This window comes from Porphyromonas sp. C0041D3 (assembly GCF_056590575.1).
Window position 1 is genome coordinate 113725 of the sequence record NZ_JBWPWJ010000004.1, and the last position, 57671, is coordinate 171395.

Sequence of the window (57671 nt, forward strand, 5' to 3'; positions counted from 1 at the left end):
GACGGAGGGCCGATGCCCCGATCCAGACTGAGAGGACGACAGTGACTGCGATGATCAGGGTACCGAGTATATTTCTTTTGCTATTCATGATTGAAGTGGTTGAGTTGTGTCAATGCATTGCACTTGGCAGTGCATACAAAACTACCAAAAAAGGCACACCTTAGTGTCCTTTTTTGGGCTCCCTTTAGGGCAGAAGAATTAGTCCGCTTCGGAAGATAGTCGCGTGCAGTGAATTAGGAAGAGTGGTCAGGCAACCGGGGTTGCTCGCCTCGTAGCCGTCCTTGCATGGGCTAAATCTCAGTCTCAGGGCTATTGATTTCCCCACTGCATGAGAGAGGTATAGAGAGGTCTCAGAGGGTGATCACCGGCTGATCCATCTTGTCCGGATCCTCGGAGAAGCGTGCGTCCCGCACGATGAGCCACTCCTTGGCGTAGGTGCTGTAGAGGTCGATCCGGAAATTCTCCGCTCCGAGCCGGTCCATGGCAGTAGTCACCTTGCGTACTGTGATCGTGCTGACATCGAGTGCTGGGAGGTAAGTGGGTCGTGAGGTCTGCTTGGGATTAGGCTGACGGATGAGCAGGCGACAGAGTACGAGCTTGTCGAGCGTGTCATTGACGACGATGATCGGCAGGTGGCACTCCTTCGCCAGCTCCTCACCATCGTACACCTCGCCCTCGTGCTTAAAGGCGAGGCAGATCTTCTTCATCAGCACCACAGCAATGAAGTCTCTGAATCGCCTCGAGATGTGCTCGCTCTCGGAGCGGAAGTAGTAGTACTCCACATTCTGTATCGAGTAGGCGAGCTGCGCACCGAAGAGCGCTATAACCCACGACATCTGGACGAAGAGGAGGAGCAATGGGACAGCCGCAAAGCTCCCGTAGATCGCATTGTACTTACTCACCCACAGCTGTCCGGTAATGTAGATCATCTGGAAGAGCTGGAAGACCACACCCGACAGCGTCCCCGCCATCAGCGCAGGACCTGTGCGGACCCGAGTATTGGGCATAAACTTATACAGTGCCGTAAAGATCAGGATCCAGATCAGGTAAAGACCAAAGCCGCTGAGGAAGGAGAAGAGTGGCGAGAGTGAAAGCTCACCAAAGAGCTTGAAGCTTGAGAATGAGCGGATGAAGACATTGAGTCCGCTCGTCAGTGTGATGAGGAAGGGGAGGATCAGAAAGTAGGCGAGTGACCATAGGATCCGTCGGCTGTAGGGGCGAGGCTCCTTGATATGCCACACTTCATTCATCACATCCTCGATATTGAGCATCAGTCGGACCACAGTATAGAGCAAAGTACCCACTCCGATGATGATGAAGGTATTGCTGTGGACCACGTTCATATAGCTCTCGACAAAGTCAAAGGCCTGAGTCAGCTCCGTGTAGTGCCCCGGGAAGTAGTCGTAGAGCTGCCTCTGGACAGAGCTCTGCATCCCGAATCCTGCTGCGATACTGAGGATCACCGCCAGCATAGGGATCAGGGCAAGGAGGGTGGTGTAGGTGAGGGCAGAGGCCTTTCGCCCCAAGTTGCCATCCGTGTACTCACGGATCGTGATGACAATCACCTGGAGTACTCGGACCATCCACCGCTGGCTACCGCGCAGGTCATCCTCACGGAGACGCCATATCTCGTTTGAGAAAAAGCGCTTCGCCTTCTTCCCACGGCGTGTCAGGCGTGAGAAGAAGCCTTTCCGTTGCTCCTTCTCTCGTCTCGACCGGATAGTCTGTAGTCGCTCCTCATAGCTTGGGAGGTCGTTACTCTGATGGCTGTCCCTCTGCTCGGTAGGCATGTCTCTCGTGTGAGATCGGTGTGGTGGTATAGTGATAAAAAATAAGAGCGATCCCCTCCCTTAGGAGTGAGTGGTAAGCCGGGTTCTGTCGTCTTGGTGCTCTCACCAAGCGTCCCTGTCATTAATCTCGGGTGGCGGTTGCCCGACACCTCTATCGATCTACCCCCCGGCATCGGACGAGCAGCCCTCAGTCGCCGGTATACATGATTTTTCCCCTCACGTCTGCGTACGGCAGCCCTCGTCACCGATGGCTCGGTGAGCTCTTACCTCACCTTTTCACCCTTACCTGCAAGCAGGCGGTCATTCTCTGTTACGCATCGAGCGCCTCACGGCGCCTTCCCGTTAGGAAGCGTGATGCTCTGTGTGGCCCGGACTTTCCTCCCGAGACCGAAGTCTCGAGCGACAGGGTCACTCACTCATAGGGAGAGGATCACTCTATACTGCAAAGGTACGATTTTACCTCTTCACTGCTCAGCTCTCAGAAAAGCTCCTGATCTCAAAGACCAAGAGGGTGTGCCGAGACATCGGCACACCCTCTTGAAACTAACTATGTATAGGGGGATTAGTTGTCCTTCTTGATATTGGGCAGCTCGAGACCGAGATTCTTCTTACGGTCGTAGGCCTTGAGGTAAAGGCTTAGGAGGAGCGCCAGTACTCCGAAGGAGGTGAAGATCAGCATAGCGGGGGTGTAATTGAGAGCCTGCCCTGCCACGGCACCGGGATTGGTCTCATCGAGGACACGGCCGATGATCATCGGGACAGACATCAGTCCGATATTCTGGATGAAGAAGGTAGCTGAGTAGGCCGAGCCGAGTACCTTGGCGTCAATCACCTTAGGCATGCTGGGCCAGAGGGCGGCAGGCACGAGTGAGAAGGAGATCCCGAGGAGCACAATGGCACCAATGGCGATCCCGAAGGAGAGCTTATCCGTTGTGAAGGGGTAGAGGGCAAAGATCCCGTGACAGACGATCATCAAGATGGACCCCAGGATTAGCATCGTGGCACCCTTGCCCTTCTTGTCGAGGTAAAGCCCCAGGAAGGGTGTGATGACCATCGCTCCGATGGGGAAGAGACTGAAGATGCTAGATGCCGTCTCTGTACTCAGACCGAGATTGCTCTCGAGCATGTTGGTCGCGTACTTCTGGAAGGGGAAGATCGCGGAGTAGTAAAGTACGCAGAGTAGCGCCACGATCCAGAATGTCTTGATGCCAAAGACCTTGCCCAGGTCCTTAAACTTAAAGGGCTCCTCGTCCTCAACGATGGTGACACTCTGCTGCTTGTCCAGCTTGCGATCCAGCACGCCATATACGAGGTAGAGGAAGAGACCGATCACCAGCAGGATGAAGACAAAGAGTACCGGTGCCTGCACTGCCTGGATGCCTTGGGCGGCAGTCATATCCGGACCAAACTTCTCTACCATCGCATTGTAGATGCGAGGTGACGACTGGAAGACAGCAAAGACGCCCAGTCGGGCTACCGCCATCTCGACGCCCATCGCCATTGCCATCTCCTTCCCCTGGAACCACTTGACGATCGCTCTCGATACGGTCACGCCGCCCATCTCGGTACCCATGCCGAAGATGGCAAAGCCTGCGCAGGCGAGTGCCGCAGACGGGGGGAAGTCAGCGGGGACAATGCTTGACACGAAGCCGTAGAGGAAGCCGCCGTCATGGAAGGTATTGCTCAGTGCATAGACCTTGATGCCGGCACCTAGCACCATCAGCGATCCGGAGAGGATGGCGGTGAAGCGCACGCCCATCTTGTCGAGGATGATCCCGGCAAAGATCAGGAAAAGGCAGAAGACATTGATGAAAAACTCGCTCCCCGCGTATGTGCCGAAGACCGATGAGCTCCAGCCGAGATTCTGGTCCAGCTGAGTCTTTAGGGGTGAAAGCACATCGACGAACATATATGCGAAGAGCATCGTCAGTGCGATCATAATCAGGACGCCCCACCGGACGTACCACTTGTCTCGGAGGGTCTCTCCGTGCGGCATCGTTGCTTGTGCCGTCTCTACTGTACTCATTAGAGATTTTGATTATTGGTTGTGATAATAGTATCCTATCCCCCTCCTTCCCTTCCTGGCAAATGTAAGGAAAAAGATTTCTTCTCCACCTTATATTCTCCGCTTTTTGAGGAAAAAAGCACCTATTTACCCCTTGCGCTCTCCTCGGCTGAAGAGTCGGAAGGCAATCCTGCTGCTGATCCAGCCTACCAAGAGGATGATCGCACTCACCATAAGGAGATCGCCCACTCGTAGCTCCACGGGGTAGGCATCGATAAGTAGTAGGCTGGCATCTCCTCCCAGCTTGAGCCACCCCCAAGTCGCTTGGCTAAGTACCAGCAAGATCCCCGTCACCAGTCCGATAACGAGTCCACTGAGGGTCAGGAGGTAGCTCTCAATATGTAGGATGCTGTCGATGGTACTCGGTGTTGCCCCGAGGGAGAGGAGTACCTGAGTGTCATCGCGCTTCTCTACGATCAGCAGACCGAGGGTGGAGATGACACTGAAGAGGCAGAGGATCAAGACGAAGACGAGCAGGAGGAAGGTTATCCACTTCTCAATCTCCAGTACGCGGTAGGCCTGGGGATTCTGCTCATAAATGTCAAGGACCCTATACCCTAGTCCGAGAGCCGTGGTGAGCTCACGATCGTCAGTATGGTCTGTGGCGAGGTAGGTGACTACGTCACTGTCGTACATAAGCAACTCCCTCAGTAGTGCGATCGGCACGTATACCGCTTGCTCGTCTGCCTCTTCATCGTCGACCTGGAAGACTCCGCCCACGTAGAGATCCCGTGTGACAAAGCTCCTCTGAGGGAGGATAGTCGACATCCGCCCCAGCCGCTTCGGCAGGACGATGGTCAGGGGTGACTGATAGCCCACACCGGCACCAAGCTGTGCGGCCACACCAACGCCGAGTACCGCAGAGGGATAGTCCTCATCTCCTATGTCGAAGTCTCCTCCCACCAAGTGGTCGGCTATCGGGACTACTTGCTGATAGGTGCTGTCGATACCGATAAGGGTCACCGGCATCGCATTGTCTCCGCACTTGGCAAGCGCCTGAGTCGTCAGGACCGGTGCAGCTGTCACTCCGGGAGGCAGTGTGACTGCTGAGGCAGAGTAGTCCTGCCCGACATCGCTACGGATCTCGGTGGTGGGGCAGAGGGTGGCAAATTGATCCGTTGTGAAGCGCTCAAATCCATTGAAGACAGAGAGCGCCACCACCATCACCATCGTCACGATGGCAATAGCCGTCACAGCGACGATGGCGATCACGTGGATCGCCTGCGTACTCTTGCGTGAGAAGAAGTACCTCCACGCGATGAAGAGTGCCGTGCTGAGACTTCTCGATCCGGATCCCATGAGGCGCTCCTCCCTTACTCGTCGTCTAAGCTGGAGATCCACCCCTCCGACTCCTCGTCTCTCGTGTAGTCGTGAGTGGGATTGGCGTCCAGTAGCTCATCGATCTTACGGGCGTACTCCTCCGACCGGTCGAGATAGAAGTAGAGCTCCGGTATCACCCTCATGCGGCTGGCGAGGCTGTTGCCGAGGTCATACCTTATGGTCGATGTATTGGTCTGAAGGGTCTTGAGGATCTCAGGACCCTTGGCATCAGGGAAGATACTTAGGTAGCAGCGTGCAGAGCTGAGGTCCGGTGCCAGCCTTACTTCAGTGACGCTGATGATTACGCCACGCGTCAGCCTCGTATCTGCGAGGAGGAGTTCGCTAAGCTCCTTCTGGATCATCCGTGCTGTGCGTGCGGTTCGTATCGGATTCATATCGGTATTTATTTCTTATAGATAAGTGTAAGACCATCTCGGAGAGGGAGCAGGACCTTCTCCACGGAGGCGTCCTTCGCGATTAGGTCGTTGAAGGAGCGGAGCGACTCTGTCTGCGGGTCGTGACAGTCGCTCAGTGCCACCTTGCCACCCCAGAGGGTGTTGTCAGCGATGAGGAGAGCTCCCGATCTCATCGCCGGGACGATGAGGTGGTAGTAGTCGGGGTAGCCCCGCTTGTCTGCGTCCAGGTAGATCAGGTCGTAGGCTGAGAGATCCATCGTGGTGAGCAGTTCTTTCGCATCCCCTATGAGGCTGGTGACCTTCTCGTGAATGCCCGTCTCGCTGAGGCTGGCTCTGATCACAGGCTCCATCTCATCATTGACATCAATGGTGGTGAGGTGTCCCTCTTCGGGTAGACCCTCAGCGAGGCAATGGGTGGAGTAGGCAGCGTAGGTCCCGATCTCCAGCACCTCCCTTGCACCTGTGATCCGGACCAGCATCCTGAGGAGGCGACCCTGTAAGTGCCCGCAATTCATACGGGGATACATCAGTCGCTCGTCAGCCTCCCGTGTCAGGCGGGTGAGGATCGCCGGCTCCTTGTCGGTGTGGCGCTCGGCGTACTCGGTGATGGCCAGCTCTCTCAGGTGCTCACTTACGGAAGCTATCGGCATGGAAGTCTATGAAGTCTTTCATCCGGTACATCTCCAGTGTGTTGGTCCCTATATGAGGATTGAGCATCCCACCGCAGTAGACGATGGTGTCATCGGTGGTGATCGTCTCTTGGTCGAGGAGGTACTTGATACCCCTCAGGAGGTAGTGGTGGTTGTCCTCGCCATGGGCCTTGTCTTTCTCCAGATAGATGGCTGTGACACCATAGGAGAGGGCTAGCTGTCGGGCGACGGCCTTGTGGGAGCAGAGTGCCAAAATGGGTCGGTCTCCGCGATAGGAGGAGAGGGTGCGGGCGGTCCGTCCGGAGTAGGCATCGCTGATGATGGCGCTCACCTCGGGGAAGAGGGCGAGCGAGTCGACGGCACACTTGGAGAGGAAGCGGGTTAGGTCCGGTCCCTGCTCGCGTGGGCAGGTCAGCTCGGAGAAGAAGTGTGTCGGAGGGAGCTGCTCTGCAGCGCGTATGATCTTCGTCATAGTCCGTACCGCCTCCACGGGGTACTTCCCATTGGCGGTCTCACCGCTAAGCATCACAGCATCCGTATTCATCATGATCGCACTGGAGACATCGCTCACCTCGGCGCGCGTTGGGCGGGGGTTTTGGATCATTGTGTGGAGCATCTGCGTGGCTACGATGACCGGCTTATTCTGGTCGATGCACATCTGTATGATCGTCCTCTGGATCGTCGGGATATCCTCCAGATCCACCTCTATGCCGAGGTCACCTCGAGCGATCATGATGCCGTAGGAGGCCTGTATGATCTCGTCTATATTGTCCACGCCCTCCTGGTTCTCTATCTTGGAGATGATCTTGATGTCACTATGCCCGCTGTCGAGGATCTTCTGTATCTCATCGACATCCTTCCGAGAGCGGACGAAGGAGTGGGCTATGAAGTCGACATCGTTAGCCATAGAGAAGAGGATCGAGTCTCGATCCCTCTCGGTGACAGCCGGGAGATCGATGCTGACATTGGGTACATTGACGCTCTTGTGGGAGCCGATGGTCCCGTCATTGAGCACCGTGCAGTAGAGGGTCGTCTCGTCCTTGCGGATTACTCTCAGACCGAGGAGTCCGTCATCAAAGAGGACAGCTGCTCCCTCCGGTACATCGTGGATGAAGCCGGGGTAATTCACATTAATCACCTCCTGGGTGCAGGGCGCTGTCGGGTCTGCCTGGATCTGTATCTGCTGGTCTGTCACCAGCTCAATCGGTGCTCCGTCAGCGGTAGCTGTTGTCCGGACCTCAGGTCCCTTGGTGTCCATCATAATGGCGACGCTGTCGCTGACAGCGCGGACGTTGTGGATCACTCGCTCAAATCCCTCATGAGTCATATGGGCTGAGTTCATCCTGACGACGTTGACACCGGCGTCAAAGATTTGTCTCAGAAACTCTTGGTCGCAATGCAGGTCTGATACTGTAGCGACGATCTTAGTCGACTTTAGATACTCCTTTACCACGATACTTACTTTTTATATAATAGGTTATTATATTATCTCTTATCCACGTCTGGCACAGAGGTTGGCGAGGGCCAGGCGATATCCGTCCAGCCCGAGACCGATGATTGCCCCCTCGCAGACAGGCGTGAGTACATCCCTCTCTCGGAAGTCCTCACGTGCATGTGTATTGGTTATGTGGACCTCTATCAGCGGTGCCTCCACCATCCGCAGCGCATCGGCTATGGCATAGGAGTAGTGGGAAAAAGCGCCCCCATTGATAATCACGCCGAAGGCATGCCGCACCTCGTCCTGCTGCAGGTAGTCGATCAGGTCTCCCTCGTGATTGGACTGGAAGTAGATGATATCCACAGAGGGAAAGAGCTCCCTCAGCCGCTCTAAGTAGTCCTCAAAGGCGGTTGCTCCATAGAGCTCAGGCTCACGGGCGCCGAGCCTATTGAGATTGGGTCCATTGATGATGTGTACGGTACGCATGGCTGTCGCTTAGTTACCGAGCGAGAAGCTGTATCTACCTATCTTATACCCATCGGCAAAGATCTCTGCCACGTAGCTACCCTCCGGCAGATACTCCTGAATGTCCCAGTAGAGGCTCACCTGAGTCGGCTCACCGCTGTACTCGACCTGTCGAGAGACAGAGTAGGGTACCTGACCGCTCTCGAAGGACATTGTGCCGCTCTCCCCGGGCTGTTGCATCAGTGATCCATCGGGCTTGCTCAGGCGGACATAGATCGTTTTCATCCCTGGCTCAGCAGTGACGTTGCGGTCGACCTGGAAATTGATCTGCAGCTGCTTCATGCTCTTGATCCGCTTCGTGTCGCGCCCTCTGTTATTAAGTCCTACGGTGTGGAAGTTGCTCACCGAGAGCTTAGCGGCGAGCTGTACCTTCTCCGTAAGGTCCGACTTCTCCTCCTGCAGCTGTCTCTGTCGGGATGTGACACGGCTGATCTCCTCGCGCTGAGCCTTGTTTTCTGTCCTGAGAGCTTGATTGGCTCTATTGAGCGAGTCTATCTGGATGACGTAGCTCTTGAGGATCTTGCGGAGGGTGTCGAGCTCGCGGCGGAGACGACTGATCTCAGCAGCATCAGTGCTCTTGACCTGCTTCAGCTCCTCCATCAGTCGCTGCACCTTTGCCTGCTCCTGCTCCAGCCGCTTTGCAATGGAGTCGTTGCTGATCTCAAAGCTAAACTCCTCATACTGCATATTCAGCTCATCAAACTGGTCCTGCAGCATCTGCTTATCAAGCGCCGACAGCTCCCGCATATCATTGATCGTCCGCTGCTGTCGCACGAGGTAGTACCCTCCTCCAACCAGCAGGAGCAGCAGGATGCTGATCCCGACGATGAGGAGTGCCTTGCGCTTACGTTGCTTATCCTCTTGCTCTATCCTTTCTTGATCCATCTCGGGTTATTTCTTTACCACAATTTCGAAGTGATTTTCCCCCCACTTCATCGCCACTGGCTGTACCCTCTTCTGCATCTCCGGGTACAGGGATTGGCTTGTCTTCTCGTCAAGGCTGGTGATCCTCACGGTAAGCAGCTGTGGCTCCATAGGGTCCATCATCGCCCTCCAGTGGAGGTGCCCCAGCTCAGCAAGGGAGCGCTTGATGCGGGTGCTCAGCTGTCCTGAGATGAAGTGCTCCGGTGAGGGTAGGGTAAAAGGGGTCCCCTGTAGCCGGTTCCAGTCGGCATCAAAAAGTGTGACCACTGACTGAGCCGGTACTATAGTGCTGGTGGCGATGAGACAGATGTAGTAGCTCTTGCCGTGTGGCAAGAGTCCCACCTCCAGCTCCGTCAGCCGGTCGAGCGAGAGCCTCAGACCTTGCTCGCTTCGGCTCATCACACTCATCTCCCCGCCAAAGGGATTGACCACCGAAACACCCTCCGGACTCTCGAGGAGCTCGGCACGAAGGGTGCTGTCGGGTAGCAGGGGGATTAGTTCATCCGGCATCCGTCGGAAGACCTCGTCTACCGACTGAGCCTGCAGTCCTACCGCGAGGGAGATATGGACGAGGAGACCAAGTAGTGTAAGTAACGTATATCGACGCATCGGTCAGAGGCTATTGAGTAGGTCCAGCTTTCCCCGCTCGATCAGTGTCAGCACCAGCTCGCCGAAGAGGGTATTCTGCCATGCAAACCAGCTGCGAGTGTACTTCGTCGGGTCGTCCTTGTGAAACGACTCGTGCATCAGCCCCGTGTCGGCATCTGTCGTGAGGAGCTGCTCCATACAAGCGCGGATCTCCTCATCATCGGTAGAGGTGAAGGCGCGCATCATTATGCTCATCGGCCACACCATATCGTAGCCCACGTGAGGTCCACCTATTCCTTCACCGGCGGTGCCGCGGAAGAAGTATGGATTACTTTCGCTCCAGACCAAGCGCCTCGTATTCTGATAGATCGGGTCATCGAGTGCAACGTCACCAAGGTAGCCCATGGCGAGGAGGCTCGGGACATTGGCATCGTCCATAAGGCTGACATTCCCATATCCGTCCACCTCATAAGCATACACCTGACCATAGATCGGGTGCGAGACTACAGCATACTTTGCGAGTGCCTGCTCCACCTCGTCTGCCAGCTCCTCCAGTCCGGTCGCCAGTGCCTCATCGGCATAGCCTCTCCTGATCATCTCAGCAGCCTTACGGCATGAGGTGACGGCAAAGAAATTGGAGGGAATGAGGAATTGGTAATGGGTCGCATCATCTGAGGGGCGGAATGAGGAGACGATCAGTCCCACGGGATTCACCGGCTCGCCCCAGCCTCCACATGACTTAGAGTCTGTACTCCGCTCCGTCTGGCGCATAAAGGAGTATGGTCCTCTGTCCTCCTTGCGTTGCTGCTCGCGTAGGGTCTGTAGTACGAGGCGCATCGCCCTATGGAAGTCCTCATCGAGGATCGAGCTGTCGCCTGTCGCTGCCAAATAGGCGTAGGCCAGTCGTATCGGATAGCAGAGCGAGTCGATCTCCCACTTCCGCTCATGCACCCCCGGGCGCATCTCTGTCATATCGGTCGCCCAGTAGGTGGTCAGGTCTCCATCGAGGAAGGCGTTGGCATATGGGTCGAGACAGATCTGTAGCATCTGACGTCGGATCACCCCTCGGAGCATTTCCGCAAGTAGGGGATCCTCATCTGCGAGAGCCACATAGGGATAGACCTGTGCGCCTGAGTCGCGTAGCCACATCGCAGCTATGTCTCCTGTGTAGACAAAGGTGTCTGGCCGCCCATCCTCATCGTGCCGGAAGTGGACCGTTGTGTCGAGGGTGTTGGGGAAGCAATTCCCCATCATCCAGCGTAGCTTGGGATTGGTCAGCTTACTCTGTACCTCACGGATCACGCGCTCGACCGCATCGGAGCGGAAGAGTCGATCCTCTACAGGCGGTCGCTTGCAGACATACCGGGTGGCGTCCTGCTGTATGGTCTCAGCGATCGGTTTGTAGTCGTAGACACTCTCCTGTGCCCTCACCACCTGAGCGGAGCAGAGCAGGGCGAGAGCGGAGAGGAGGAATGGGTGCTTCATGCTCACTTCAGCTCTATGTAGTCCTTATTGATGAGGCGAGGCTCCACCATAATCACCTGTGGCGCCCCGTCACGGATCACCTCGAAGATCACCTTCGTCTCTCCATTACCGGATGCCGCTACCTTCGCACCCGCTGATACGATGTAGGGATTGTGGGCAAAGAGGTAGCTAAAAGCTCCCAGGTAAGTCTCCTTATCCAGCTCACTTGCCACAACATCGTAGGACTGAGGGTCCCAGTACATACACTGACGGAAGCCGTTATCATCCGGGTAGACAGTTGACTTGGCACGATACTTCCACGTCTTACGGAGGAAGGTCTTGTAGACCGAGCTCATCTTATCTACCGAGCTCTCCAGCAGGCGACCATTGATCGACTTGATCCGGTCTCCCACCTTTAGCCCGGCGGCCTCTGCGGGACTGCCGGGCGTGATGTGACGAATGACCTGCAGGTCGTTCATATCATACCCCACGCCGGTCAGTAGGTGCTGATCGCGGTGCAGGACGAAGGTCGGATTCATCACATAGCGGACGAAGGGGTAATTGGCCAGCATGAGGTAGCAGAAGTTAGCCACATACCGATCTGGATCGTACTCCTTATTGAGCAGCTCGCGAGCTGTCACGCTCCATACCTTAGTGTTATCCTCGCTGTCGATCAGCTCGATGTCCACCGTCATCCGATACTTACCGGAGAACTTTGGGGTATTGATGCTCAAGAATGGATAGTGGTCCACCTCATAGCGACCATCCTTGCGTGTAACCAGATAGTTTTTGAATCCCGGATCCAGATTCGCCTCGCTACCGGGGCGAAAGTCCGGATTGCTCTCAAGGGCGGGCTTATAAACGATGCTCAACTGCCCGCCGGTGGGGAGCTCTCTAAGTCCCTTGCTCACCAGCTCCTTTGCGAGGACACGAGCACCGGGCTTCGTCCCGATCTCCTTGTCTGCAAATGAGAATGTGCTGTATTTGATGAAGTCACGCTTCGTCGGAAGGGTGTAGATAAAGGGCATAGTGAAGCGCCGGGTGGTGACATCCTCCAGACTATACATACTGAAGGCCTGTGCCAGAAGCTCCTCCGTCAGGATCCCTGAGGGGAGGCACTCCTTCCGCAGCACCAAGTCCCACAATGGTGTGCCGGGACGGCGCATCTTCAGTGACACCTGATCGTGAGAGGGATCGAGGATCATCGCTGTGATGGACTCCTCTGAGAGCTTCTGAGTGTCGCGTCCCTCGATCTCGAGGATCACATCGCCCGGGCGGATGCCGGCTCTGTCGGCCGGGCTACCGGGGATCACCTCCACGACCACGGCATGTGAGTCGCCCCAGCTCTCTTGGTAGCTGATCTGATACAGCAGTCCCACGTCGCAGCGGACGCCCGACTTACCCACTTTCTGTCCATACGACAGCGATGCTCCGACCACGAGGGCCATACACAGGAGCCACATTTTCTGACACACTCCGTTCATATTATTCAGGAACTATCTGGTGCATTATTGAATTCTATATACAATACAAAGGTAGATATTTTTCTACTCATCCTCTCGTGTCCTATTAAGTTATGTTAGGGGTGACGCATTTGAGTGGTACGAAACCACTCAAATGCGTCATCTTTACCAATAAATTCGATCCCAAGAAAAACTATGTTTGCCGAACATAGTATGGCTATCTCGCATTTTGACGTGTTAGGAGTGGGAGGAGACAAAAGAGATTGCCTTTACTGTGGTGAGCATAGGTGAGGGGTGTCCCATGCCCGATGGATAGGTACTTGATCTAATACCGATATTAGAGAATTCTTTTATCGGTATTAGAGATCACTAATATCGGTATTAGAGATTTCCATAAAGAGTGGGCTGCTTGAGTAGGGGTGATGCACGAGTGCCGGAGGCTTATGATCGCGGATAAATTGATAGATTTGTGGGGAGATAACTTGTAAAGGGTCGAAGGGGGAGTGACCCGCTGTGTATCTGTAGTACTACTTATGCTTACTAATGATGGAGCCCCCTATGTGGGGTGGACAGGAGAGCGTTTTGTGGGCTTCCTGCCTGAGAAGATGAATCGTCACGGGCTGATCGCCGGTGCGACCGGTACCGGTAAGACAGTCACCTGCCAGATGCTGGCGGAGATCTTTAGCGACCTTGGCAGCTCGGTCTTCCTCGTGGATGCGAAGGGAGACCTCACCGGTATGGTACAGGAGGGTGGAAATAAGTCCTCCGTTACGCGCCGGGTGGAGCAGTATGACCTGAGGAGCTTGGGCTATAAGGAGAGGGGCTATCCGGTGCGTCTCTGGGACCCGTTTGGCGAAGAGGGCACCCCTATGCGGATGACGATCTCCGGCATCGGACCGATGCTGCTGGAGCGGATCCTCGAGCTGAATGACGTGCAGAGCGGCCTACTGGAGATCGCCTTCCGGGTGGCGGATGACAATGGCCTCCTCCTCTACGACCTCAAGGACCTCCAGGCGATGCTGCGCTACCTCTCGGATCATCGTAAGGAGATCTCCGCCACCTATGGCAATGTCTCCACCGCCTCCGTCGGTGCGATCCAGCGCTCTCTCCTCCGGCTGGAGCGTCAGGGTGGGGAGCGGGTCTTCGGTATGCCCGATTTTGACCCCCGTGACCTGCTGACGTCGGAGGGCGGTCGTGGCACCATCCATATCTTGGAGGCTAAGGAGCTGATGAAGTCACCCCGCCTCTACAGCAGTCTGCTGGTGTGGTTGTTGAGCTCCTTCTACGACAACCTCCCGGAGGTCGGTGATCCCGATCATCCGGCGCTGGTCTTCTTCTTCGATGAGGCGCATCTACTCTTCGACGACATCAATAAGCCACTGCTGGAGAAGCTGACACAGGTGATCAAGCTGATCCGCTCCAAGGGAGTGGGGATCTACTTCATCTCTCAGTCGCCCTCAGACATCCCCGATGAGGTGCTGGGTCAGCTGGGAAATAAGGTGGTGCATGCCCTGAGAGCTTACACGCCGTCCGATATGAAGCGAGTGAGAGCGGCTGCGGATGCCTTTCGTCCCAATCCCGCCCTCGATATGACGGAGACGATCCAAGGACTTGGCACGGGTGAGGCTGTCGTGAGCTTCCTCGACGACCATGGGGCACCAAGTATCTCGGAGCGTGTCAGTGTGCTACCGCCGCAGTCCTACATCGGTCCCCTGACAGATGAGGAGCGGGATGCGCTTATCCGTCAGTCGCCTCTGGAGCGTGTCTACCGCGAGAGCATCGACCCGAGAAGTGCCTACGAGGATTTGGCAGATCGGGAGGAGAAAGGTCGTGTCGAGGAGGAGCAGAGGGCAGAGGCCGAGAGGCGCGCCAAAGCAACGAAGGCGAGCGCAAAGCCACAGCAAGACGACTTCTCTGACCTGCTGGGGGGGATACTCAAGTCGGCTACCCGAGCCATGGGATCAAGTGCCGGGAGAGAGATCACGAGGTCGATCCTTGGCACTCTCTTGGGCGGTAAGCGGCGTCGCTAAGAATGGTCTATCCTCTTAAAACAAATTTTACTTTGGTCGGGTAGAGTGCAAATTGGCATAAAATCAGTACATTTGCCAACCGTAAAAGTACCCTGCTCTCACCGTAAAGGCTGAGGTAGGGGACTGCGGGTGAATGACAGAGAAATCAATAATCACTACATACTTATAAGAGACTGATGCAGAATAAAGGCTTAGTAAGGTGGACAACCATCCTCTTAGTACTGATCAGTGCGTACTACCTCTCCTTTACGGTAGTGGCATCGATCTACGAGAGTAAGGCTAAGGAGTATGCTGCGGGCGATGTGAATAAAGAGATCGCCTACCTTGACTCCATGGCTCCTCAGAAGGTTTGGCTTGGCTCCACTCTAAAATCGGTTCGTGAGAATCAGATCGGACTGGGACTCGACCTCAAGGGCGGTATGAATGTCGTCCTAGAGCTCAACGTGGCTGACGTGCTGGATAACCTCTCCGGCCACAGCCAGGATCCCACATATCGTCAGGCGCTGACCAATGCCATCGCAAGGCAAGACCAGACGCAGAAGGACTTTGTCTCCCTCTTCGTCGACGAATTCCACAAGCTCGACCCCAATGCTCGTCTGGCTGCCGTCTTTGGCACCCTGAGCAATAAGGAGAGTATCAATACCAATAGTAGCGATGACGAGGTGATCTCCTTCCTCCGTCACTCGGTCGATGATGCGATCGACAGCTCACACAAGGTGCTGCGCAATCGTATCGACCAGTTTGGTGTTGTGGCGCCGAATATCCAGAAGCTCGAGGGGAGCAACCGCATCCTCGTGGAGCTGCCGGGTATCACTGAGCCGAAGCGTGTACGCAAGTTGCTCCAGGGTAGTGCTAATCTTGAGTTCTGGGAGTGCTACCTGGGCTCTGAGGTGTCAGACTATCTCGTCTCTGCCGATCAGGTGCTGGCTCGTCTCCACTCCTCCTCCGATCGTCCTGCTGAGACTGAGGTAAGCGAGACTGCTGAGGAGAAGTCCACCGAGGAGGTTACTGACGCTGTAGAGGCTGCCGCTGACAGCGCCAAGAGTGCTGCTGAGGCTCTGGCACAAAAGATCGCTGCCGGTGCCGACACGACCGCAGTGGCTGAGACTGCTGAGACGCAGACGGCATCTAAGGATAATCCTCTGCTCTCTCGCCTGCAGCTCTCCCGCGGTAGCTCTGCAGCCGTGGTCGCTGTGGCCCGTAAGGCAGACCGTGCCGCCATTGACTCTATGCTCAGTCTGCCTCAGGTAAAGGATGTGCTGCCACGTGACCTTGTCCTCCGCTGGGGCTCCAAGGAGCTGAGCGAGGGGAGCAACGTCTTCGAGCTGTATGCTCTCAAGGGCTCTCGCCGGGGCAATGAGCCGGCTCTCGCCGGTGACGTGGTCACCAGTGCTAAGAGTGAGATCAATCAGCAGCAGGGACGTCAGGATCCGGGTGTCTCCATGACTATGAATCCTGAGGGCACCAAGGAGTGGGCACGCCTGACGAAGGAGAATGTCGGCCGACCCATTGCCATCGTCCTCGATGATGTGGTCTACTCTGCACCTAATGTCCTCAATGAGATCCCAAATGGTACCTCACAGATCACCGGTCACTTCACAGTTGATGAGGCGACCGACCTTGCTAATACCCTCAAGTCGGGTAAGATGGCTGCCTCTGTACGTATCGTGCAGGAGGATGTCGTGGGACCATCCCTCGGTGCTGCAGCTATCAAGGCAGGAGTGATCTCCTTCCTTGTAGCACTCGTGCTGCTTATGATCTATATGTGCCTCATCTACGGTCTCTTCCCCGGTATCGTCGTCGACCTGGCACTTTTGGTCAATCTCTTCCTCACTCTAGGTATCCTCGCCTCGATCCATGCAGTCCTGACCCTACCCGGTATCGCCGGTATGGTGCTGACGCTGGGTATGGCGGTGGACGCCAACGTGCTCGTCTTTGAGCGTATCAAAGAGGAGCTTAAGAAGGGTAAGACGATGCTGAAGTCGATCCAGGAGGGGTATGGTAATGCATTCTCTGCGATCATTGACTCCAATGTCACCACGATCATGACCGGTCTGATCCTCTATTTCTTTGGCTCAGGTGCGATCCGAGGCTTTGCCACCACGCTGATCATCGGTCTGCTCATCTCCCTCCTCACCGCTGTCTTCATGACTCGTGTCATCTTTGAAGGTCGTGCAGAGAAGGGCAAAATGAATGGTGTCACCTTTGAAACCCCGATCTCTCGCCACTTCCTCGAGAATACCCGTGTTGACTTTATCGGACTCCGCAAGATCGGTCTCACCGTTGCCGTTGTGATCCTTGCGATCGGAGGTGTGATGATGGCCACTATCGGCATCCCGAGAGGTATTGACTTTACGGGTGGTCGTAACTATGTGGTAAAGTTTGATCACACCGTGACGCCTGCCGAGATCACCTCTCTCGTGAGCCCCGCTCTTGATGGGCATGTCAGCGTAATCCGCATCACTTCAGAGGATCAGGTACGTATTTCGACCAACTACAAGGTGGAGACCAATACCCCTGAGGTGGACAAGGAGATCGAGACCAAGCTCTATGAGAGCCTGCAGTCACAGCTGCCTCAGGGTACGACCCAGGATCAGTTTGTCGAGCAAAATATCCAGAGCTCACAGAAGGTGGGTGCCAGTGTCGCTGACGACATCAAGACCGGTGCCACCATCGCTGTGATCCTCTCCCTGATCGTGATGGGTATCTACATCCTGATCCGCTTCAAGGACTACGCCTTCTCAGTCGGAGCCTTCGCATCAGTGACCTTCAATACCTGCGTGATTATCGCCTTCTACGCGATCCTCTGGAAGATCATGCCCTTCACCATGGAGATCGATATGAACTTTATCGCTGCCGTGCTGGCGATCATCGGATACTCGATCAATGATACAATCGTTGTCTTTGATCGTATCCGTGAGGAGCTGAAGTATCACCCTGATATGGAGCGCAAGGAGCTCTTCAATCGCTCACTCAATATCACCCTTACTCGTACGATCAATACCAGTACGAGTACCTTGCTGGTGGTGCTGATGATCTTCTTCTTCGGAGGTGCCAGCATGAGGAGCTTTACCTTCGCTATCATCCTCGGTATCGTCTTCGGTACACTGAGCACCCTCTTCGTGGCGTCGCCGATCGCCTGGATGATTAATAACCATAATCACAAGAAGTCTCAGCAGAAGCTTGCCGCTCGCCGGTAATCCTTTATACTGAGTATTATCTAGTCCGACCTGCCGAATCCTCGGTGGGTCGGACTTTTTTTGCTTCCCCCTATGTATATAAGGTGTCCCAAAGAGTGCTGAAGAGATTCTAACTCCACGAGGAGCTCTTGTATGGCTACGACTTCTATTTGTCTCCTCACTGCCGTAATCCTCGCGATGAGACCGGTCGGGTCTCTTGTGCACCTCATCAGATGTATTGTTTTATTGGAAAATAGTATACCTTTGCCTAAACAGATAAGTAATAGATATCAAAGTCAAGTAATTGTCCTATGAACGTAAAAAAGTGGATGCTCACTGCGGCTGCTCTGCTGCTCTCTGCATCGTTTTCCTCAAGTGCCAATGCGCAGCAGGTGCTCACGGAGGGCCCTCTCAATGAGGTGAAGATCAATCTCCCCATGGCTCTCGCCGGCAATATTGAGCTCTCCTATGACCGGATCCTGCTGGAGGATCTGTCGCTTGGCGTCGCTGCCAGTGCCGCTTGGGAGGACTCCTATCCCTACAAGTATGCGGTCATGCCCTATACTCGGTGGTTCTTCTGGAAGCACCGCGGTCAGGACGAGTTCCCCGGTGCCGGCTTTTTCATCGAGGTGAATGCCGGTTTCTTTGGTTGCAAGTACACTAAGAATACTACCGTAGGGCTCAAGATTGATAGTGAGGACGCCAACGGCTTTGGTGCCGGTCTTGGCCTCGGCATCGGCTGGAAGTGGATCTCCAAAAGTGGCTTCGTCGGTGAGATCTACACCGGAGCCGGACGCAACTTCGTCTCTGCCACTAAGGATGATGTGCCTGCCTACATCCGCAGTGGCATCAGCCTGGGCTATCGCTTCTGATCCTTACAGATACATACATAGAGAGTGGGCAGCTTCCCTTTTGATCGGGAGGCCGCCCACTCTTTTCATACCTATTAGTCAGGGGCGCTTGAAGTCAGTCAGCTCTTTTACGCTCAGCTCTTTTCCCTTCCTCTTCTCCTCCCTATAGAGACCCCTCCCCGGTATGATCCACTGGGTGATCTCCTCTCGCTCTACCTTCTGCTCTCGCTTGCCCATCACCTTAGCGTCGGTCTTGGACACCATAGTGTACGAGCGTACGATCGTGGAGACCTCGCCGAAGGGGGTCTGACGCGTCTCTCTCCGGAGGATCTTGTCCCCCTCAACGGTCATGGTAAGGTGGAGATTGAGCAGTCCGAGGAACTTAACCTTCGCCCTCACCTCCAGTGTCTGGTCGGGAAATGTCTGTCCGGGAGTCCCTTGCAGGGGGAGCATCCGAAACCGGTCTCCGCTAAGGCAGTTGATCTCGACCTTGGCAAGCTTAGCCGCCTTGCCAGTCATCTTCTGACGTACCAGCGTCCTCAGCTCATCTATGGAGTAGTAGACGCCTTCAGGCAGTACCAGCTCAGATATCGGGATCTCGTCTGAGTCGCCCGGTGTGCTGCTCCAGACGTTATTGCCCTTGACACGGCGGAGCATTAGTTGCTCGGTCGAGCTTTTCCCATCCTTACCTGTCATCGTATAGGTCGCTTGGGTGCCTATAGGGTCAGAGGGGATAAAGATCTGTGCGGATGCCGAGAGTGCTGTAAGCAACAGTGGCAGTAGAGTGATGATCAGTTTTCTCATATCGGTTTCTTGCTTTGTGACTTGATATCTCAAATGTAGCAAAAAAGAGAGGAGCTGCCCCACGTGATTGGGACAGCTCCTCTTGTCTTATCTCAGAGTGAGACTAAAAGTGTCACTCCTGCATCGCAGCCTCAGCATCCTTGCGGTGCTCGATAGCAGCCTGTGCCGCTGCCACGCGAGCGATCGGGATGCGGTAGGGCGAGCAGCTGACGTAATTCAGCCCGACTGTGTCGCAGAATTTCACGCTCGACGGCTCACCTCCGTGCTCACCGCAGATACCGCATACCAGCTCGGGACGCGCCTTGCGACCACGCTCGGCAGCGATACGGATCAGCTGACCCACGCCGTCCTGATCGAGTACCTGGAAAGGATCCACATTGAGGATCTTCTTCTCGAGATAAACGGGCAGGAAGGATGCGATGTCGTCACGAGAGTAGCCAAAGGTCATCTGCGTGAGGTCATTGGTACCGAAGGAGAAGAACTCCGCCGAGGCAGCGATCTTATCTGCCGTCAGGGCTGCGCGGGGTACCTCGATCATCGTACCGATCTTGAAGTCGATCCGTGCGCCCTCCTCCTCGAAGAGTGCCTCTGCTGTCTCGGTGATGATGCGCTTCTGCTCATTGAACTCCTGCACGATACCTGCCAGCGGCACCATAATCTCGGGGATTGGGTTGTGTCCCTCCTTCTTCAGCTCGATGGCTGCACCGAGGATGGCTCTCGTCTGCATGATCGTGATCTCGGGGTAGGTGTTGCCGAGACGGCAACCACGGTGACCCAGCATAGGATTGTGCTCAGCCAGCTGCTGCACCCTCTCTCGGATGTACTTGACGGTCACACCCATGTCCTGAGCCATCTCCTCCTGACCCTTGGCATCGTGGGGGACAAACTCGTGTAGCGGCGGGTCAAGTAGGCGGACGATCACTGGGTGACCATCCATGGCGAGGAAGATCGACTTGAAGTCCTCCCTCTGGATCGGGAGCAGCACCTCGAGTGCCTTGTATCGATCCTCGGCAGTCTCGGAGAGGATCATGTGGCGAATCGCCTTGATCTTCTTTCCGTCAAAGAACATGTGCTCCGTGCGGCAGAGACCGATACCTACGGCGCCAAACTTACGGGCCACCTTCGCATCGCGCTCGGTGTCCGCATTGGCACGCACGACCATGCGGCTGTGCTTGGAGCAGAGGTCCATCAGCATCTGGAAGTCGTCATCCAGCTCGGGTGCCTCAGTCTTGAGCTCACCCTCGTAGATACGACCGGTAGAGCCGTTGATAGAGATGTGATCTCCCTCGTGGAAGACCTTGTCCCCTACGGTGATGGTGCGGGCCTTGTAGTCGATATTGAGCGCTCCTGCACCGGTGATACAGCACTTACCCATACCACGTGCCACCACGGCTGCGTGGCTGGTCATACCACCGCGTGCGGTGAGCACACCGTCAGCCACCTGCATACCGGCGAGATCCTCCGGAGAGGTCTCGTCTCGGACGAGGATCACACGATGTCCCTCCTTGTGGTGCAGCTCCTGAGCATCGTCAGCAAAGAAGCAGATGATACCCGTAGCGGCACCGGGGGAGGCGGGCAGACCGCGAGCGATCAGCGTGGCGCTCTTCTCCATCTTCTTGTCAAAGATCGGGTGGAGCAGCTCGTCCAGCTTATTGGGCTCGATGTGCTCGATGGCAGCCTCCTCGTCGATCATGCCGTCACGGAGCAGGTCCATGGCGATCTTGACCATCGCCCGACCGGTACGCTTACCATTACGGGTCTGGAGGAACCAGAGCTTACCCTCCTGGACGGTAAACTCCATATCTTGCATATCGTGGTAGTGCTGCTCCAGCTTGTGCTGGATCTCGAAGAGCTCCTTGTAGATCTCAGGCATCGCCTCCTCGAGAGAGGGGTGCTCGGACTTGCGCTCCTCCTCGCTGATCCCCTTGTACTCGGCAAACTGGCGCGAGCCCTTGAGGGTGATCTGGCTCGGGGTGCGGATACCGGCGACGACATCCTCACCCTGTGCGTTGATCAGGTACTCGCCGTTGAAGACATTCTCACCCGTAGCGGCATCGCGAGAGAAGCAGACGCCGGTGGCACTGGTGTCGCCCATGTTACCGTAGACCATCGCCATGACGGTCACAGCCGTCCCCCACTCCTCGGGGATGCCCTCCATGCGACGGTAGAGCACGGCGCGCTCATTCATCCAGGAGCTGAAGACGGCAAAGATCGCACCCCACAGTTGCTCGTTGACATCCTGCGGGAAGGGCTTGCCGGTCTTCTCCAGCACGGCAGCCTTGAAGCGCTTCACCAGCTCCTTCAGGTCCTCCACTTCCAGCTCAGTATCCTGGGTGACGCCCTTAGCCTTCTTCACCGCACGGATCTCGAGCTCGAAGGGGTCGATGTCATCCTTATTCTCGGGCTTCAGTCCCAGTACCACATCGCCGTACATCTGGACAAAGCGGCGGTAAGAGTCCCAAGCGAAGCGAGGATTATTGGTCAGCTTGGCAAGTCCCTCGACAGCCTCATCATTGAGACCAAGGTTGAGGATGGTGTCCATCATACCCGGCATGGAGGCAGGAGCACCGGAGCGGACCGAGACGAGGAGCGGATTAGCCGGGTCGCCAAAGGTACGTCCTACAAGTGCCTCGATCTTACCGATATTGGCCTTGACGTCCTCAGAGAGAGACTTGCGGATATTCTCTGCGCCCTCGGTCTGATAGGCTCTGCAGACCTCTGTCGTGATTGTAAATCCGGGAGGCACCGGTACGCCTACGAGGTTCATCTCGGCGAGATTAGCTCCCTTACCACCGAGGAGCATACGCATATCTGCGCGACCCTCGGCCTTGCCGTTGCCAAAGGAGTAAATCTTCTTACTGCTTTCGCTCATACTATTTGTTTCTTTTGATTTATTTTGGATTGCAATCCTAATTCTATTGATAAGCTTTCTGAGAAGCACTCTCGTGCCTACACTACAAAGGTACAGACGATTGCCCTATATTGCACGGAAATCACCGATTAGGGTAAAAAATATCTAATTGTACCCGCCCACTATTTTTCTGACTTGTTCTTTTTGACAGACGATATGCTCTTTATTGTAAGGGTTTAGAGGGAGAATTATGGCAGGAGCTCCCCCAGCTTTGGAGAGCCACTTCTTTTACCGGTAAAAGAATCTTCTAATACCGGTATTAGAGTTGTCTAATATCGGTATTAGTGATGTCTAATATCGGTATTAGTTTACAGCGAGATCGCGACTGGTTTTTACCCACCTTTTTCCCGGCCTGTCCCTAGTTTCGGACGAAAGAGCTAAGTTTGCCGACGTATCACCAACAATAGCATTCCCGAAAATGAAATCACCCGCAGAGATCGTCGCCTCGACCTACGCGACGGCAGAGGCAAAGACCTCGCTCTCTCTTACTAATATGATCCTCCTCGGCTTCCTCGCCGGAGTCTACATCGCCATGGGAGGCACACTGGCAACCCTGGCAGGCGGTGGCTTCGGTGCTGCTGCGGCAGGCAATCCGATCATGCCCAAGCTACTGAGCGGCTTCTTCTTCCCCCTCGGCATCATCCTCGTAGTCATTGCGGGGGCAGAGCTCTTCACCGGCAACTGTGCCGTGCTGGTGCCGGCGGCGATGCAGGGGAGAGTGCGGTGGGGACGTGTATTGCTCGGCTGGGGAGTGGTCTGGTGTGCCAACTTCCTCGGGGCGCTCTTTTGGGACTACTTCCTCGTCTACCTCACAGGGCTGATGGAGCCCGAGGCTTTTGGCTCCTTTATCCGCACCACTGCGGAGACGAAGGCCTCGCTCTCCTGGGGTGAAGCCTTTGTGCGTGGCGTGGGGGCAAATTGGTTTGTCTGTCTTGCCATCTGGCTGGCGACGGCGGCGGATACGATGTCCGGTAAGATGATGGGGCTCTGGTGTCCGGTGATGGCCTTTGTGGTGATGGGCTTTGAGCACTCTATTGCCAATATGTACTACATACCCACCGGCATGATGTATGGCGCTGAGGTGAGCCTCTCTCAGCTCCTGCTCGACAACCTCCTCCCGGTCACCCTCGGCAACATCGTCGGCGGTGCCCTCTTCGTCGGTGCGCTCTACGGCTGGATCTACGGCAGGAGCCAGAGGTGAGATAATAAATGGAAAAGGGGTACCTTTGTGCAGGATCTATATCCGTTGGACGACAAAGAATACATAGCACAGACTATCATGGCCATCATTACCAGCGAAATCTCCCATACCTTCGGTGAGTATCTCCTTATCCCCGGACTTACTACACGCGACTGCACCCCGGATAACATCTGTCTCCGGACTCCTCTCGTGAAGCATAAGAAGGGCGAGGAGCCCTCACTTCACCTCAATATCCCCTTCGTCTCGGCGATCATGCAGGCGGTCTCAGATGACCGGCTGGCGATTGCGCTGGCGCAAAATGGAGGGCTCTCCTTCATCTACGGCTCTCAGCCCATCGAGGATGAGGCGGAGATGGTGCGGAGGGTGAAGAAATTTAAGGCCGGATTTGTCCAGAGCGACTCCAACCTGACTCCTGACCATACGCTGCAGGATGCGCTTGACCTGATCAAGCGGACCGGGCACTCCACCATCGCAGTGACCGATGACGGCAAGCCCAATGGCAAGCTCCTCGGTATGCTCACTACACGGGACTACCGCATCGGGGTGACGCCCTTTGATACTAAGGTGAGGGACATGATGACCCCATTCGACAAGCTCACCACCGGGTACGAGGGGATCACGCTATCCGAGGCTAACGATGTGATCTGGGATGCGAAGCTGAATACCCTTCCGATCATCAATAAGTCGGACCACCTCTGCTCCCTTGTCTTCCGCAAGGACTACGACAGCCACCACGCCAATCCCAATGAACTCTCGGACGAGGAGACAAAGACCCTCCTCGTCGGTGCAGGCATCAATACCCGCGACTACCAGGAGCGGGTACCGGCTCTGGTGAAGGCAGGTGTGGACGTTGTCTGCCTCGACTCCTCGGACGGCTTCTCCGAGTGGCAGGCGGATGCTCTGAAGTGGGTGAAGAGCAATTACCCAGACCTCCCCATCGGAGCCGGTAATGTGGTCGATGCGGATGGCTTCAATTACCTCGCTGCTGCAGGTGCCGACTTCATCAAGGTCGGCATCGGAGGTGGCTCAATTTGCATCACGCGTGAGCAGAAGGGTATCGGTCGAGGTCAGGCCACCTCAGTCATCGATGTGGCTGCGGCCCGAGACAAGTGGCTGGAGGAGAAGGGAGAGTACATCCCGATCTGCTCCGACGGCGGTCTCGTGCACGACTACCATATGGTCCTCGCCCTCGCCATGGGTGCTGACTTCCTAATGATGGGCCGCTACTTTGCTCGCTTCGATGAGAGTCCAGGTCGTCTCCTTAAGATCAATGGCAATTACGTCAAGGAGTACTGGGGTGAGGGCTCCAATCGTGCCAAGAACTGGCAACGGTACGATGATGGCGACAAGGCGCCGGTGCTGGGTCAGATGAAGTTTGAGGAGGGGGTCGACAGCTACGTCCCCTACGCCGGAGAGATGAAGGACAGCCTTGAGTCCACCATCAATAAGATCAAGGCGACGATGTGCAGCTGTGGGTCGACCACCCTGGAGCATCTCCGCAAGCACTCTAAGGTTACGGTCGTCTCTCAGACCTCGATCACCGAGGGTGGGGCGCACGACGTGATCCTCAAGAGCAGTGCCAAGGTGGACTGATAGTCTCCCGCCGGGTCCTGAGATAATATCCTCACAGAGTAGGGGCGAGGCCTGACAGTTGTCAGGTCTCGCCCCTTTCCTCTGCTTTGTATTAGCGTATGGGATGCGGTATTAGTCGAGTTGATGCTTCAGAGCGCTATTGAAATACAGCTAAGAGCATACATGGATAGATGGCTGTAACGCTTAAATGCTAATCCCCTGATGTAGAGATTTTTTTGTCGTTTTTTTTGACTATAATTGCAATAAGGGTCTATCTTACTAAACTAAGCTTACCCTTGTAGGCACGATTTGAGGTGAAAAAGTTTTAGACTACTTCTTTGTATCGTGACCTCTTTTTACATCTAATATTTATGTAGTGAAAAAGCAATGCATAGGTTATTTCGAAATTTATGTGTGATGGCGGTGGCATCGCTCAGCATCGCAGGAACCCTGTCGGCTCAGGTGATAGACCCTAAGGATGCCGCCGGGGCATTTGGAGATAAATTGGCTGCTGAGAGTCCAAAGCAGATCTACGACCAGGCACGATACCGCATACTGTACGAGTATCAGCACCAGAAGGATCCCGGTAATCCCTATAAGCATGAGGTCGGCTGGACCGTCCTCTTTGTGGGTGAGAGGTATAGTATGTTTATGGACTACTTCGCCTATCAGTCCGACTCGATCAATGACAGCTATGCCCGAACCAAGCGCAAGGAGAGCGACCTGCTGGTGCCCCTGATGTCGGTGATGCAGCAGAAGGCTTTCAAGGATCGGGTCGTGCGCGGTGCCGACAGTTGCTTCGTGGTGTCATCGACCGGGCTGAAAGAGTATGCTTACGAGGAACCCCTTCCCTGGATGGAGTGGTCTATGACCCCCGGAGACACGATAGTAGCCGGGGTGAAGTGTAAGAAGGCTCTGACGCACTTCCGCGGGAGGGATTATGTGGCCTGGTATGCGCCGGAGGTCCCGATCTCGGATGGTCCCTATAAGTTTACAGGCCTGCCGGGTCTGATCTTCTGCCTCTATGACACGGCAGGTCAGTACTCCTTTACTCTCGGGTCGCTCTCTGCGGTCCCGGAGGAGGATCCGGTCCCCATCTACCGCCAAACGGACTATCCTGAGGAGACACGGAGTCACATCCTGCAAATGCACAAGAACTTCTGTGCCGATCCCGCTCGCGGACTGATGAGCATGAGGGGCGTCACGATCCCCGAGGAGACGCTCAAGAGCATTAAGCCGCTTCCTTTCAACCCCATAGAGCTGGAGTGACTATGTGGTGCCGCATAAGGATGAGGCTCTTCCTTGTCCTCCTATTGCTTACTCCTCCACTCCTGGCTACAGCAGATCCCTGCACCATTCGTCTGACCATCCTCTCAGCAGAGGATGATGCCCCACTGTCCGGTGTCCTCTGTCGCCTCTATGACGAGAGTGATGCTCTCGTAGGCTATGCTATCACGGGCGATCAGGGACAGGCTGAGCTCACGATCAGTGAGTCAGTGACCAGACTGAGCGTTATCCTGATGAGCTATAAGTCAGCAGAGGTGAGACGGGACAGACTGAGGTGTGGGAGCGAGCTGGTGCTGCGGCTGGAGCCCACCGCAACCAAGCTCCCCGAGATCTTTGCAAAAGCTCCCCCCGTAGTCGCATATAAGGATACTGTAAGCTATGATGTCTCCTCGTTTCGGGTGAAGAGTGACCGCTCCATCGGGGATGTGCTCAGGAAGCTCCCCGGCGTGGAGGTGGGTAACAGCGGGGACATCAAGTACCAGGGACGTGCCATCAGTCATCTCTATATAGAGGGGCAGGACCTACTGGAGAATCGGTACAACCTGGCTACTCAAAACCTCCCTGCCGATGCGATCGCCGGAGTGGATGTCATGGAGCGTCATACTCACGAGCGGATCCTCAAGAAAAGGACGGATAGTGAGTCAGTGGCTATGAATTTTCGTCTCAGTAAGGACTACAAGGCGCGACCCTTCGGCGAGGTCTCAATAGGGGCAGGACTTTCCCCCCTGCTGCTGGAGTCTAAGATCAGCACTACCTTAGTGCGGCGGAGATCACAGAGTATGCTGATCGGTGGAGGGAATAACACCGGACGGGATGTGGAGCAACTCTTCGGTGGCGTCCCCACCGTCTACGATCTCCTCTACCGGCCCACTTCAGCCTCCCCCTTTCTGACCACAGACTTCCCCACTGACATCCCTTTGCCGCTGGTGCGCTATCGCTTCAATGAGAGCGGCGCTGCAAGTCTCAATCACCTCTTTATCCTCAGTCCTGTCCGGAGCTTGCGAGTAAGTGCGACCGGGGTCGCCGATCGGCAGCATAGGAGGCGTATGGAGGACAATAGATATGGCGGAGAGGATCCTTGGGAGTATCGTGAGCAGTCCTGTGGTAAGCGTCGCTACTTCCGTCTCTCTCCCTCTCTCTATTATGAGCATAATAGCGACAACGTCTATCTGTCGGATAAGCTCTCAGCGGATATAGCTAAGGTGGGGATGCATAGCGATATCCATACGGAGGAGAGGGGGACTACAGCAGACTTGCGAGAGAGTCGAAGCCTGAGAGACCTGGCGGTGAAGAATGATCTTAGATCAATCTTCCCTCTCGGAGATCTTATGATCCGTGGCTCTCTCTATGCCGACTATCAGCGCATAGAGGAGGGGCTTGACGTGGCAGATGATCCCTCAGAGCTGTTTCTTCATCACAGGACGCTTCTGCATAGTGTGATGTCTACCACGAAGTCTGTCGGTGACCTTATGCTCTACCTGACACTCACAGGTAATATGGAGAGCCATCGCTTTGCGGTCGGAGATGAGGAGGGTCGGTACCGGCTGGGGACTCTCGAGCTGTCTCCGGAGCTATTGTATCGTCTGCCGGGGGATCAGGTGGTGATGAGACTCACTTTACCTGTCGGTCTCACTGCCTATGGCTCCCAAGAGACGGATAAGAGGACTGGGTCTCTACTCCCGCACTTCTCTATCAGTTACTCACCCAGTGATCGGACGACCATCCGCATATCAGGAGAGGGTAATAGAGGGCTTCGGGCGCCGGCTTATATGCCTGGTCAGCTCTTGCGAAGAGGGTATAGGAGCTACTATACTTATGCTGATACTCCCGAGCGGTATCACACCATGCACGTTACTCTGACGGGAGCGTATCGCAACCTACTCCATATGATATTTATGAATGGTACGCTGATGGCACAGCGCTCCGGTGGCGACCGGCTCGCCACTCTCCGGGCAGTCGATGGACGACTTGTCTATGGTGTGAAGCCTATGGATTATCAGGCTGATCGACTCTATGCCGGCTTCTCCCTAAGCAAGAGCTTTGTCTCGACGGGTACTGTACTCAAGGGAAAGGTAGACGTAACGCACTCCTCTCGCCCTTTCCTACAAAATCAGGTGGTCTATAAGGTCCCGATGACCTTCTCGGATCTCTCACTCAGCCTGGAGCAGAGGTTGTCCAAGTGGGGAAATCTTCTCGCTAACGTCGGACTATCTACTTCGAAGCGTGGGGGAGAGAAGAGTAGCGCGCCTCTCCACCGTCTCAGCTATGGGACTACCCTATATCTCTTCCCGATGGAGACTTGGGAGGCGACCCTGAGCTATGAAGGAGGTGTGACGGAGATTGCTGAGGGGCAGAGAGCTCGTTACCGATTTCTGGATGCTGTGCTGCAGTATGATCTCTCCGATAAGGTGAGACTACGGCTGGAGGGGAAGAATCTACTGAATACTACGCTTTTCCGGCAGGTGTATTACGAGGGGATCAATGACTTTGCCTCCGAAGTGCCTCTCCGAGGTAGGTCTCTCCTTCTATCCCTCTCCTACAGATACTAAAGTATATTATAGACAAAAAGAGTGGGGCGGAGCTCAAGCTACGTCCCACTCTCATTGTACCTATTGCATCACTTCTGAGATCGGACCATCCTATAGTAGGGGTGTCCCATGAAGTACACTCTCTCGTCTCGCTGAAAGTCAAGCATGGTATAGTAGGCTTCCAGTCGAGGCTTATCCTCATCTACGAGCAGAGTGAAGCGATCGTACCCCAGCTCTCTTATCGCATAGTCAATGACGCTCTCCATGAGCCTCAGCCCTATGCGGTGCCCGCGGGCGGCAGGGAGGAGGGCTAGCGTGTCGAGGTAGTACTCGCCCGGGCCGGTCTCGGTATCACTTGGTCCCGCCCCATCCAGAGCGGCAAAGGTGAAGGCTCGCTTAGCCTCGTAGTCGTCACCCGGGTAGGAGATGAGACAGCCCACTACCTCATCGTCAACCTTAGCTACTAAGGTATTGCGATAGGAGTAGAGGGTGTCCGTCCTAGCGCAGATGTCCAGCAACCACTCGTAGAGAGTGCTCTGCTCCTCGTCCATATCGTCCACGAAGTTGTACCGCTCAATTGCTGCCATGGCGCATTTGGCGATTATGGGCACCATCTCAGGTGTCCCTCTGGATATGGAGATCTCAGGAGTGGGCTCGGTCTCTACAGGCATAGTGCATGCTTCTCCTTCGGATCAATACTCCTCTTCGTTGAAGAAGAAGTCCTCCTTGCTCGGATAGTCGGGCCAGATGTCCTCGATGGACTCGTAGCTCTCGCCATCGTCCTCGATCTCCTGGAGGTTCTCGATCACTGCCATAGGGGCGCAGGTGCGCTGAGCGTAGTCTATCAGCTCATCCTTGGTGGCAGGCCAGGGAGCATCATCCAGCTTAGATGCCAGCTCTAGTGTCCAGTACATATATTACTTCTGATTGATGGTTTCTACTTCGTTTTTCTTACCTATTATTAGGCGGGTGCAATGATAGACAATTTTCCGCTAATGGCAAAGTATTGCCCTCAGACGTCCAGATGGTAGTGATGTATGCCAAGTTGCTCGTACGCCTCTACGAGTGCGGTCTCGTCGTCGCTCAGGATCAGGACATGGTCGCCCACCTCGAGGGGAGTCTCCCCCTTGGGGATGAAGTAGCTCTCGCCCCGCTTCACGAGGATGGCGAGGGTGTGATTGGGGATGCTCATATCCTTTAGCAGGTTGCTCCTCTCGATCATCGCCGGGCTGACAATCATCTCAGAGAGCGTGCTGGTGAAGTTTTCCGGTAGATCCACATCCTTGAAGACCGGTGTCCTCACCTCCTCATCCACCAGACCGAGCCACTTCGCTACGATCGTCACGCTGCCGCCCTGTATCGTCAGTGAGATAAGGGTGATGAAGAAGACGACATTGAAGATCATCCGAGCCTCAGGTAGCCCCTCCACGAGGGGATAGGTGGCAAAGATGATCGGCACGGCCCCGCGCAGCCCTACCCAGCAGGTGTAGAGCATGGCATTGAGCGGCATCTTCTTGATGAAGGGCAGGAGCGTCAGTGCCACCGAGAGGGGGCGACCTACCAGCATCAGGAAGAGGCCGACGATGATTGCCGGGAGAGCTACGCCCGCCAGCTCGTCGACATTGACTAATAGCCCGAGAGCGAGGAACATCACCAGCTGGCAGAGCCATTGGAAGCCATCGAAGAGACGCATCGTACTCTTCTTATACAGCACCTCCGAGTTGCCTACCACCAATCCCGATATGTAGACGGCGAGGTAGCCATTCCCTCCCAGCCGCGCCGTCGCTGAGTAGATGACAAAGGCGACGAAGAGCAGGAGGAGCGAGTGGAGCGCTGGGGAGGCGAGCTTCACCTTATTGACAAACCATACTGCTGCCTTGCCAAGGCCGTAGCCCAGTACCCCACCGATGCTGAATTGGAGGACAAACATCCAGAGGGCATTACCGATCGAGGAATCGCCAGTGTGGATCATCTGCAGCAGGATCAGTGTCAGCATGTAGGCCATCGGGTCGTTACTTCCTGACTCAAATTCCAGCAGCGGCTTGACGTTATGCTTGAGGTGCACCTCCTTGGACCGCAGGATCGAGAAGACAGATGCCGAGTCGGTCGAGGACATCACCGCCGCACAGAGCAGTGCCATGGGGAAGGAGAGCGACTGCACCTCGCCGGGCACCCATGGCTGACGGAAGAGGAAGTAGATGAAGGTCCCCGTCACCAGCATCGTCAGCAGTACACCCACTGTCGCGAGAAGCGTCCCTCGGCCCATCACCGGCTTGATCTCCTTGTAGTCGGTGTCCATACCGCCTGTAAAGAGGATCATCGTCAGGGCAATGATACCGATGGTCTGTGCCTCAGAGGCGGAGTTGAACTCGAGATAGCCCGAATAGCCGGCAAACATCCCCACGCCGAGGAAGAGGAGTAGAGAGGGGATGCCAAACCTAAAGCCTGCCTTGCTGAGTACCAGGCCCACAATAGCAAGGAGAGAGATGTAGAAGATTAGCTGCTCTATTGCCATAATGGATGAATTGCAATCGTGTAGTGTAGGTACAAAAAACGAGATGCTGTCTCTCCACGAGTGGAGTAGGCAGCACCTCGGCTGGAGAAGTGACCCGGGAGGGGCTCGAACCCTCGACCCATTGATTAAGAGTCAATTGCTCTACCAACTGAGCTACCGAGTCATACTTTATTTCCCCTGTTGGTAGGGGGCTCTCTTGTGGATTGCTCTGCAAAGGTACAATAATTTTGCAGAAAGGCAAGGTGCTGTGTGAGCTAATTTGACCACAATGTATCTACTACTCTTATCATCAGTTGATTAAAATCCTATTTTTCTTATCCCTTCCCTGCTGAACGACAAGTATGCGGAGCTGAGACTAACAATGAGAGACATTTTGACCTTTGACCCTCAATGTAAAGCAAGAGCTATCAGTGGAGTATTAGGGATCCCCTCAGACTAACTAATACCAATATTAGTCAAATCTATTACCGATATTAGTGATCACTAATATCGGTAATAGATGACTCTAATATCGGTAAAAGAGCCAAGGGCTTTCCCCGTGCTGATAGTCAGTCTATTGCGCTGATCGTTTTGTGACCTATAGATTCAGGTGTCTTGGGGGGTTGTGGCGGATGGCTCTGACGGGTTTCCCTCGGTCTGATCGATGATCAGGTCGACATAGACCGGGTAGTGGTCGCTGAAGCCACCGGTATAGTGGGTCCCTTGGAAGCTTCGTCTCGGTCGGTGACGTCGGTCCTGGAGATAGTCCGGTGCGTAGATCTCTATCGACCGACCACCTACCCGGATGACACCCGCCTCGTCGAGGAGCGTACCGGAGACGATGATCTGATCCGGTAGCCAGTAGTTGTGCCCGAAGTAGTGCGACCCTCTTGCTCTCCCCTCTTGCGGGGTGGCGAGGTTGTAGAGCTGATGCGGACGGATCTCTGACGACTCGTCTCCCGGAGGGACCGCTCGGAGCCCCATCGTGAGAGCGGTATTGTGAGGGGCGTCATTGAAGTCGCCCATGATCAGCACTTTGGCATTCGGTCGCTTGTCAAAGAGGTCCTGCACCACTCGGTAGAGCTTAGCACAGACTCGCTCTCTGTCCGGTGAGGTGGAGCGCACCCCGCCTCGTCGGCTCGGCAGGTGGACGACGAATACGTCAAGGAGTGCCCCGCTATGCCTCTGCTCGAGCGTCACCCAGAGCGTATTACGTCCGCTGCCCGAGCGCTCGCGCTTTGTCCTCGGGTCGCGCCTGAGGGGGTAGCTGAGCAGATCCCCGTAGTGAGGGATCTCGTGGGCGTCTACGCGGAGGAAGACCTTAGGGTCCCACAGGAGCGCCACGTCGATCCCTCTCGGATCCGCCCCACGGCTGACAGACATCCTGTAGTCCATCCGCCGGAGAGGCTTGGCATCGGTCAGGTCTCGTATCACCTGGACGTTCTCGATCTCGACGAGACCGATGAGAGCAGGGTAGTCCCACTCTCCTATGCGAGAGAGGGTGCGGGAGATACTCTGCACCTTACTCTGGTACCGCCCCTTCGTCCAGTGGTATGCTCCACCGGGGAGGAAGTCCCGATCGTCTGTCTCGGGGTCATCTATAGTGTCGAAGAGGTTCTCCACATTATACGAGACCACCCTCCGCCGGATCACCTGCTCGCTCTCCTGTCCCATACTGGTCAGTGCGACAATGAGGGTGAGGAAAAAAAGGAGTGCGAGACGCCGTGGCATGGCATCACCTGCTTACTTGCCTGCCTTGGGGGAGCGCTTAAGGATGTCGAGGATGTAGTCCCAGAACTTCCCTACCGAGGCCACCTCCAGACGCTCAGCCGGCGAGTGTACATAGAGCATCGTCGGTCCCACGGAGATCATATCCAGCTCAGGCCGCTTCTGGCGGAAGAGACCGCACTCCAGCCCGGCGTGGATGGCGTACACCTTGGGATCCGTGTCGTAGAGGGCGCGGTAGCTCTCGCAGGCGATCTGGAGGATCTGAGATTCGGTATTGGGCTCCCAGCCTGGGTAGGGACTGTGCTCATACACATCAGCTCCGATAGCCTCAAAGGTGGCACGCACCATATCGCCTACCATATCGATCTGTGAGTCGATCGAGCTGCGCTGGCTGGTGACTACCATCAGTGCGTCCTCCTCGTCCTCATTCTGCATCTTTACGGAGGCGAGATTGGTCGATGTCTGTACCAGTCCATCGATCTCGCGACTCATCTCGATCACGCCGTGAGGGCAGGCAACGAGAGCAAAGATCAGGTCATTAGCCGTGTCGGTGTCAATGCAGTAGTCCGGCGTCTCCACCGTATCTAGCTCAACCCTCAGCCCCGGCTCCATCACCTTATACTCGTCCTGCAGGTGGGAGCGGAAGACGTTGACAAAAGCAGCCAGAGCATCCCGATCCTCAGGTGCCACACCGATGACGGCATGTGCCTCGCGAGGAATGGCGTTGTCAAGGTTGCCCCCCTCGATGGAGGCGAGGACATACTCCACCTCGTTACCGAGACGGAAGAGAAGTCGGGCCAACAGCTTGACTGCATTGGCATACCCCTTGTCGATCTCGCTCCCTGAGTGTCCGCCGTGGAGCCCGCGGACCTCTATCCGGGCGTAGTGTAGCTCAGGGTAGGCGTAGGTGCGCTCATACTCCAGCTCGGCTACAGTATCTTTACCGCCGGAGCAGCCGATGCAGATCTCGCCCTCCTCCTCGCTGTCGAGATTGATCAGGATCTTGCTCTCGATGAAGTCGGGAGCCATCTCCATAGCTCCAGTAAGGCCGGTCTCCTCGTCACGGGTGAAGAGGCACTCGATGGGACCATGCTCGATGGACTCGGAGGCGAGGATCGCGAGGCAGACTGCGTCACCGATCCCGTCGTCAGCGCCCAGCGTCGTACCGCGAGCGTGCACCCAGCCATCCTCGACGTAGGTCTGGATGGGATCGGTCTCGAAGTCGAAGTCCACGTCCTTATCCTTCTCGCACACCATATCCATATGGCACTGGAGGGCAATGCTCTCCCGATCCTCATAGCCCGGGGTAGCGCCCTTACGGATCAGGACGTTGCCCGCATGATCTACCTCACACTCCAGCCCATGCTCCTTGGCAAAGTCCTGCAGGTAGGCGATCATCTTCTCCTCCTTCTTGGAGGGGCGGGGGATACGGGTGATTTGGTCGAAGTAGTGGAAGACCTCCTTCGGTTTCTGATCGATGACTTTATCGCTCATGATAGTTCAGTGGTAGTTATTGGTTTTTATGTTTCCGTAAAGATACCAATTTCTGATTTTCTAGGAGAAAAATTTGATAGAACAGACGGAAAACTTTCTCTCCAGAGATGGACAAAAAAATCTCTACCACAGCGTGACTGCAGTAGAGATCTCTGTCGGGGACCATCGTCAACGACTGTGCCAGGACTGATGGTGCGTTTTACTCGAGGATGATGACCTCGTGAGGAGGTAGAGTAAGAATCCTCTCGTCTGATGTGATGATCCTGTCGGTGGTTACTTCTCGCTGGATCCTTGTCCCGGCGGGGAGGGGCAGGGTGGAGAGATTGACCATTCGCTCCTCGGAGGTGCCGTTGAGCAACACCATCACACAACTCCCGTCAAGACTGCGGGTGTAGATGTAGACGCCATCCCGAGGACTGTAGTGGCGGAGTTTTCCTCTCGTGAGGGTCTTATTGCCTCGCCGCCACCTGAGGAGTCGCCGGGTGTAGGCGAGTGCCTCCTGCTGTGTCGGGGAGAGTCCCTTTCCTCTTAGGACGTCGCTACTGTCACCCTCCCATCCTCCGGGGAAGTCCTGTCTCAGAGCACCATCCCCCTCACCCTTGTCTGCCGCCATCAGGATCTCGGTACCGTAGTAGAGCTGAGGGATACCGCGTGTCGTGAGGAGGAAGGCGAGTGCCTGCCGGTAGCGGCTGAGGTTGGCTGCATCGGTGCTGTCCTTGCAGAAGCGGGAGGTGTCGTGATTGTCAAGGAAAGTGAGCAGCCTATCCCTGTCCTCGTAGACGAAGTCGGCTGAGAGGCACTCGTAGAGATGGAAGAGTCCGCCATCCCATGGCGTGGTCTCTTCGTCAAATGCCCTCGTTGTTGCAAGCATAAGGGGGAAGTCCATCACCGTTGGCAGACGACTGTCCACCGGGTGGGCGAGACGGCTGCCACGCTGCCAGTAGGCCACCTGAGAGGGGAGCTTAAACCAAGTCTCCCCCACGATATTGAAGTCCGGATACTCCTCTAAGAGCGCATCGCACCACTTCCCCATCGCCCCCAGATCACCGAAGGGGTGAGTATCCTGCCGTATCCCATCGATCCCGGCGTACTCAACCCAGTAGATGCTGCTCTGTGTGAGGTAGGTCATCACGTGGGGGTTGCTATGATTAAGGTCCGGCATCGTCTCTACAAACCATCCGTCCGTGGCCTCCTCTCGCTCGCTCTTAGGGGCATTGGGGTCCATCTGTGTAGAGGTCTTGAAGGAGGTCTGGCGGTACTGACTGCCGTGATGAAACCAATTTTCTCCAGGCATATCACGGAAGAGTGGGCTCTCGGAGCCGCAGTGATTAAAGACCATGTCCATAATGACCTTTAGCCCTCTCTGGTGTGCCTCCTGCACGAAGTTGCGAAAGTCATCGTTGCTGCCCAGACGGGGATCAATGCGGTAGTAGTCGGTGATTGCATAGCCGTGGTAGGAGCCCTCGCTCATATCGTTCTCTTGCACAGGATTGAGCCAGAGGGCGGTGACGCCGAGGTCGGAGAGGTAGGGAAGACTCTGCTTGAGTCCCTTTAGGTCCCCACCATGTCGGGCATAGCCATCGCTCCGATCGACACGGGTCTCTCGCATCCCCTCGATGATGTCGTTGGTTGGGTCACCATTGGCAAAGCGATCCGGCATGATCAGGTAGAGGACATCGTCAGGGGAGAAGCCCTGAGCCTTTGTCTCCTGCCTTTGCCTCTTGAGGAGAGGGTAACTGATGATCCGCTCGTTGCCCTCTGTCCCCCGTATCCGTATTTGGAGATCCTGGGGCACGGCACTGCTGAGATCCAGATAGAGGAGACGGTAGCGAGGGTTGGGAGGGCAGGCAGTCTCGGAGAGCGTGACACCGATGCCCTCCACGGAGAGCGTCGCCCCGACCAGCTCGTCTCCGTAGAGGAGGATCTGGAGAGTCGGATCCTTCATCCCCACCCACCACTGCTGTGGGTGGATCGTGAGCCTGCTCTCCGCCCTTAGGAGCGGCCAGGTCAACAGCAGTAGCAGGAGGGTGATAAGCGGCTTGTGAGTATGCATAGTCATCGGGAAAAAAGCTCCCACCGGCGAAGTGTCCATATGGACCTCACCGGTGGGAGCAGACCTAATAATTCTTTCTTACCAAATATATTACTTATCGAGCTTATTGAAGAAGTAGTTGCCGGTGAGGTCGTTGAAGTAGACATCGTAGGTGCCTGCTTCCTTGGCGGTGACCTTCCAATTCTCTCCCCCTTCGGCGATGCCGAAGTCGGTGGGGAATTTCTCCTTCTCCTGACCGCCCCAGTTGGTATTCCAGGCAGCATCGGCGCGAAGCTTAAATTCGCCCTCCTTCAGCTCGATCCCTCTGCCGATCCAGAGGTGTGGCTCGGTCTTGGACTGCTCGAGGAGGAGGTCGTGATCCCAGTCAATGCCGGCGGTGCCGATGATACCGATCTTGTCGAATGTCGGCTTGGCTGAGACATCGATGGGCGTAAAGCTGATGGTCGCCTTGGCGGGATCAAGCTTGCCCCTATTGACGGTCAGTGTGATTTGGTAGTACCCGGCAGGAGAGTCAGCGGGGAGCTCGATATTTCCCCCGCCTGTGTCCAGCTTGCCGTCTTGGATCCCGAGGACATTATCCCAACTGCCAATGCTGGCTTCCGGGAAGATCTTGAAGGCGGCACCGGCCTTGAGGTACCCATAGTAGTGGTAGGTGAGGGCACTATTATCATCGGCGAAGAAGAGGTGATCGTTGTTTTTCTCATTCCACCCAGGTGCGCCGTCTCTGCCGCTGAGGTCCCCTACGAGGAAGTAGAGATTAGGTCGGACAGTGGCGAGGAACGGGGTGATCGTCAGCTCCAGTGGTGCCGAGGTGGTCCTGTAGGTCTCGAGGGCGTGGTCGTTGCCCTTGTCGGCCAGAGGAAGTGCCTCCACCGTAACGGAGACCTTGTCCGGAGTGTCACCCTCCATCTCCAGCTCTGTGACGAGTCGCTTATTGAGCTGCTGGAGTGGGATAGAGATCTGACGTGCACCGGTTAGTACCGGAAACTCGATCCGCTTCTCACTTCCTCCCCGAGAGATGACGAGGGTGTAGGTGACAGGGATCATGTCACCATACTTGGCGGCGCTCCAGCTTAGGTCGAGCGTGCCGGTGCTCTCAGGGGTGATCGTCACTGCCGTGGAGGCGGGCTGATCGAGCACAGCGGGAGACTTGGAGGAGAGGACGGCATCAAAGCTCTCCATGGGATCCTCGGTGCTGCATCCTGCCACGAGGGAGAGGATGAGGGCGGCGAGAGTCGCAGATGCCAGGTGATGTATTCTATTCATGGTCTGAGTCATTTGCTTTTGGGACGAAGGTTAGGATTGGCGAGTGCATCAGAAGCGGGGATGGGGTAGAGTGCCCTGTCGGCGGTCATAGCTGCACCGGAGGCCTTTCCACCTTTCCACTCCCATAGGTAGCTGCCGGAGGTGAAGAGTCCGAAGCGTATCAGGTCGGTGCGGCGGTGTCCCTCCCAGTAGAGTTCGCGCCCGCGCTCGTCAATGATCTGCGAGAGCTCAAGACCGGCTGCAGGTGCGATGCCAGCGCGGCTGCGGATCTTATTAAGATAGTCCAGTCCCTTGCCCTTGTCGGCAGCTCCCCGTGCGGCGCACTCGGCATAGATAAGGTACATCTCGGCGAGACGGAAGAGGGGGAAGTCCATATCGCAGAAGTCCAGATGGCTGCCCGGCTTATTGTCGCTGGTCACATTGGTGTACTTATAGACATATACGCCCTGGTCGAAGTCGGTCAGTTTCTCGATGGTGTCGGTTGACTTGAGGAGCAGGTTGCGGCTGTCCTCCGGGGTGAAGAGCTTGGCAAAGGTCGGTGTGGCTCTATTGCCGCCCCACTTGCCATTGGTGCCGACACTGGGCAGCAGACCCTTGTCCTGTAGCTCAGTGAGCATCTTTTGATTGTAGGAGGCGCAGACGAAGAAGGTGGCACCGGACCAGCTTTGGGCATTTTGCCCATCCGTCGGGACGGCGAGGATGATCTCATCGGTAAACTTGTGGTTGTCCGCCCCGAAGAGATCCTTGTATATCGGATGGAGCTTATGGCCGCCGGTAATGACTTTCTCTGCATACTCCGCTGCCTCAGCGTAGTGACCGGTGCCGGTGTAGACCTCTGCATTGAGGTAGACACGGGCGAGCAGCGCCTGTGCGGCAGCCTGACCGGCGCGACCATAGACCTGCTGACCGGCAGGCTTGAGGAGCGGCTCCATCGCCTTTAGCTCCGAGACAATGTAGTCGTAGAGCTCCTTACGGGCGATCTTCTTAGGAGCGGTCTTGCCTGTCGGATCCTGCTCGGTGATGAAGGGCACATCGCCGTAGAGATCCATCAGCACCCAGTACTGGAAGGCGCGGACGAAGCGCGCCTCCGCCTTCATCAGCTCTTTCTCCTCAGGCTTGATGGGAGAGCTGTCCACGTTAGCGAGAAATTCGTTGGCAAACTTGATCTGGATGATGGAGCGGTAATAAGCTCCGGCGACAACGCCGGTGGTGGCGTCCCAGGTACCGTCGCTCAGCCCCTTGACTGCCTCGTCGTTCCAGGCACACTTGACCTCGTCAGTGGGTAGCTCCTGGAGGTTGAAGAACGCTCTGGTAAATCCCGAGGTACCATCGTCAATACCGGCAACATCGCCCTCCGCGAGCGCCCAGGCGCCATAGACCTTGGCAAAGGCCTCACGTGTACCCTCCTCGGTGGCGAAGACCTTGGTGCCGGTCACGTCATTCGTCGGCATTCGATCGAGATCGCGGACGCAGGAGGCGAGGAGTAGCCCAGTGAGTAGGGTAGAGATGAGTATGGTAGTAGTCTTCATAATCTTTTGCATGACTTAAAAGGAGAGACCCAGACTAAGAGAGTAGGTGCGGGGTATGGGGTAGAACTGGTGGTCGATCCCACCGGAGACCTCCGGGTCAATGCCCTTGTAGGAGGAGAGGGTGAAGACATTCTGCACCGTCGCACCGAGGTTGATCCCTACGCTGTCGTGGAAGAGGCGACCGAAGTCGTAGCTCAGGGTCAGATTGTCCATCTTGAGGAAGGAGGCATCTCGGACGTAGTAGTCGGAGAGGTAGTGCTTATTGATAAAACCGGACTCACTATAGTCGTGTGTCGCATTGCTGATCCATCCCAGAGGGTCGATGACCGAGTCGAGGGTGGCATTGTTGCTGGAGACGTTGTCGTAGATCTTACTGCCGGTATTAGCACGCAGGGAGGTGGATAGGGTGAGCCCCTTGTACCGAAGTGAGGTGCTGAGACCGAAGAGGAAGTCCGGTGCCGGCTTGCCACAGTGGTACTTGTCGTAGTTGTCTATTTTTCCGTCACCATTAAGGTCCGCAAAGACACCCTCAATGGGCTTACCCTGCTCATCATAAACCTGCTTGTGGACAAAGAAGGAGTAAGGCGCATAGCCTACGGAGTGGATCTGGGCATTGTTGCCGGTGGCACCATTGATACCGCCCACCTCAGCACCGAGATAGGTGGGGTCCTCGACCTGCGTCAGCTTGGTGATCTCGGTCTGGTTGTAGGTGGCGTTGAAGTTCAGCACCCAGTTCCAGTCCTTCGTCTCGATCGGGATATAGTTCACTGACAACTCTGCACCCCTGTTGGTCATAGAGCCGATGTTGGTGAGGAGCTTATTGGAGAAATTGGCTCCGGCAGGGATCGGGATCGTATTCAGGAGGTCCTTGGTGTGCTTGACGTAGAGATCGATCGAGCCGTAGAGGCGCCCCTTGAGGAATCCGTAGTCGAGACCGATATTGGAGGTAGCGGTCTGCTCCCACTTGATCTCGGCATCGTAAGCGGCAGGCTTGTACATATTGTACCACTTGTCACCGAGGAGGTACTTTGACTGATTGCCACTGAGGTAGTATACCGGCTGATAGCTGTAGTTGGCGATACCATCCTGCTGTCCGGTCAGACCGTAGCCGAGACGGAGCTTCAGGTCGCTGACGGCATCTACGTCCTTGAAGAAGGACTCTTCCTTGATCTTCCATGCCAAAGCGACGGAGGGGAAGATACCCCAGCGGTACTTGGGTGCAAAGCGGGAGGAGCCATCGGTACGCACTGTAGCTGTGATGAGGTAGCGGTCGAGGAGAGAGTAATTGACACGACCGTAGAAGGATACAAGCGTATTCCTCGGCATATCGTAGGGGAAGACCGGCTTATTGTACTCGATCCCTCCGGCGGTCTTGTCGGCGTACTTGTAATCCTTGGTGAGCCAGTCCTGGTAGGAGTAGCCCGCCATCACATCGAGAGCACCGAGGAGAGCCTTTGACTCCACCTTATAATTGAGGTAAAAGTCGAGCAGCTTATTTGTCTTCTCCTGGCGATACTGATTGTCCAGACCGCCCTTGCCGATCACCTGATTGGTGTACTCATTGAGCGGTGCTGTGGTGGGGATGTAGATGGTGCCTTGCCCCACGCCGTAGTCGTAGGCAAGATTGAGGTTCATACTCAGCCCCTTGACGAAGGGAAGCTTGTAGGTGATCATCGAGTTGGCGATGATGCGATTGGTGGTGCCTCGGTCCTCCTTCTCCATCAAGAGGGCAAGGGGATTACGAGGTGCCTGTGAGCGGGGGATCACCTGACCCTCGGTACCCTCACCGGTGAGGAACCAGTAGCCGCCGAAGGGCTTGAAGACCGCATCATCAGACATGATCGGCTGGGTCGGATCCATCCTCACTGCCCCATCAATGGCGTCCCTATTGGGGAAGCGATTTCGGGTGTGGGAGCCCTTGACATTCAGCGTCACTGTGAGGTCGTCATTGAGGAAATGGGGCGACAGACTGAGGTCCCCGGTGACGCGCTGCATGTGGTCCGTCTTGAGGATACCCTTCTCGTTGTAGTATCCTACAGACACGCGGTAGGGGAGCCAGGAGGTGGCACCACTGATGCTGACGTTATTATCCGTACCAAAGGCGGTCTGGTAGATGGCGCTCTGCCAGTCGGTATTCTCCTTTCCGAGCATAGCGATGTACTTCGCATTGCCGCTCTTCTTTACGATCTCGCGGATCTCGTCGCCGGTGTAGACATCGACATACTTACGAGGGGTGGAGACGGAGAATCGGGTGGTGGCCTGTACATGGAGTGGCTGGCCGAGACTTCCCTTCTTCGTCGTGATGATGATCACGCCATTGGAGGCTCTGGAGCCATAGATCGCTGTGGCGGAGGCATCCTTGAGGACATTCATCGACTCGATGTCAGCGGGGTTGATCGAGCTAAGTGCGCTCGGTGCTCCGGGGAGAGAGCCGCCCTCCATAGGCACGCCGTCGATGACGATCAGCGGGTCATTGGAGGCATTGAGCGAGGCACCGCCTCGGATGCGTATCGTGGAGCCGGCGCCGGGACTTCCGCCACCGGGGACAATCTGCACACCGGCGATCTTACCGGTGATGAGCTGATCCGGAGTGGCAATGGCGCCCTTCTGGAAGTCCTTGCTGGAGATCGTGGTGATAGAGCCGGTGAGGTCTTTCTTCTGCACCGACCCATACCCGATCACCACCACCTCGTCGAGGAGCTCGGAGTCCTCGTGGAGGACAAGGCGAAGGGGGAAGGTCTGGTCTGCTACGGCAATCGTCTGATCGACGAAGCCGACGTAGGTAAAGGTGAGGCGATCAGACTTCTCGACCTGGATGGAGAAGTTTCCGTCCATATCGGTGATCGTCCCTTGTCCTACCTTGTCAGTCACCCGCACGGTGACACCGGGTAGGGGAGAGCCCTCCACGTCGACTACCACACCGTGGGCGCGTACCGACTGGGCGAGAGCAGAGAGCGCACTCCCGCTGACCACCACTAGTAGGGCGAGTAGTCGCAGAGCCTGCTTGAGTATACTGCTATTCTTATTCATACTAAGATATGGGGTTAAGGGATTTACTTGATCTCAGAGAGGATCACGGCGAAGCCTCCTCCCTCCACCTCGTGCAGGGTGAGGGTGCTCTTGGAGGTCACTTTCTGCTCCGTGATGGTATAGTCGTACTGGTTGGTCAGGTAGTGAGCCTTCTTGCCGTCCTGCCACACCTTGGCGAGATACTTCTTACCCGGGGTGAGGAAGTCGAGGCTGATCTTCGTCGTTCGGTCTACTCCGCTGACGCTGCCGATGTACCAGTCCTCGCTCGACTTGTCCTTACGTGCTACGGTGACGTAGCGTCCCGGCTCCGCCTCGAGGTACTTGCTGTCGCTCCAGTCCACCGGCACCCTCTCGATAAACTCAAAGGCATCCATCCGCTCCTCGTAGTGCTCCGGCAGGTCGGCCGCCATCTGGAGTGGCGTGTACATCGTCAGGTAGCTACCGAGCTGATTGCAGACGGTAGTGCGGACGACATTGTGGTTGTCCGGATTGAGTCGGCTGAGGTCCATCATCAGGATACCGGGAGTGTAGTCCATCGGACCACCGATGAGGCGGGTGAAGGGAAGGATGGTAAGGTGATTGGCGGGATTGCCCCCGGTCTGGAACTCCTGCCCCTTGGCCGACTCCTGAGAGAGAAGGTTGGGGTAGGTGCGGCTCAGTCCGGTCATGTGGACCGACTCGTGAGCATTGATCATAATCTGCCGCTCGGCAGCCTTCTTCACCACATAGAGGTAGTGATTGACCAGCCACTGACCATAGTGGTACTCCCCGTAGGGGACGATGTCACCGACGTAGCCGGTCTTGACGCCCGGGTAGTCGTACTTCTTCATCAGGTCAAAGGCGGCATCCAGGTGACGCTCGTAGTTGCGGATTGAGCTGGAGGTCTCGTGGTGCATCAGCATCTTGATCCCCTTCTCCTTGGCGTAGCGGTGGATCTCCTCGATGTCAAAGTCGGGGTAGGGTGTGACGAAGTCAAAGACGTAGTCCTTCTGGTGTCCAAACCAGTCCTCCCAGCCGACGTTCCACCCCTCGACCAGCAGCCCATCCATCCCGTGGGCGGAGGCAAAGTCGATGAAGCGCTTCACATTGGCGGTCGTGGCTCCGTGGCGACCGTTGGGCTTCACCTTGGAGTAATCGGTCCGGTCGAGATGGACGCTGTGGAGATCGTCGGTGTAGTCCCATGTGCTCTTGCCGGTGATCATCTCCCACCAGACGCCCATGTACTTCATCGGCTTGATCCAAGAGGTGTCCTCGATCTTGCACGGCTCATTGAGATTATAGATCAGCTTGCTCGCAAGGATGTCCCGCGCATCATCGCTGACGATGACAGTACGCCAAGGGGTGTTGAATGCAGTCTGCACGTGCCCCTTGCTCCCCTGAGCATCCGGCGTGAGATGTGCCCGGAAGACCATAGCCTTGTCGTCCAGCTCCAGATTGAGTGCCGGGAAGTCGATCAGCGCGGCCTCGTGGATATTGATGTAGAGCCCATTGTCAGCCTTGAGCTGCAGTGGGGTCTGCACACCTGTCTTGGAGAAGTCCTGCTGAGAGGCGTTGTGGATGTGCGCCTCGTCGTACCGGCTGCGGATCTCGCTGAGACGGCACTCGGTGACGTTGTACTCCTGTGTGTCGTAGTCTCCAGGGATCCAGAAGGCGGTGTGATCGCCCGCCATGGCAAATTCCGTTGCCTCCTCCTTCACCGTGAAGTAGATCAGGCGATCCTGGTCGGGAAACTCGTACCTCAGCCCCATGCCGTCATCAAAGAGGCGGAAGCGAAGATCCATCTCGCGACCATTGTCCCTCTGGCAGAGGCGGATGAGCATCTCATTGTAATGGTTACGGATCGTGCTCACCTCGCCCCAGACCGGCGTCCAGGTCTCGTCGAAGGTGGAGCGGACGGCATCGCCCTGCTGCTCAAAGGCAGAGACGAGGTCACCATCCTCGTGATCCTTGAGGAAGAAGCCTAAGTGGCTGTCCCGCACGACCGGCTTGTCGCCATAGTCGAGACGATACATCGGCTCGCCCTTGCTCCCGAGGTGGAAGGTGAGGGTGAGCTTGCCATCAGGGGACTTGAGGACCTCTTGTGCCCCGGCGGATCCGATCGATATCGTCAGCGCAAGGAGCAGGGAGAGGATAAGCGTACGTGGTTTCATGACTGCTTATACTTATAGGGTTTCGTAAAATGTGATCGAGGGTAATGGGGCACTCCGAAGGGTTAGGACGGAGTGGGCCCCATTAATTTCTGATACAAAAGTCACCCCTTCGGGACAGTCTGCCAAGTAACCACAAAAGTATATAAGGGTATATTAGTTGATTGAGGTCGTAGTGTGCAGGTTATGAGGTAACTAATTAATTTTCTTAACTCATAAATATAACCTCAATATGGTCTTTTTTTGGGAGGTTTGAGGTTCCATTTTTGCCCCCCTCTGTCTCTATTTTGGTCGAGGTCTATCTCGATCTCCCGATCTTCATGATCTCTCCCTCGAAGTCCTTATTCTCCACGAGGGACTTGTTTTTTACCCGCGTCTTGTAGGTGTTGATCGTATTGACGGAGTAATTGAGGAAGTGTGCCACCTGCTCCGTCTTAGACACCCCGACGCGGATCAGGGCAAAGATCCTCATCTCGGGGGTAAGCGGGTCGCCCGGGAGGAGCGACTGCTGCTCCTCAGGGGGGAAGAGGGCATTGTACTCAGTGACAAAGGTGGGGAAGAGATGAGTAAAGGTCTCATCGAAGTCCGCGTACATATCTTTTCGCTCTCTCGTCACCTCACTCTGGCGGATCCGCTTACGGATCGCATCGTACTGCTTGCTCTCTAATCGCTGCCTGAGGAAGCGGTAGAGCTCCTCCTGCTCGTGGAAGTAGGCTCCCTGCCTGTAGAAGGAGGATCCGATGTACTCGTCCTTGATCGCATTGGCCTCCTCGAGCCGCTCATTGGAGAGTCGTAGGGCGCCATTGGCCTCCTCTATCTGTTTCGTTGCGCGGCGTAGTTGGCGCATCTGGAGGATGATCACCACGATTGCGACGATCAGCATCAGGCAGAGTAATGAGGCGACTATGGTGTAGGTGGTCATCTGACGCCGCTGTAGGTCTATCTGACGCATCCTGCTCTGCTCAATCAGAGGGCGGATGTCGCCTACAGCAACCTTCCGGTGCTTCGCATCGTAGTAATTGGCGTCCTCCATGGCGAGGTCGATGTACCTTGCTGCCCGGTCGATGTCGCCCATACGATACAGCTCGCCAGCAAGGCGGGCAAGCGACGTGGTCTCGTGCGTGCCGGTGATCAGGTCATACCCAGCAGACTGAGCCAGAGCCTCCACAGCTGTCAGATCATCATCCATAAGAGTGGCAGCTGTCCCCTTCAGTGACAGGAGTATCGCTCGATCGCGGTCGGTGATCGACTCCTGCCGGAGTAGCTCATCGATCGTCGAGAGTGCCTCACGGTACTGGTGTAGGTGTAGCCGCTTATGGATCAGCGCATAGTAATGGTCGTGAGAGCCCTCTGGTGCGAGGGCGATCACCTCATCTGCCTCCCTGAGACCTGCCGAGCGGTACCTGTGCGCCATCTCATCATTGTGGTCGTTGTAGTCCGCGAGGTCGAGGAAGTACTTCATCCGAAGGAGATGGATGGCGATAGCCTCTTCACTATCCAGAGTGCTGTCGGGAGTTATCGCATCAATGGTCTCGCGTGCCTCAAGGAAGAGTCCCGCTGAGAGGTAGCAATAGGCGACCTCTATGCCAGCGCGGCGAGAGGCACTCAGGTCCTCGAGCCGACGCCCTAGATCCAGTGCCTCCCGAGAGAAGTATAGTGCGGAGTCAAAGCGGAATGGTCTGTACTCCTGTGCGAGCTCCAACGTGCTGCGATAGCGCTGCTCCAAGGGTGCCCCCTCCTGCTCAGTGGTCTCTAATCTTGCCCTCAGCTCACCGAGACGCTCTTCCTTGAGCTCCATATAGTGAGACCGGTGATCGATCACTCGGTCAAGGCTGTCGAGCGCAGCGATAGCGACCCGATCAACACCCTCAGACCGATGGCAAGCCACCGAGAGGGAGAGGACCGCAAGGATCCCCGCCAGACCGACCAATATGGTTCGCAGTTTCTTCATTCGCTCTTACAAATATAGAGTTTTCTTAACACCAATGAAAATCCTCCGCTGCACAAAAATCCCGTATGAGGGTCGTCAGGTTTAGCAGGGATGGCGGTCGCGAACCACTTTAGTGTCTCCTCTCTTCTGAAAAACTTCATCATCATAGTCCAAGGTCTATGTGCAGACCCCCAAGTGGGAGGGTCGATCTAATACCGGTAAAAGAATTCACTAATACCGATATTAGGTGTCACTAATATCGGTATTAGAATTTTCTCAGAGCGGGTCGGCACAAAGTGTTAGGAAAGAGATAGTCCTGCAGCAGACCCAGAGAGGTGTCCGATGCCGATGGAGAGAGCATGCTGACGGACGACTGAGGGTCAGTCACTTATGGATTACAAAAGCGCTCCAATGCGTCACCCCGGCGTACTGGGGAAGGGTGGGAGGCTTCTGGATCATTCTGTGTATATTGTGGCTGCAATGCGATCGTACGTCTTGGTCATAGACTCCTTCAAGGGGTGCCTGAGTTCGCTGGAGGCGGAGGCGGTTGTCTCGGAGACGATCCGCCGTGCTGATCCTCTGGCGGAGGTGATCTCCGTCCCGGTCTCAGATGGTGGGGAGGGGATGCTGGACGCTTTCTTGGCAGTGATGGGGGGAGAGCGTGTGTCTCTACCAGTGAGGGATCCACTGGGGAGCCCGGTCACTGCTGACTACGGCATCACGAGGGGACAGGTGGTGCTCATCGAGTCAGCCCAAGCCGTGGGACTCCACCTTGTGCCCCCGGATCGGCGTAATCCGCTCGTGGCCTCCTCGTATGGGGTGGGTCAGTTGGTAGCTGATGCCTATCGTTGCGGTTACCGGCGGTTCATAATAGGGCTGGGGGGCACCGCCACCTGTGATGGTGGAGTGGGTATGCTGCAGGCGCTGACTGACGCTCTCGGGATGGCGCGAGAGGCACTCGGTGATGCGCTCTGCGACTGTCACTTCATCCTGGCGAGTGATGTCACTAATCCGCTCTGTGGTGCCCGTGGTGCGGCTCTCATCTTCGCTCCACAGAAGGGTGCGACCCCGACGATGGTGTCGGTAATTGAGGGTAGGATGCGAGAGCTGGCATCTCAAGCAGCGGACCACCTTGGCTACGATCGAAGTGGTGAGCCGGGTGCAGGAGCTGCGGGCGGACTGGGCTATGCCTTTATGCAATTCCTCGGAGCGGAGTGCCGGTCAGGGATCGATCCTCAATTCCGCATCAACTTTTATGCGGAATTGAGGCAGCTGGTATCGTTTGCTTTGCTCATCACATTCAATTAAAAGCTATATTTTGCCTTCGCCCATACTTCTGAGTTGTTTTTGTACGTGCTGAACATACCTTCATCGCCTCCAAACCAATCATACCCGAGAGAGAGCTGAATGAAGTCATTCAGAGAGTAGGCGGCAGTAAACCGACTAAACCAACCTTTATGATTGAGGTCGAAATAGGTGAAGTTGGAGAGTTGTAGAGTGTTATCCAACAGCTTTTTCGACACATTGAGCGTAAGGAGTGAATTGTGACGCGGCTGTGCAATCTGGTCTCCGTACTTTAGGATGCTTTCAGAGGAAAACTGTGCCATCACCACCCAATCTTTGGGGGCATACCAATCGATACCCACGAGATAATTCACAGTGTTGAATCCCTTTTGTCCTTGATCAGACGCATCAGGTCTATAGCTGAAATGCTTCCCCACATTGAAGGCTGCTTCTCCTCGTAATACCAGTTGCCCTAGAGGTTTGGATATGTCTCCTCCGAAAAATCCCATTCGGTAGTATTGCGGAGAAACGACAATGTGGGTATCTGTAGGGCGATACGTAAACACGGGCATCTTGTTCCACGTATGCAATGCGGAGAGCGAAAAGTCCACTCCAGGCAAGGTAAAAGATAGCTTTCCGCCATACTCGATATTGGCAAAATGAAGACTGGGGTGGCTCCCGTTTTCTTCCCAGACAATAGGCAGTGGGCTATCTTTGGGCAAAATACACCATGGATTTATTGCGTCGGTAGGTAGTTTATACCCTTCAAAGGTTGGCACGGCAAGCAGTTCCAATTTTATTGTATCGTTAAAAACGAAAAGGCGTAGAGCATTGACTGGCATCCGAATGTCATCATAGTCTTGTGCCAAGAACTCTGTCATATCCATAGGAGAGACCAAGTCGGTAATACGCACACCGTCTGCCGCCCCCCAAATGACCAATTGTCGCCCAAGACGAAAGCCCCAATGGTCATCTCTATGGTCAAGATACGCTTCCCGCAGTTCAAAACCTGTACGCTCTTTTAATAATGCATTGTAAGTTGCGTTGAATGAGACAAAAAGCGAAGAGCCTTCAAAACTTTTACCTATCTCTCCCCTTATTCTCGTGCGCGAAGACATAAAGTTATTCGGTTTTTCGGATCGGACGGCATGATAGGTATCCACAAATCCTTTGACTTGCCACGATGAAGCCACCTCTTCTTGACCCCATGCGATATGCAGGGGCAAGAAGAGAATAAACAGCAACAAGAATTTTGCTGAATGACTAGTTGTATCTGTCATTAGAATCGGCCTTTTTCCAAGGTGCTTACACTGAATTGAGCCTCGTTCATAGGGGTATTGAACTTAGGATCCTTAAACTCAAGAATCGTCTGATGATTAGTCTGAACATTGGTCATATGCAGTTTTTTTGCAATCCAAAAACCAGAAATCTTCACAATGTCCGACAATTCAAGGCGACGGTGTAGCTTCCCCATCTTGTCGTAGTACTCCACCTTAACGGCGATAAGGCAGTCTTGACGAATCCACGCCACCTTTCTAGAGTAGATCTCACGTTTGTCTTTAGGCGTGTATTCCAGCTTCCAGCACTTGTGTCCGCCAATAGTCTCTTCGCCCAGCAACTGGTGGGAGTCTTCGTCTACATTGCGACTGCCCATATCATCATAGGTGAAGTCACTGCCCATAAAGTAATCCTGCTTGGCAGAAGAGCCACTGATGCGGCGGGTTTTCTTCATCGCGGGCAAGTAGAGCCATCTGTCATCGTCTTTATTAGGATTGTCGTAATCCCAAGTGAGAAAGCCCGTCCCTTTTACATCTCCGGGATATAGGAAGAACATGATACTCTTACGGTCTTTTTTCCCCGCTCCCACGTCTATGGAGTAAGAGATAAGCTTCCGCTCGCGTACCGCCCCACGCTTATTGATCAGTTTCATGACCAATTCCGATTGACGGGTATCGCCATCGGGACGATCTTTTACTTTTTGGGCAATCTCTCTGCCCGACTGAGCCATTGCAGTGGCGGCAAAAGCCCAAACCACCAAACTTGCTAAAATAATTCTTTTCATCATGATTGATATTTTGTTGTTGATTTTATCCTATTGACTTTTCAAGCATCTTCCTGTAGGTAGCCGATTGCACCTGCAACTCTGCATCCGTACCAAAACACCCGAGAGGGCTGAGAAAACCATCGCCAGCGGAAGCATATACCTTTTCTTACCTGCGTAGTGGAGTGATCGCTTCAATACCGACGGCTTCTTTTGTTTGTTTGTATTACTCATTATGATTCAATTATGTTTGTTTGTTCTTTTGGTCTTTCAATAGTGTTCGTCTCCTTGCCAAACAGACGGAACTTCTGGATGAGTATAGGCGTCACAAAGAGGTCGGCAAGCAGTGCCGACAAGATCCCTGCCACAGATAGTATGCCCATATGTACAAAGGAGAGTCCCTCTGATGTGGTGTATACAGCGAAATTGGCACAGATTACTACGCTTGTTAAGACGATTGGAGTACCAATGGTGTGGAATGAACGAAGGATCGCATTCCTATAATTGCCCTTACGGTCAAACTCAAGATGACTATGATTGATGAAGTGTATGGTATCGTCCACAGCCAAGCCGAGGATCATCGGCATAATAGTGGCCGTCATCATATCCAATGGATAGCCCAGCCACCCCATTAGTCCGCCAACGACTAGTGCCGGTGTGATATTGGGGATTAAACCGACAAGCCCTATGCGTACACTGCCGAAAACGATCATCATCAGTATACCTATAATAAGGAGAGAAATGGCGAACGAAACCATTTGCCCGCGTGCGATATACTGCATCATTACGGTAAACTGTGGGATACTTCCAACGGTTGTGACCGCTGCATTGGGGAAGAGCCTCTGTGCGTAAGCAATTATATCGTTCAACTCTCGCTCCGTTTCCCCAGAATCGTATGAATTCATCTCCACCATCAGACGAAGACGGCGGTAGTCGTAATCTATCCAATACTCAGCTTCACTACCTCCCGCATTTTCGTAAAGGAGCAACAGCTGTGCAACCTCATCAGGGTTATGGGGGATGGTATAATAAGAAGGATTACCGTCATGGAGCGTTTGATTTAGGTCTTTGAGTATATTCAATACCGAGGTCGTTCGTTTGGTCAACTTATACCCACCAGCATGCTGTGCAAGGGAGTCCAATCGCAGTAGCATTGCTGGAGACTTTGCCAATCCATCTTCTGGGAAGTCAATCATTACATCGTAGGTATAGACAGACCCAAGTTCGCTTTCTCCCACCTCCAATAGGTTGTTAACATAATCAATCTTTCGTCCCATCGTTCGCTCTACATCAAAAGCCGTCTCTATTTTGGTGAATTGGTAGATAAGAACCACAGAGATAATCCCGGTAAGCCATAGTATCAAGGTGCCATGCCTGAGTACACTCTTGCCTAAGCTTTCCAGCTTCTGATCCATCCATCGCCCACCAGTCTCCTGTACCTTGGGATGAGGCTTTCCGTCCTTGCCAAAACTGAGGAGAATGGGCATCAAGGTGATGGAGAAAAGAAATGACAGCATCACACACGAAGAGGAGGCTATTCCGATAAAACGCATCGGCTGCATAGGAATGGCGAGGAATGAAAGCAAGGAAGCGAAAGTGGTGAGTGCACTGAAAAGCACTGGCCACCCCATTTCCCCTACCGTTTCCTCTACGGCTTGTTTCCTTATTCCATGAATGAGGAACCTACGCTTGAAATAGGTGTATACGTGAATATTGTATGCAATGGAAACGGCAAAGACCAGCAACATAGGGATCATTACCATACCGCTGTCTATGGTCATACCAACATATCCCAGTACCCCATACACCACGATGATGGAGCTGATAGCGGTGAGAAGAGGGACGACGACCCCTCTAAATGAACGTGTCACCAGTAGGAGAATGAGAATGGAGACGAGGGCTGCGATACCCATTACACGTGGCATTTCCTTCCCAATCCATTTCATTTTCATCGCTGTCACATAGGGTAGCCCAGTTCCTTTGGGATGAAGTGCCTTGTACTTGTCCTTGGTGATAATATGATCTAGTTCATTGCCCGTAAGGACCTCGGGTGAAACAGGGTTCTTCCCCTTATTCCAAACAGAGTCTTCCGGAAAAGTACGTAGCTTGAGTATAATCCACGAAAGCGTCCCATCTTTGGAAATTAATCGCTCCGCTACGTGAGGTTTCATATAAGCCTTGCGACGAATCTCTTCCAATTGCTTGGGATCCGTAGGGATCGTATCGGGGACTATCTGCTCAATGGCGATACCATCTTCGCCTCCCATCATAAACTCGATGTCAGTCAGAGAGGTTATTTTGTCGGCGTACGAAAGGCTGTCCACCATCTCGTTCGTTAGTTCACGGATCAGCTCCAGATTGTTTTTCGTAAACGAATTGTCACACCTAGTCAGCACGGCTGCGAAGTTGTCATTCCCGAATATCTCCTTGAATTCTTCGGTCTTGACAAGCATCGGGTCGTCTTCGAGAAAGTAGTCTTCCCATGAGGCACTTACCTTGAAGTACCTAAGTCCCGATACGCCAATGGCAAGGATCAGGATAAACCCTCCCAACACTACCCAGCGATTACGCATCATTCTTTTGCCGCATAAGGCAAACCAATTGTTAATTCTTTCTATTTTCATATCGTTTCATGTTATATTGATCTTGAAGTGTCTTTACTCCTAAGTGGCAATAGTTCAAAAGAGAACAGGAAGACGTTTTGTTCAAAAACAAAGCGAGCCGCCTCTGTAGGCGACTCGCTCGATAGGATGATTTCCTAAAATGAAATCTCTTATACTGCAGAACTCCAGAATAAATCCCCCGCTACTTTGTATTTGGATAGTCTGTATCATTGATTTCATTCTTTATTGTCATTGACGACTCGTTCCAAACTTTAGTGCAATAGACATTGCCACGGCTTTGCCCACAATTATCAGCATCAAAGTGAGAAAGCCCATCAACGCCCTCTTCAAAGAGTAATTCTTTCATTGCTAGTAATATCTGTAATGCTCACAATCCGCTCTGATGATCTACCTTCATAAGTCGCTTCCACCCACCTGTACTGAAGTGGATGTATTCACCGATAAAGCATTCGGTATCCTCGGAGGAGAGCTCCTCGTGCAATACAATCTCTCTCACCATACTGATCCACCAAGAGCTGATGAAGTGTATGAAAAAAGGGGAAACATTAGTATCTAGCCCCGGATATAATTCTTTCATCCTTTCTAAATACTCGATTCCGGTTATCGTGCTTTTATCAATCCATCGCTCCCAAAAGTCTTCAAATCGTGTATCTCGAGTATCGAGAAATAGCAACCTGAACTCCTTGCGATAACGAGTAATCACACCCATTACATCTTGCATAGATTGACGGTGATACTCTTCTGAGGTAAAGATCTCAAGTGAAAGGTTATTATCACAATTGTGGTTTTCCAGCATGTTAGTCATCGCCTCCAAAAGTGGACGCAAGACGATTGTCAGCAAATCATCCTTGCAGGGATAATAATTGTATATGTTGCTTAGCCCAACACCAGACAGCTTGGAAATCTCACGCATAGACACCGCCTTGAAGCCTTTCCTCAGAAACGCTTCTCGAGCTGTATCTTGCAATAGTCTGCGTGTATGTTCCTTTGTCGTCTGCATAATAAGTGCTTTATCCTACTTCTGTGAGCAAAATTCGTAAAGTGTTCCAGAACACACAATACCTAAAAATAGGTATTTTCCGATCGGCCTTCTTGTTATTTATGACACGATAGAACTGCGAGATGAATGATTATTAATACTTCCAACTAGTTCATTCCTCTCGTAATCCCTAGATTCCGAGGGCTGCGATCGGGGCAAAAATGAAGGGTGGGAAATCGCACCTTAATTCCGCAAGAAAAAGATAAGGGGTGAAAAAGGGGCAAAGAATTCCGCTGAATTCATTGCCCCCTTAGGTGTAATTCGTGTATCTTTATATACCATAAAACACTGATACACTTATGGGTTACATAGCAAATATACGAGTAAAAAGTGGATACCCCATACAATCGTTTGGGGGATTGAATTTCTTCTTCTCTGATCCGCTCTTTGCGTCCATCGCAAAATCGCTTGACATCGTCCTCGGGGCTCGTGAGCGCCAGGGGGTCGTTTACCGCCACTCGGATATTCTGGGTGCACTCATGTACAGAGTCCTCTGCGGGGGATCCTGCATTGAGGACGTGAATAGATGCCGCTCCGAGATCCGCCGGATCCCGGGCAAGTCAAGGATTCCCTCTTCGGATACCACTCTGAGGTACCTCGAAGAGCTGTCCACAGAGAATAGTGACTTCTCCCACCCCGCCTCCCAAATATCCTACAACTTCAATATCAATAGTAAACTCAACAACCTGCTGATGCAGTCAGTATTGAGGTGCTTTGACCTGAGAAAGGACGGAGAGTGGGTAGATTTTGACTATGACAACGTGCTGATAAAGACAGAGAACCAGGATGCGAAGTACACCTTTGAGGAGTGCCGGGGCTACTTCCCCGGTGTGGCTTTCGTCAACGGACACCCCTTCTACATCGAGAACAGGGATGGAAATGCCCCGCCCACTTACCGACAGGCAGACACGCTCAAGCGTGCTTTCGAGTTGCTTGAGAAGCATGGCTTGAGGGTGCGAAATGCCGTCAAGGACTGCGGCAGCTACACAAAAGAGATCATCAAGGAAGTCTCCAAGCACGCAAGTCGGGTGTTTATCAGAGCCGCCAATACGGACTACTACAGGAGCCTGGCCAATGAATCCACCGCCGGACGGCATCCCGTCAGGCTGGAGGGAGGGAGAAGACTGGAGTCGAGACGAGTGGTCTTCGACAATTTTCCCGGCTTCAGTGAGAAAGGCTATGAGATCGTCCTCTATCGGCAGATCGACTCAAGCTACGATGGGACACTGTTTGAGAAGAAACAATATAAGTGCTTTGCCATCCTGACTAACGCTAAAGAGCTCAGTGACAAAGAGGTGATCGAGACCTACAACGCCAGAGGTGCCGTAGAGCGCAATTTTGATCAGCTCAAAAACGACTTCAATTGGTCTCGCCTCCCCTCCTCTGAAATGAAGTCCAATACAGTCTTTATGATCCTGATGGCCATTCTTCGCAACCTCTATACCGCATTTGTGGAGGGACTCTCGAGGATCACCTCTCTACCTCGGACGTCAAGGCTCAAGGCATTCATATACAACTTTGTAACCTGTCCCGCCCAGTGGGTCAAGGAAAAATCCGGCTGGTACCTCGACCTTTTCTCCCCACCTGACATCTTACTTCAATATGTACTAAGACGAAAAGTATGAGTCTGAAGCAAAGACGTTTTCACCTGAAGGAGCAGTACGGCAGCGATCTGCTCCAGCCACCCCGTACCCTAAGCACCCTAAAGGGGTGAAAAACAAGGGTAAAAGCTCATACACAGCGTCTTTTTTCGCACGATACATCCGGTCTGAAGACCAAAAAAACGGAACTATGAGCTAAACTTACCACCATAAGTCCTCAAAAAAGTGTCCTGCCGCCACTTTTCTCACCGCATCAACTTTCATGCAGAATTGAGGTTGGTGGGTGAATTTGCATAAAATAAGAAAAACACGTATATTTGAGGCGGCAAATGAACATTGCAAGAGATGAAAGACAGTGGTAAATATGAGTGTTAACCCCGGAGAAAGAAAAGCGGCACTTTCGGAAAAGAGAAGGAACCTTCTTTTGGTCGTTTTCGAATCAATCGTGGGAATTTTTCTTGCTGCGTCTGTTATACTTTCCATGTATTCCGGTACGTATGAGGGTGCCGGACTAATCGCTCTACTTGGGACACTCTTCTTTTTCTTGGCTGGAAAGCGGAGGAAACTGAGTGCAGACATAAAGTCTGTACAAGGCCAAAGAGGAGAATCCTTGTAACAAGTAGCATATCGTCTAGAACAAATCTTCCGTGGTATTGTAGCCTCGGAAGATTTGTTGTGCGTCTGGTCTAGTGCTACAGAGGTGAAGCATTTGATAATAATCCAAGGATGCCTGTTCGCTATAGCATCAGTAGGAGCACGAGGTGGCGAAGACAGATGTTGGTGAGTACGTGTTGGGTCCCAAACTCTTATGAGTATCCTAAGCGAATGAGGAGCACGTCGTTTTCTTATTGTTCTACCACGCAATAGTCGTACTTTCCTAGACGGTAACTGCGCCACGGTGTATGCGGATTAGTAGGGGTTGTGCGACACTTGCCCCGGGGCTTTAGGGCTATGAAGCGGTCACCCGCTATGGTGCTTCATTCCCGCCTCTGCATATAGAGCTGAATAGTATTTGTACCTCATATCCCGTCATCATCGGTATGGGGATCCGGGTTTTCCTAGGGCAAGACATTCTCGCTATATTGTGATCGCAATGAGAAGCTATCTATTAGTCATAGACTCCTTCAAGGGGTGCCTGAGTTCGCTGGAGGCGGAGGCGGTTGTCTCGGAGACGATCCGCCGTGCTGATCCTCTAGCGGAGGTGATCTCCGTCCCAGTCTCAGATGGAGGGGAGGGGATGCTGGACGCTTTCTTGGCAGTGATGGGGGGAGAGCGTGTATATCTACGAGTGAGGGATCCACTGGGGAGCCCAGTCACTGCTGACTACGGCATCACGAGGGGACAGGTGGTGCTCATCGAGTCAGCCCAAGCCGTGGGACTCCACCTTGTGCCTCCGGATCGGCGTAATCCGCTCGTGGCCTCCTCGTATGGGGTGGGTCAGTTGGTAACTGATGCCTATCGTCGCGGTTACCGGCGGTTCATAATAGGGCTGGGCGGCACCGCCACCTGCGATGGTGGAGTGGGTATGCTGCAGGCGCTGACTGACGCTCTCGGGGTGGCGCGAGAGGCACTCGGTGATGCGCTCTGCGACTGTCACTTCACCTTGGCGAGTGATGTCACTAATCCGCTCTATGGCCCTCGTGGTGCGGCTTGCGTCTTTGCTCCACAGAAGGGCGCGACTCCGGTGGTGGTCTCGGTGATCGAGGGTAGGATGCGAGAGCTGGCAGCTCGAGCAGCGGATCACCTTGGCTACGATCGCAGTGGTGAGCGGGGTGCGGGTGCAGCAGGCGGACTGGGCTACGCCTTTATGCAATTTCTGGGGGCGGAGTGCCGGTCCGGGATCGACCTGCTCCTGGAGTACCTGCACTTTGATGACCTCGTTCGTGGTGCCGACTGTGTGATCACCGGTGAAGGGAGTGCCGATGATCAGACCCTGATGGGGAAGTTGCCCTACGGCATTATGAGGCGTGCGAGATCCGCCGGTGTGCCTACCTGGCTCGTTGCCGGCCGAGTCGGGGCAAGGGATAAGTTGCTCGCTGCCGGCTTCGATCGCGTCGCCTGCATTAATCCTCCCGGGACCCTGCTGGATGTGGCGATGAGACCCGAAGTGGCTCGGGCTAACCTTAGTGCTACGATACGCTCTCTCCTTGAGACTATTCCATAGCAGGACCCTCTTTACCGGTTTTGGAAAAAGAAAAAAGGGCTGTGCTGACCAGTGTCAGCACAGCCCCCTTTGAGCTCTACTCCCAGAGTGGGGAGTAGTCTGTGGGATGCGATTACTTACGCATTTACCTTAGCGATGTATTCGCAGAGCTCGATCAGCTTATTAGAGTAGCCGATCTCGTTGTCGTACCAAGAGAGTACCTTTACGAAGGTATCGGTAAGAGCGATACCTGCGGTGGCAT

The 57671-nt window shown here is 54.5% G+C and carries 41 protein-coding genes, 1 tRNA gene and 1 other RNA gene (2 of these 43 only partly in view); 10 read left to right on the forward strand and 33 right to left on the reverse strand.

Annotated elements, in window-relative coordinates; genetic code table 11:
- The 13 genes from AC1EKE_RS04255 to AC1EKE_RS04315 form a co-directional block, all read right to left on the reverse strand.
- On the reverse strand, positions 1–88 hold the 5' end (the start) of the coding sequence (locus tag AC1EKE_RS04255; protein WP_296162252.1) for an SIMPL domain-containing protein. Its footprint begins 653 nt before the window's first position; the window shows 88 of its 741 coding nt (coding positions 1–88); its start codon is at positions 86–88; the stop codon falls past the left edge of the window.
- A 262-nt stretch (positions 89–350) separates the two neighbouring features.
- Positions 351–1790 carry a YihY/virulence factor BrkB family protein gene (locus AC1EKE_RS04260; protein ID WP_296162180.1) on the reverse strand — a complete coding sequence of 480 codons (1440 nt, stop codon included), beginning with the start codon at positions 1788–1790 and terminating at the stop codon, positions 351–353.
- A 59-nt stretch (positions 1791–1849) separates the two neighbouring features.
- An RNA gene (gene rnpB, locus AC1EKE_RS04265) (RNase P RNA component class A) lies at positions 1850–2209 on the reverse strand.
- Positions 2210–2352: 143 nt separating this feature from the next.
- Positions 2353–3786 (reverse strand): MFS transporter, encoded by a 1434-nt coding sequence (locus tag AC1EKE_RS04270; RefSeq protein WP_070466148.1) that lies wholly within the window; start codon positions 3784–3786, stop codon positions 2353–2355.
- 156 nt (positions 3787–3942) lie between these two features.
- Positions 3943–5196, reverse strand: a complete 1254-nt coding sequence (locus AC1EKE_RS04275) for an ABC transporter permease (protein WP_480308369.1) — start codon at positions 5194–5196, stop codon at positions 3943–3945.
- Positions 5169–5570, reverse strand: coding sequence for a ribosome-binding factor A (locus AC1EKE_RS04280; RefSeq protein WP_296158765.1), 402 nt, complete (start codon positions 5568–5570; stop codon positions 5169–5171). Before AC1EKE_RS04280 ends, AC1EKE_RS04275 begins: the two co-directional genes overlap by 28 nt.
- Before the next feature lie 8 nt (positions 5571–5578).
- Complete coding sequence (locus AC1EKE_RS04285) at positions 5579–6241, reverse strand: O-methyltransferase (protein ID WP_297127539.1); 663 nt, start codon at positions 6239–6241, stop codon at positions 5579–5581.
- Positions 6219–7694, reverse strand: a complete 1476-nt coding sequence (gene pyk, locus AC1EKE_RS04290) for a pyruvate kinase (protein ID WP_297127537.1) — start codon at positions 7692–7694, stop codon at positions 6219–6221. The genes AC1EKE_RS04285 and pyk overlap by 23 nt, the downstream gene beginning before the upstream one ends.
- 39 nt (positions 7695–7733) lie before the next feature.
- The gene (locus tag AC1EKE_RS04295; RefSeq protein WP_297127535.1) at positions 7734–8165 is read right to left on the reverse strand and encodes a type II 3-dehydroquinate dehydratase; all 432 of its coding nucleotides are present in this window, start codon (positions 8163–8165) and stop codon (positions 7734–7736) included.
- A 9-nt stretch (positions 8166–8174) separates the two neighbouring features.
- Positions 8175–9089 (reverse strand): hypothetical protein, encoded by a 915-nt coding sequence (locus AC1EKE_RS04300; protein ID WP_480308371.1) that lies wholly within the window; start codon positions 9087–9089, stop codon positions 8175–8177.
- A gap of 6 nt (positions 9090–9095) precedes the next feature.
- Positions 9096–9737, reverse strand: a complete 642-nt coding sequence (locus AC1EKE_RS04305; protein ID WP_296158761.1) for a DUF3256 family protein — start codon at positions 9735–9737, stop codon at positions 9096–9098.
- Positions 9738–9740: 3 nt separating this feature from the next.
- Complete coding sequence (locus AC1EKE_RS04310; RefSeq protein ID WP_480308372.1) at positions 9741–11201, reverse strand: glycoside hydrolase family 125 protein; 1461 nt, start codon at positions 11199–11201, stop codon at positions 9741–9743.
- A gap of 2 nt (positions 11202–11203) precedes the next feature.
- Entirely contained in the window at positions 11204–12664 is a 1461-nt protein-coding gene (locus AC1EKE_RS04315) for a PDZ domain-containing protein (protein WP_480308373.1), read from the reverse strand.
- Positions 12665–13176: 512 nt separating this feature from the next.
- Between AC1EKE_RS04315 and AC1EKE_RS04320 the strand changes: the two genes are divergently transcribed.
- From AC1EKE_RS04320 to AC1EKE_RS04330, 3 genes are all read left to right on the forward strand, one after another.
- Entirely contained in the window at positions 13177–14673 is a 1497-nt protein-coding gene (locus AC1EKE_RS04320; RefSeq protein ID WP_480308374.1) for a helicase HerA-like domain-containing protein, read from the forward strand.
- 176 nt (positions 14674–14849) lie between these two features.
- On the forward strand, positions 14850–17873 hold the full coding sequence (gene secDF, locus AC1EKE_RS04325) for a protein translocase subunit SecDF (RefSeq protein WP_480308375.1): 3024 nt from the start codon (positions 14850–14852) through the stop codon (positions 17871–17873).
- A gap of 290 nt (positions 17874–18163) precedes the next feature.
- Complete coding sequence (locus tag AC1EKE_RS04330; protein ID WP_480308377.1) at positions 18164–18724, forward strand: hypothetical protein; 561 nt, start codon at positions 18164–18166, stop codon at positions 18722–18724.
- A 78-nt stretch (positions 18725–18802) separates the two neighbouring features.
- Here the strand turns inward: AC1EKE_RS04330 and AC1EKE_RS04335 are convergent, their stop codons facing one another.
- Positions 18803–19507, reverse strand: coding sequence for a hypothetical protein (locus AC1EKE_RS04335; protein WP_480308378.1), 705 nt, complete (start codon positions 19505–19507; stop codon positions 18803–18805).
- Between the two features lie 112 nt (positions 19508–19619).
- Positions 19620–22379, reverse strand: coding sequence for a pyruvate, phosphate dikinase (ppdK, locus tag AC1EKE_RS04340; RefSeq protein WP_480308380.1), 2760 nt, complete (start codon positions 22377–22379; stop codon positions 19620–19622).
- 457 nt (positions 22380–22836) lie between these two features.
- Between ppdK and AC1EKE_RS04345 the strand changes: the two genes are divergently transcribed.
- The 4 genes from AC1EKE_RS04345 (at position 22837) to AC1EKE_RS04360 (ending at position 29027) form a co-directional block, all read left to right on the forward strand.
- Positions 22837–23619 (forward strand): formate/nitrite transporter family protein, encoded by a 783-nt coding sequence (locus AC1EKE_RS04345; protein WP_480308382.1) that lies wholly within the window; start codon positions 22837–22839, stop codon positions 23617–23619.
- A 78-nt stretch (positions 23620–23697) separates the two neighbouring features.
- Positions 23698–25212, forward strand: a complete 1515-nt coding sequence (locus tag AC1EKE_RS04350) for an IMP dehydrogenase (protein ID WP_480308384.1) — start codon at positions 23698–23700, stop codon at positions 25210–25212.
- Between the two features lie 366 nt (positions 25213–25578).
- A complete protein-coding gene (locus AC1EKE_RS04355; RefSeq protein WP_480308386.1) occupies positions 25579–26460 on the forward strand; it encodes a GLPGLI family protein in 882 nt (293 codons plus the stop codon).
- 2 nt (positions 26461–26462) lie between these two features.
- Positions 26463–29027, forward strand: coding sequence for a hypothetical protein (locus AC1EKE_RS04360; RefSeq protein ID WP_480308387.1), 2565 nt, complete (start codon positions 26463–26465; stop codon positions 29025–29027).
- Between the two features lie 68 nt (positions 29028–29095).
- On the opposite strand, the gene AC1EKE_RS04365 is transcribed toward AC1EKE_RS04360, so the two are convergent.
- From AC1EKE_RS04365 to AC1EKE_RS04420, 12 genes are all read right to left on the reverse strand, one after another.
- Positions 29096–29677 (reverse strand): GNAT family N-acetyltransferase, encoded by a 582-nt coding sequence (locus AC1EKE_RS04365; RefSeq protein ID WP_296164937.1) that lies wholly within the window; start codon positions 29675–29677, stop codon positions 29096–29098.
- A 21-nt stretch (positions 29678–29698) separates the two neighbouring features.
- Positions 29699–29920, reverse strand: coding sequence for a DUF2795 domain-containing protein (locus AC1EKE_RS04370; RefSeq protein ID WP_018106532.1), 222 nt, complete (start codon positions 29918–29920; stop codon positions 29699–29701).
- 98 nt (positions 29921–30018) lie between these two features.
- The gene (locus tag AC1EKE_RS04375; protein ID WP_480308389.1) at positions 30019–31521 is read right to left on the reverse strand and encodes a potassium/proton antiporter; all 1503 of its coding nucleotides are present in this window, start codon (positions 31519–31521) and stop codon (positions 30019–30021) included.
- Positions 31522–31611: 90 nt separating this feature from the next.
- Positions 31612–31684 (reverse strand) — tRNA-Lys (locus AC1EKE_RS04380).
- A 422-nt stretch (positions 31685–32106) separates the two neighbouring features.
- Positions 32107–33231 carry an endonuclease/exonuclease/phosphatase family protein gene (locus tag AC1EKE_RS04385; RefSeq protein ID WP_480308390.1) on the reverse strand — a complete coding sequence of 375 codons (1125 nt, stop codon included), beginning with the start codon at positions 33229–33231 and terminating at the stop codon, positions 32107–32109.
- A 12-nt stretch (positions 33232–33243) separates the two neighbouring features.
- Positions 33244–34722 carry an aminoacyl-histidine dipeptidase gene (locus AC1EKE_RS04390; protein WP_480308392.1) on the reverse strand — a complete coding sequence of 493 codons (1479 nt, stop codon included), beginning with the start codon at positions 34720–34722 and terminating at the stop codon, positions 33244–33246.
- 199 nt (positions 34723–34921) lie between these two features.
- On the reverse strand, positions 34922–36781 hold the full coding sequence (locus AC1EKE_RS04395) for a glycoside hydrolase family 13 protein (RefSeq protein ID WP_480308442.1): 1860 nt from the start codon (positions 36779–36781) through the stop codon (positions 34922–34924).
- Positions 36782–36865: 84 nt separating this feature from the next.
- Positions 36866–38041, reverse strand: a complete 1176-nt coding sequence (locus AC1EKE_RS04400) for a SusE domain-containing protein (protein WP_480308394.1) — start codon at positions 38039–38041, stop codon at positions 36866–36868.
- 8 nt (positions 38042–38049) lie between these two features.
- A complete protein-coding gene (locus AC1EKE_RS04405; RefSeq protein ID WP_480308395.1) occupies positions 38050–39570 on the reverse strand; it encodes a RagB/SusD family nutrient uptake outer membrane protein in 1521 nt (506 codons plus the stop codon).
- Positions 39571–39585: 15 nt separating this feature from the next.
- Positions 39586–42600: a SusC/RagA family TonB-linked outer membrane protein gene (locus AC1EKE_RS04410; RefSeq protein WP_480308397.1), complete on the reverse strand. Its 3015-nt coding sequence runs from the start codon at positions 42598–42600 to the stop codon at positions 39586–39588.
- A 23-nt stretch (positions 42601–42623) separates the two neighbouring features.
- Positions 42624–44750, reverse strand: a complete 2127-nt coding sequence (locus tag AC1EKE_RS04415; RefSeq protein ID WP_480308399.1) for a glycoside hydrolase family 97 protein — start codon at positions 44748–44750, stop codon at positions 42624–42626.
- Between the two features lie 295 nt (positions 44751–45045).
- Positions 45046–46698, reverse strand: coding sequence for a DUF6377 domain-containing protein (locus AC1EKE_RS04420; protein WP_480308401.1), 1653 nt, complete (start codon positions 46696–46698; stop codon positions 45046–45048).
- A 459-nt stretch (positions 46699–47157) separates the two neighbouring features.
- Here AC1EKE_RS04420 and AC1EKE_RS04425 point away from each other — a divergent pair, with 459 nt between their 5' ends.
- Entirely contained in the window at positions 47158–47985 is an 828-nt protein-coding gene (locus AC1EKE_RS04425) for a glycerate kinase family protein (RefSeq protein ID WP_480308444.1), read from the forward strand.
- Here AC1EKE_RS04425 and AC1EKE_RS04430 read toward each other — a convergent pair.
- The 5 genes from AC1EKE_RS04430 to AC1EKE_RS04450 form a co-directional block, all read right to left on the reverse strand.
- Positions 47982–49241, reverse strand: coding sequence for a DUF1302 family protein (locus AC1EKE_RS04430; protein WP_480308402.1), 1260 nt, complete (start codon positions 49239–49241; stop codon positions 47982–47984). The genes AC1EKE_RS04425 and AC1EKE_RS04430 overlap by 4 nt on opposite strands.
- Positions 49241–50026, reverse strand: a complete 786-nt coding sequence (locus AC1EKE_RS04435; protein WP_480308403.1) for an outer membrane lipoprotein-sorting protein — start codon at positions 50024–50026, stop codon at positions 49241–49243. Before AC1EKE_RS04435 ends, AC1EKE_RS04430 begins: the two co-directional genes overlap by 1 nt.
- 209 nt (positions 50027–50235) lie before the next feature.
- Positions 50236–52626: an efflux RND transporter permease subunit gene (locus tag AC1EKE_RS04440; protein WP_480308405.1), complete on the reverse strand. Its 2391-nt coding sequence runs from the start codon at positions 52624–52626 to the stop codon at positions 50236–50238.
- A 181-nt stretch (positions 52627–52807) separates the two neighbouring features.
- Entirely contained in the window at positions 52808–52972 is a 165-nt protein-coding gene (locus AC1EKE_RS04445) for a hypothetical protein (protein ID WP_168160418.1), read from the reverse strand.
- 21 nt (positions 52973–52993) lie between these two features.
- Positions 52994–53626: a TetR/AcrR family transcriptional regulator gene (locus tag AC1EKE_RS04450; protein WP_480308406.1), complete on the reverse strand. Its 633-nt coding sequence runs from the start codon at positions 53624–53626 to the stop codon at positions 52994–52996.
- Positions 53627–54024: 398 nt separating this feature from the next.
- Here AC1EKE_RS04450 and AC1EKE_RS04455 point away from each other — a divergent pair, with 398 nt between their 5' ends.
- Positions 54025–55290 carry an IS1380 family transposase gene (locus tag AC1EKE_RS04455; protein WP_480308407.1) on the forward strand — a complete coding sequence of 422 codons (1266 nt, stop codon included), beginning with the start codon at positions 54025–54027 and terminating at the stop codon, positions 55288–55290.
- Positions 55291–56359: 1069 nt separating this feature from the next.
- Positions 56360–57430: a glycerate kinase family protein gene (locus AC1EKE_RS04460; RefSeq protein WP_480308409.1), complete on the forward strand. Its 1071-nt coding sequence runs from the start codon at positions 56360–56362 to the stop codon at positions 57428–57430.
- A gap of 116 nt (positions 57431–57546) precedes the next feature.
- Here the strand turns inward: AC1EKE_RS04460 and gap are convergent, their stop codons facing one another.
- Positions 57547–57671: the 3' portion of a type I glyceraldehyde-3-phosphate dehydrogenase gene (gap, locus tag AC1EKE_RS04465; protein WP_297126135.1), read on the reverse strand. The gene runs 886 nt beyond the window's last position; 125 of the gene's 1011 nt are visible here — the last part of the coding sequence; its start codon lies off the right edge, out of view; its stop codon occupies positions 57547–57549.

Bases quoted from the DNA above. Each gene is read 5' to 3' on its own strand.
- AC1EKE_RS04385 (WP_480308390.1), bottom strand. From the start codon at position 33,231: ATGCCACGGCGTCTCGCACTCCTTTTTTTCCTCACCCTCATTGTCGCA.
- AC1EKE_RS04285 (WP_297127539.1), bottom strand. From the start codon at position 6,241: ATGCCGATAGCTTCCGTAAGTGAGCACCTGAGAGAGCTGGCCATCACC.
- AC1EKE_RS04430 (WP_480308402.1), bottom strand. From the start codon at position 49,241: ATGACAGATACAACTAGTCATTCAGCAAAATTCTTGTTGCTGTTTATT.
- AC1EKE_RS04365 (WP_296164937.1), bottom strand. From the start codon at position 29,677: ATGCCTGTAGAGACCGAGCCCACTCCTGAGATCTCCATATCCAGAGGG.
- secDF (WP_480308375.1), top strand. From the start codon at position 14,850: ATGCAGAATAAAGGCTTAGTAAGGTGGACAACCATCCTCTTAGTACTG.
- AC1EKE_RS04405 (WP_480308395.1), bottom strand. From the start codon at position 39,570: ATGAAGACTACTACCATACTCATCTCTACCCTACTCACTGGGCTACTC.
- AC1EKE_RS04300 (WP_480308371.1), bottom strand. From the start codon at position 9,089: ATGGATCAAGAAAGGATAGAGCAAGAGGATAAGCAACGTAAGCGCAAG.
- AC1EKE_RS04460 (WP_480308409.1), top strand. From the start codon at position 56,360: ATGAGAAGCTATCTATTAGTCATAGACTCCTTCAAGGGGTGCCTGAGT.
- AC1EKE_RS04330 (WP_480308377.1), top strand. From the start codon at position 18,164: ATGAACGTAAAAAAGTGGATGCTCACTGCGGCTGCTCTGCTGCTCTCT.
- AC1EKE_RS04415 (WP_480308399.1), bottom strand. From the start codon at position 44,750: ATGAAACCACGTACGCTTATCCTCTCCCTGCTCCTTGCGCTGACGATA.
- AC1EKE_RS04355 (WP_480308386.1), top strand. From the start codon at position 25,579: ATGCATAGGTTATTTCGAAATTTATGTGTGATGGCGGTGGCATCGCTC.
- AC1EKE_RS04360 (WP_480308387.1), top strand. From the start codon at position 26,463: ATGTGGTGCCGCATAAGGATGAGGCTCTTCCTTGTCCTCCTATTGCTT.
- AC1EKE_RS04305 (WP_296158761.1), bottom strand. From the start codon at position 9,737: ATGCGTCGATATACGTTACTTACACTACTTGGTCTCCTCGTCCATATC.
- AC1EKE_RS04270 (WP_070466148.1), bottom strand. From the start codon at position 3,786: ATGCCGCACGGAGAGACCCTCCGAGACAAGTGGTACGTCCGGTGGGGC.
- AC1EKE_RS04435 (WP_480308403.1), bottom strand. From the start codon at position 50,026: ATGATGAAAAGAATTATTTTAGCAAGTTTGGTGGTTTGGGCTTTTGCC.
- AC1EKE_RS04375 (WP_480308389.1), bottom strand. From the start codon at position 31,521: ATGGCAATAGAGCAGCTAATCTTCTACATCTCTCTCCTTGCTATTGTG.
- ppdK (WP_480308380.1), bottom strand. From the start codon at position 22,379: ATGAGCGAAAGCAGTAAGAAGATTTACTCCTTTGGCAACGGCAAGGCC.
- AC1EKE_RS04345 (WP_480308382.1), top strand. From the start codon at position 22,837: ATGAAATCACCCGCAGAGATCGTCGCCTCGACCTACGCGACGGCAGAG.
- AC1EKE_RS04390 (WP_480308392.1), bottom strand. From the start codon at position 34,722: ATGAGCGATAAAGTCATCGATCAGAAACCGAAGGAGGTCTTCCACTAC.
- AC1EKE_RS04350 (WP_480308384.1), top strand. From the start codon at position 23,698: ATGGCCATCATTACCAGCGAAATCTCCCATACCTTCGGTGAGTATCTC.
- AC1EKE_RS04320 (WP_480308374.1), top strand. From the start codon at position 13,177: ATGCTTACTAATGATGGAGCCCCCTATGTGGGGTGGACAGGAGAGCGT.
- AC1EKE_RS04280 (WP_296158765.1), bottom strand. From the start codon at position 5,570: ATGAATCCGATACGAACCGCACGCACAGCACGGATGATCCAGAAGGAG.
- AC1EKE_RS04410 (WP_480308397.1), bottom strand. From the start codon at position 42,600: ATGAATAAGAATAGCAGTATACTCAAGCAGGCTCTGCGACTACTCGCC.
- AC1EKE_RS04450 (WP_480308406.1), bottom strand. From the start codon at position 53,626: ATGCAGACGACAAAGGAACATACACGCAGACTATTGCAAGATACAGCT.
- AC1EKE_RS04425 (WP_480308444.1), top strand. From the start codon at position 47,158: ATGCGATCGTACGTCTTGGTCATAGACTCCTTCAAGGGGTGCCTGAGT.
- AC1EKE_RS04400 (WP_480308394.1), bottom strand. From the start codon at position 38,041: ATGAATAGAATACATCACCTGGCATCTGCGACTCTCGCCGCCCTCATC.
- AC1EKE_RS04440 (WP_480308405.1), bottom strand. From the start codon at position 52,626: ATGAAAATAGAAAGAATTAACAATTGGTTTGCCTTATGCGGCAAAAGA.
- AC1EKE_RS04295 (WP_297127535.1), bottom strand. From the start codon at position 8,165: ATGCGTACCGTACACATCATCAATGGACCCAATCTCAATAGGCTCGGC.
- AC1EKE_RS04335 (WP_480308378.1), bottom strand. From the start codon at position 19,507: ATGAGAAAACTGATCATCACTCTACTGCCACTGTTGCTTACAGCACTC.
- AC1EKE_RS04395 (WP_480308442.1), bottom strand. From the start codon at position 36,781: ATGACTATGCATACTCACAAGCCGCTTATCACCCTCCTGCTACTGCTG.
- AC1EKE_RS04370 (WP_018106532.1), bottom strand. From the start codon at position 29,920: ATGTACTGGACACTAGAGCTGGCATCTAAGCTGGATGATGCTCCCTGG.
- AC1EKE_RS04315 (WP_480308373.1), bottom strand. From the start codon at position 12,664: ATGAACGGAGTGTGTCAGAAAATGTGGCTCCTGTGTATGGCCCTCGTG.
- AC1EKE_RS04260 (WP_296162180.1), bottom strand. From the start codon at position 1,790: ATGCCTACCGAGCAGAGGGACAGCCATCAGAGTAACGACCTCCCAAGC.
- AC1EKE_RS04310 (WP_480308372.1), bottom strand. From the start codon at position 11,201: ATGAAGCACCCATTCCTCCTCTCCGCTCTCGCCCTGCTCTGCTCCGCT.
- AC1EKE_RS04445 (WP_168160418.1), bottom strand. From the start codon at position 52,972: ATGAAAGAATTACTCTTTGAAGAGGGCGTTGATGGGCTTTCTCACTTT.
- AC1EKE_RS04420 (WP_480308401.1), bottom strand. From the start codon at position 46,698: ATGAAGAAACTGCGAACCATATTGGTCGGTCTGGCGGGGATCCTTGCG.